The organism is Cellulomonas persica, from assembly GCF_007989825.1.
Lineage (GTDB): Bacteria > Actinomycetota > Actinomycetes > Actinomycetales > Cellulomonadaceae > Cellulomonas > Cellulomonas persica.
In genome coordinates this window covers 1-57399 of the sequence record NZ_BJUA01000011.1, presented here as the reverse complement: position 1 = coordinate 57399, position 57399 = coordinate 1, and the positions used below count along the sequence as shown (strand labels likewise).

55 protein-coding genes (1 of these 55 only partly in view) are annotated in these 57399 nt (G+C 73.7%); 18 read left to right on the top strand and 37 right to left on the bottom strand.

Features of this window, described 5'->3' with window-relative positions; translation table 11 throughout:
- Together CPE01_RS11915 and CPE01_RS16910 are read left to right on the top strand one after the other, a co-directional pair.
- Positions 1-252, top strand: the 3' end of a protein-coding gene (locus CPE01_RS11915) for a YbaK/EbsC family protein (RefSeq protein WP_146806992.1). The gene continues 312 nt to the left of window position 1, outside the view; only the last 252 of its 564 coding nucleotides appear in the window; the start codon falls outside the window, past its left edge; it ends in the stop codon at positions 250-252.
- A 162-nt stretch (positions 253-414) separates the two neighbouring features.
- On the top strand, positions 415-546 hold the full coding sequence (locus CPE01_RS16910) for a hypothetical protein (protein WP_281285117.1): 132 nt from the start codon (positions 415-417) through the stop codon (positions 544-546).
- A gap of 58 nt (positions 547-604) precedes the next feature.
- Here the strand turns inward: CPE01_RS16910 and CPE01_RS11910 are convergent, their stop codons facing one another.
- The 11 genes from CPE01_RS11910 to CPE01_RS11860 all read right to left on the bottom strand — a co-directional run bounded on the left by CPE01_RS11910 (position 605) and on the right by CPE01_RS11860 (position 15946).
- Entirely contained in the window at positions 605-1450 is an 846-nt protein-coding gene (locus CPE01_RS11910; protein WP_146806990.1) for a TrmH family RNA methyltransferase, read from the bottom strand.
- A gap of 98 nt (positions 1451-1548) precedes the next feature.
- The gene (locus tag CPE01_RS11905; RefSeq protein ID WP_246783902.1) at positions 1549-2766 is read right to left on the bottom strand and encodes an endo-1,4-beta-xylanase; all 1218 of its coding nucleotides are present in this window, start codon (positions 2764-2766) and stop codon (positions 1549-1551) included.
- Positions 2767-2774: 8 nt separating this feature from the next.
- On the bottom strand, positions 2775-4157 hold the full coding sequence (locus CPE01_RS11900) for an MFS transporter (RefSeq protein WP_146806989.1): 1383 nt from the start codon (positions 4155-4157) through the stop codon (positions 2775-2777).
- 130 nt (positions 4158-4287) lie between these two features.
- Complete coding sequence (locus CPE01_RS11895) at positions 4288-7248, bottom strand: hypothetical protein (protein WP_146806987.1); 2961 nt, start codon at positions 7246-7248, stop codon at positions 4288-4290.
- Positions 7249-7455: 207 nt separating this feature from the next.
- Complete coding sequence (locus CPE01_RS11890) at positions 7456-8541, bottom strand: lytic polysaccharide monooxygenase (protein ID WP_146806985.1); 1086 nt, start codon at positions 8539-8541, stop codon at positions 7456-7458.
- A 183-nt stretch (positions 8542-8724) separates the two neighbouring features.
- Positions 8725-10767 (bottom strand): ABC transporter ATP-binding protein, encoded by a 2043-nt coding sequence (locus CPE01_RS11885; protein ID WP_371862002.1) that lies wholly within the window; start codon positions 10765-10767, stop codon positions 8725-8727.
- Positions 10764-12506: an ABC transporter ATP-binding protein gene (locus CPE01_RS11880; RefSeq protein WP_146806983.1), complete on the bottom strand. Its 1743-nt coding sequence runs from the start codon at positions 12504-12506 to the stop codon at positions 10764-10766. The genes CPE01_RS11885 and CPE01_RS11880 overlap by 4 nt, the downstream gene beginning before the upstream one ends.
- Positions 12506-13201 (bottom strand): TetR/AcrR family transcriptional regulator, encoded by a 696-nt coding sequence (locus CPE01_RS11875; RefSeq protein WP_146806982.1) that lies wholly within the window; start codon positions 13199-13201, stop codon positions 12506-12508. The genes CPE01_RS11880 and CPE01_RS11875 overlap by 1 nt, the downstream gene beginning before the upstream one ends.
- 111 nt (positions 13202-13312) lie before the next feature.
- Positions 13313-14542, bottom strand: coding sequence for an SPFH domain-containing protein (locus tag CPE01_RS11870; RefSeq protein ID WP_146806980.1), 1230 nt, complete (start codon positions 14540-14542; stop codon positions 13313-13315).
- Between the two features lie 36 nt (positions 14543-14578).
- Positions 14579-15013, bottom strand: a complete 435-nt coding sequence (locus CPE01_RS11865; protein WP_146806978.1) for an NfeD family protein — start codon at positions 15011-15013, stop codon at positions 14579-14581.
- 141 nt (positions 15014-15154) lie between these two features.
- A complete protein-coding gene (locus tag CPE01_RS11860; RefSeq protein ID WP_146806976.1) occupies positions 15155-15946 on the bottom strand; it encodes an ABC transporter ATP-binding protein in 792 nt (263 codons plus the stop codon).
- 129 nt (positions 15947-16075) lie between these two features.
- Here CPE01_RS11860 and CPE01_RS11855 point away from each other — a divergent pair, with 129 nt between their 5' ends.
- Entirely contained in the window at positions 16076-16864 is a 789-nt protein-coding gene (locus CPE01_RS11855; RefSeq protein ID WP_146806974.1) for an Rv1486c family protein, read from the top strand.
- On the opposite strand, the gene glgA is transcribed toward CPE01_RS11855, so the two are convergent.
- Positions 16843-18066, bottom strand: a complete 1224-nt coding sequence (gene glgA / locus CPE01_RS11850; RefSeq protein WP_146806972.1) for a glycogen synthase — start codon at positions 18064-18066, stop codon at positions 16843-16845. The two genes, CPE01_RS11855 and glgA, sit on opposite strands and share 22 nt — an antisense overlap.
- A 118-nt stretch (positions 18067-18184) precedes the next feature.
- Here glgA and glgC point away from each other — a divergent pair, with 118 nt between their 5' ends.
- Positions 18185-19426: a glucose-1-phosphate adenylyltransferase gene (gene glgC / locus CPE01_RS11845; RefSeq protein WP_146806970.1), complete on the top strand. Its 1242-nt coding sequence runs from the start codon at positions 18185-18187 to the stop codon at positions 19424-19426.
- A gap of 76 nt (positions 19427-19502) precedes the next feature.
- The gene (gene serB, locus CPE01_RS11840) at positions 19503-20138 is read left to right on the top strand and encodes a phosphoserine phosphatase SerB (RefSeq protein WP_146806968.1); all 636 of its coding nucleotides are present in this window, start codon (positions 19503-19505) and stop codon (positions 20136-20138) included.
- A gap of 42 nt (positions 20139-20180) precedes the next feature.
- On the opposite strand, the gene CPE01_RS11835 is transcribed toward serB, so the two are convergent.
- The 4 genes from CPE01_RS11835 to CPE01_RS11820 all read right to left on the bottom strand — a co-directional run bounded on the left by CPE01_RS11835 (position 20181) and on the right by CPE01_RS11820 (position 22897).
- Positions 20181-20693, bottom strand: a complete 513-nt coding sequence (locus tag CPE01_RS11835; RefSeq protein WP_246783901.1) for a SixA phosphatase family protein — start codon at positions 20691-20693, stop codon at positions 20181-20183.
- A gap of 119 nt (positions 20694-20812) precedes the next feature.
- Positions 20813-21280 carry a hypothetical protein gene (locus CPE01_RS11830; RefSeq protein WP_146806964.1) on the bottom strand — a complete coding sequence of 156 codons (468 nt, stop codon included), beginning with the start codon at positions 21278-21280 and terminating at the stop codon, positions 20813-20815.
- Between the two features lie 79 nt (positions 21281-21359).
- Positions 21360-22130: an enoyl-ACP reductase FabI gene (gene fabI, locus CPE01_RS11825; RefSeq protein ID WP_146806962.1), complete on the bottom strand. Its 771-nt coding sequence runs from the start codon at positions 22128-22130 to the stop codon at positions 21360-21362.
- A 32-nt stretch (positions 22131-22162) separates the two neighbouring features.
- Positions 22163-22897, bottom strand: a complete 735-nt coding sequence (locus CPE01_RS11820; RefSeq protein WP_146806960.1) for a beta-ketoacyl-ACP reductase — start codon at positions 22895-22897, stop codon at positions 22163-22165.
- Between the two features lie 132 nt (positions 22898-23029).
- On the opposite strand from CPE01_RS11820, the gene CPE01_RS11815 reads away from it, so the two are divergent.
- The 3 genes from CPE01_RS11815 to CPE01_RS11805 are packed head-to-tail and all read left to right on the top strand — an operon-like array spanning position 23030 to position 24506.
- The gene (locus CPE01_RS11815) at positions 23030-23389 is read left to right on the top strand and encodes a DUF3099 domain-containing protein (protein ID WP_146806958.1); all 360 of its coding nucleotides are present in this window, start codon (positions 23030-23032) and stop codon (positions 23387-23389) included.
- Complete coding sequence (locus CPE01_RS11810) at positions 23386-23622, top strand: hypothetical protein (RefSeq protein ID WP_146806956.1); 237 nt, start codon at positions 23386-23388, stop codon at positions 23620-23622. Before CPE01_RS11815 ends, CPE01_RS11810 begins: the two co-directional genes overlap by 4 nt.
- Entirely contained in the window at positions 23619-24506 is an 888-nt protein-coding gene (locus CPE01_RS11805; protein ID WP_146806954.1) for an SURF1 family cytochrome oxidase biogenesis protein, read from the top strand. Before CPE01_RS11810 ends, CPE01_RS11805 begins: the two co-directional genes overlap by 4 nt.
- 45 nt (positions 24507-24551) lie before the next feature.
- Here CPE01_RS11805 and CPE01_RS11800 read toward each other — a convergent pair whose 3' ends face one another.
- Positions 24552-26147 (bottom strand): ABC-F family ATP-binding cassette domain-containing protein, encoded by a 1596-nt coding sequence (locus tag CPE01_RS11800; RefSeq protein ID WP_146806952.1) that lies wholly within the window; start codon positions 26145-26147, stop codon positions 24552-24554.
- A gap of 204 nt (positions 26148-26351) precedes the next feature.
- Between CPE01_RS11800 and CPE01_RS11795 the strand changes: the two genes are divergently transcribed.
- From CPE01_RS11795 to CPE01_RS11775, 5 genes are read left to right on the top strand one after another with little or no spacing between them, the layout of a single operon-like run.
- A complete protein-coding gene (locus tag CPE01_RS11795; protein ID WP_246783900.1) occupies positions 26352-27053 on the top strand; it encodes a biotin transporter BioY in 702 nt (233 codons plus the stop codon).
- A complete protein-coding gene (locus tag CPE01_RS11790; RefSeq protein ID WP_146806950.1) occupies positions 27053-27772 on the top strand; it encodes an energy-coupling factor ABC transporter ATP-binding protein in 720 nt (239 codons plus the stop codon). Before CPE01_RS11795 ends, CPE01_RS11790 begins: the two co-directional genes overlap by 1 nt.
- Before the next feature lie 7 nt (positions 27773-27779).
- Positions 27780-28529, top strand: coding sequence for an energy-coupling factor transporter transmembrane component T family protein (locus CPE01_RS11785; protein ID WP_146806948.1), 750 nt, complete (start codon positions 27780-27782; stop codon positions 28527-28529).
- A 10-nt stretch (positions 28530-28539) separates the two neighbouring features.
- Positions 28540-29421 carry a KPN_02809 family neutral zinc metallopeptidase gene (ypfJ, locus tag CPE01_RS11780; protein WP_146806946.1) on the top strand — a complete coding sequence of 294 codons (882 nt, stop codon included), beginning with the start codon at positions 28540-28542 and terminating at the stop codon, positions 29419-29421.
- 34 nt (positions 29422-29455) lie between these two features.
- Complete coding sequence (locus tag CPE01_RS11775; RefSeq protein ID WP_146806945.1) at positions 29456-30397, top strand: NYN domain-containing protein; 942 nt, start codon at positions 29456-29458, stop codon at positions 30395-30397.
- A gap of 233 nt (positions 30398-30630) precedes the next feature.
- On the opposite strand, the gene CPE01_RS11770 is transcribed toward CPE01_RS11775, so the two are convergent.
- The 8 genes from CPE01_RS11770 to CPE01_RS11735 all read right to left on the bottom strand — a co-directional run bounded on the left by CPE01_RS11770 (position 30631) and on the right by CPE01_RS11735 (position 37430).
- The gene (locus tag CPE01_RS11770) at positions 30631-30960 is read right to left on the bottom strand and encodes a metal-sulfur cluster assembly factor (RefSeq protein WP_146806943.1); all 330 of its coding nucleotides are present in this window, start codon (positions 30958-30960) and stop codon (positions 30631-30633) included.
- The gene (gene sufU / locus CPE01_RS11765) at positions 30957-31445 is read right to left on the bottom strand and encodes a Fe-S cluster assembly sulfur transfer protein SufU (RefSeq protein WP_146806941.1); all 489 of its coding nucleotides are present in this window, start codon (positions 31443-31445) and stop codon (positions 30957-30959) included. The genes CPE01_RS11770 and sufU overlap by 4 nt, the downstream gene beginning before the upstream one ends.
- A complete protein-coding gene (locus CPE01_RS11760) occupies positions 31442-32746 on the bottom strand; it encodes a SufS family cysteine desulfurase (RefSeq protein WP_146806939.1) in 1305 nt (434 codons plus the stop codon). The genes sufU and CPE01_RS11760 overlap by 4 nt, the downstream gene beginning before the upstream one ends.
- A gap of 74 nt (positions 32747-32820) precedes the next feature.
- Positions 32821-33576 (bottom strand): Fe-S cluster assembly ATPase SufC, encoded by a 756-nt coding sequence (gene sufC, locus CPE01_RS11755; protein ID WP_146806937.1) that lies wholly within the window; start codon positions 33574-33576, stop codon positions 32821-32823.
- Positions 33577-33599: 23 nt separating this feature from the next.
- On the bottom strand, positions 33600-33932 hold the full coding sequence (locus CPE01_RS11750) for a non-heme iron oxygenase ferredoxin subunit (RefSeq protein WP_146806935.1): 333 nt from the start codon (positions 33930-33932) through the stop codon (positions 33600-33602).
- On the bottom strand, positions 33929-35224 hold the full coding sequence (sufD, locus tag CPE01_RS11745; protein WP_146806933.1) for a Fe-S cluster assembly protein SufD: 1296 nt from the start codon (positions 35222-35224) through the stop codon (positions 33929-33931). The genes CPE01_RS11750 and sufD overlap by 4 nt, the downstream gene beginning before the upstream one ends.
- The gene (gene sufB, locus CPE01_RS11740; RefSeq protein WP_146806931.1) at positions 35224-36663 is read right to left on the bottom strand and encodes a Fe-S cluster assembly protein SufB; all 1440 of its coding nucleotides are present in this window, start codon (positions 36661-36663) and stop codon (positions 35224-35226) included. Before sufB ends, sufD begins: the two co-directional genes overlap by 1 nt.
- On the bottom strand, positions 36660-37430 hold the full coding sequence (locus CPE01_RS11735) for a helix-turn-helix transcriptional regulator (protein WP_146806929.1): 771 nt from the start codon (positions 37428-37430) through the stop codon (positions 36660-36662). Before CPE01_RS11735 ends, sufB begins: the two co-directional genes overlap by 4 nt.
- A 238-nt stretch (positions 37431-37668) precedes the next feature.
- Here CPE01_RS11735 and CPE01_RS11730 point away from each other — a divergent pair, with 238 nt between their 5' ends.
- From CPE01_RS11730 to CPE01_RS11710, 5 genes are all read left to right on the top strand, one after another.
- A complete protein-coding gene (locus CPE01_RS11730; protein WP_246783899.1) occupies positions 37669-38616 on the top strand; it encodes an ABC transporter ATP-binding protein in 948 nt (315 codons plus the stop codon).
- Positions 38613-39374, top strand: coding sequence for an ABC transporter permease (locus CPE01_RS11725; RefSeq protein WP_146806925.1), 762 nt, complete (start codon positions 38613-38615; stop codon positions 39372-39374). Before CPE01_RS11730 ends, CPE01_RS11725 begins: the two co-directional genes overlap by 4 nt.
- Positions 39375-39493: 119 nt before the next feature.
- A complete protein-coding gene (locus CPE01_RS11720) occupies positions 39494-40501 on the top strand; it encodes a COX15/CtaA family protein (protein WP_146806923.1) in 1008 nt (335 codons plus the stop codon).
- Positions 40502-40603: 102 nt separating this feature from the next.
- Positions 40604-41650 (top strand): ATP-binding cassette domain-containing protein, encoded by a 1047-nt coding sequence (locus CPE01_RS11715; RefSeq protein WP_146806921.1) that lies wholly within the window; start codon positions 40604-40606, stop codon positions 41648-41650.
- Complete coding sequence (locus tag CPE01_RS11710; RefSeq protein ID WP_146806919.1) at positions 41650-42462, top strand: ABC transporter permease; 813 nt, start codon at positions 41650-41652, stop codon at positions 42460-42462. Before CPE01_RS11715 ends, CPE01_RS11710 begins: the two co-directional genes overlap by 1 nt.
- A gap of 70 nt (positions 42463-42532) precedes the next feature.
- Here CPE01_RS11710 and CPE01_RS11705 read toward each other — a convergent pair whose 3' ends face one another.
- The 12 genes from CPE01_RS11705 to CPE01_RS11650 all read right to left on the bottom strand — a co-directional run bounded on the left by CPE01_RS11705 (position 42533) and on the right by CPE01_RS11650 (position 55743).
- Positions 42533-43177 carry an NUDIX domain-containing protein gene (locus CPE01_RS11705; protein WP_146806917.1) on the bottom strand — a complete coding sequence of 215 codons (645 nt, stop codon included), beginning with the start codon at positions 43175-43177 and terminating at the stop codon, positions 42533-42535.
- On the bottom strand, positions 43174-44841 hold the full coding sequence (gene pyrG / locus CPE01_RS11700; protein WP_146806915.1) for a CTP synthase: 1668 nt from the start codon (positions 44839-44841) through the stop codon (positions 43174-43176). Before pyrG ends, CPE01_RS11705 begins: the two co-directional genes overlap by 4 nt.
- Before the next feature lie 185 nt (positions 44842-45026).
- Positions 45027-46679 carry a murein biosynthesis integral membrane protein MurJ gene (gene murJ, locus CPE01_RS11695; protein WP_146806914.1) on the bottom strand — a complete coding sequence of 551 codons (1653 nt, stop codon included), beginning with the start codon at positions 46677-46679 and terminating at the stop codon, positions 45027-45029.
- The gene (locus CPE01_RS11690; RefSeq protein ID WP_146806912.1) at positions 46676-47557 is read right to left on the bottom strand and encodes a hypothetical protein; all 882 of its coding nucleotides are present in this window, start codon (positions 47555-47557) and stop codon (positions 46676-46678) included. The genes murJ and CPE01_RS11690 overlap by 4 nt, the downstream gene beginning before the upstream one ends.
- Complete coding sequence (locus CPE01_RS11685) at positions 47554-48630, bottom strand: copper transporter (protein ID WP_146806911.1); 1077 nt, start codon at positions 48628-48630, stop codon at positions 47554-47556. The genes CPE01_RS11690 and CPE01_RS11685 overlap by 4 nt, the downstream gene beginning before the upstream one ends.
- A gap of 31 nt (positions 48631-48661) precedes the next feature.
- Complete coding sequence (gene steA / locus CPE01_RS11680) at positions 48662-49846, bottom strand: putative cytokinetic ring protein SteA (RefSeq protein ID WP_146806909.1); 1185 nt, start codon at positions 49844-49846, stop codon at positions 48662-48664.
- 6 nt (positions 49847-49852) lie between these two features.
- Positions 49853-51583 (bottom strand): DNA repair protein RecN, encoded by a 1731-nt coding sequence (recN, locus tag CPE01_RS11675; protein WP_146806907.1) that lies wholly within the window; start codon positions 51581-51583, stop codon positions 49853-49855.
- Positions 51580-52455: an NAD kinase gene (locus CPE01_RS11670; RefSeq protein ID WP_146806905.1), complete on the bottom strand. Its 876-nt coding sequence runs from the start codon at positions 52453-52455 to the stop codon at positions 51580-51582. Before CPE01_RS11670 ends, recN begins: the two co-directional genes overlap by 4 nt.
- On the bottom strand, positions 52452-53258 hold the full coding sequence (locus CPE01_RS11665; protein ID WP_146806903.1) for a TlyA family RNA methyltransferase: 807 nt from the start codon (positions 53256-53258) through the stop codon (positions 52452-52454). The genes CPE01_RS11670 and CPE01_RS11665 overlap by 4 nt, the downstream gene beginning before the upstream one ends.
- Positions 53259-53262: 4 nt before the next feature.
- On the bottom strand, positions 53263-53502 hold the full coding sequence (locus CPE01_RS11660) for a hypothetical protein (RefSeq protein WP_246783898.1): 240 nt from the start codon (positions 53500-53502) through the stop codon (positions 53263-53265).
- A 325-nt stretch (positions 53503-53827) separates the two neighbouring features.
- Positions 53828-54862 (bottom strand): HAD-IIA family hydrolase, encoded by a 1035-nt coding sequence (locus CPE01_RS11655; protein WP_146806901.1) that lies wholly within the window; start codon positions 54860-54862, stop codon positions 53828-53830.
- Positions 54859-55743, bottom strand: coding sequence for a tetratricopeptide repeat protein (locus CPE01_RS11650; protein ID WP_246783897.1), 885 nt, complete (start codon positions 55741-55743; stop codon positions 54859-54861). The genes CPE01_RS11655 and CPE01_RS11650 overlap by 4 nt, the downstream gene beginning before the upstream one ends.
- Between the last annotated feature and the right edge of the window lie 1656 nt (positions 55744-57399).

Below are 57399 nucleotides of genomic sequence, written 5' to 3'. Positions count from 1 at the left end.
GTCCGCAAGGCGTCGTTCCTGCCGATGGACCGGGCCACCGCCGAGTCGGCGATGGAGTACGGCGGGATCACGCCGATCGGCCTCCCCGCCGGCTACCGCGTGCTCGTCGACGCACGCGTCACGGTCCCCGACGACAGCGGTCCGCTCGTCGTCGTCGGCAGCGGGCTCCGGCGGTCGAAGCTCACCCTGCCGGGCGCCCTGCTGGCTCACCTGCCGGGCGTCGAGGTGGTCGAGGGGCTCGCTCTCGCCTGAGCCTCCTTGGGCCGCGTTTCACGCGCGTTTGAGGGTCCGATGACCCGCGTGTGAGCCTCGCGTGAAGGTCGGGAGAGGTCTGGTCGACATCGCCGTCGACGCGCCGCTCAAGCGGGACGGACGTCCCTCATCCGGGCGCTCGAGCCATCCGACGATCAAGTCATGGACCTGCTCCTGGCCGACCCCACAGACGTTCAGACCACCTCCGCCACCACCGACGACGAGGCCGTCGAGACGACGTTCCTCGCGGCCGCCCGCGCGCTCGACGACGACCTCCCGCCCTTCTGGGACTGACCGCCCCGGCGCACGCACCGACCGGCCGCGCGCCGGTCCGACGCGCGGCGACGCACACCTAGCCGACGCGCGTCGCCCAGAACGCGACCGCGGCCGCTGCCGCGACGTTGAGCGAGTCCACTCCCCCGGACATCGGGATGCGCACGACGAGGTCGCACGCCGCCACCGTCGTCGGCTTGAGCCCGTGCCCCTCGGCCCCGAGCACCATCGCCAGACACTCCGGCGGGTCCGCCACGAGCTCGTCGAGCGTGATCGCGTCGTCGGACAGCGCGAGCGCCGCCGAGACGAAGCCGGCCTCGCGCAGCGTCGCGACCCCGTCCGGCCAGGGGTCGATGCGCGTCCACGGCACCTGGAACACGGTTCCCATCGAGACCCGCACCGAGCGCCGGTACAGCGGGTCGGCGCAGCGGGGCGTCACGAGCACCGCGTCGACGCCGAGCGCCGCGGCCGAGCGGAACGCCGCGCCGACGTTGGTGTGGTCGACGATGTCCTCGAGCACCGCGACGCGGCGCGCACCCGCGAGCAGGTCCGCGACCGCGGGAAGCGGCGGGCGGTGCATCGCCGCGAGCGCGCCGCGGTGCACGTGGAAACCGGTGATCGCCTCGAGCACGGGCTCGTCCGCGACGAACACGGTGATCGCCTCGGGCTCGCCGTCACCCGACGGCAGGCTCGCGACCATGCGCTCGAGGTCCGGGACCCAGCGCGGCGCGAGCAGGACCGAGCGCGGCCGGTGCCCCGCGCGCAGCGCGCGCTCCAGCACCGTGGAGCTCTCCGCGATGTACAGCCCCTTGGCCGGCTCGTGCTTGGAGCGCAGCGCGACGTCGGTCAGCGAGACGTAGTCGGCGAGCCGGTCGTCGGCGGGGTCGGTGACGGTCTGCAGGTCGAGGCGAGGCACGAGTGGCATCCTCCCAGGCGCGGCTCGGACGCCCGTGCACCGGCGTCCGGCGCACGGGCGGTCAGTGCACGGGCGGTCAGTGCACGGGCGGTCGGCCCGTCGCCCGATCAGGCGGCCGGGACCGCGGCAGGCAGCCGGACCGACGTCGCCTCGTCGCCCACGACGAACGCCGACGTCGCCTCCCCGAGCCGCACCTCGTAGTCGCCGCGCCAGCCCTCGACCGCGACCCGGCCCGAGGCGTCCGTGCGCAGCACCTGCGGCGCGTGCCACCACTGGCCGCGCACCAGGTCGCGCAGCGCCGTGTAGGAGGGCTTCGGCGTGCCGTCGGCGCGGACCAGGCCCGCGGGCGCACCCAGCCAGGCGCCCGCGTCGCCCAGACCCCAGTAGGTGATCGTCTGGACCGCGGGGTGCTCGACGAGCAGCTGGTAGTGCCGCACGAGCTCGTCGGCCTGGCGCGCCTCCCCCTCGGGCGTCGAGGGCCACGAGTCCACCTGGTAGTCGTTGAGGTCGTCGATCTCCGGCGGCATGAGGTGGCCGGAGACGAGCGTCGTCTCGGTGAAGTGCAGCGGAAGGCCGAACCGGCTGAACCGCTCGAGCACGCGCGCGGTCTTCTCCTCGCCCCACCAGCCCTGGTGCATGTGGCTCTGCAGCCCGAGCGCGTCGATCCGGACGCCCGCCTCGAGCACGCCCTCGATGAGGCACTCGTACGCGGTCGACATGTCGAAGTCGTTGAGCAGGAGCGTCGCGTGCGGGTTCGCGGCGCGCGCGGTGTCGAACGCGAGCTTGATCGTCGCGATCCGCCCCTTCTCCCACGCGAGGCGCGTGATCGCGTTCTCCTCGGCACGGAACACCGGCATGATCACGACCTCGTTGATCGCGTCCCACGTGTCGACGAGCCCGGCGAAGTCGCTCACCTCGCGCGTGATCCGGTCACGCTGCAGGCGCTCGACCTCGTCGTTCGAGTGCTCCAGGAGCCACCGCGGGGCGAGCGTGTGCCACATGAGCGGGTGCCCCTTGACGCGCACGCCCAGCTCGGTGAGGCGCCGCGCCGCGTCGCGCAGCGGCTCGGTGCGGATCCGGCCGGGCTCGGGCTCGAAGTGGCGCCAGTAGAACGGCAGCGTCGCCGTGTCGAACAGGCCGAGCCACAGGTCCTCGAGCGGCGCGCTCTCGCCCGGGGTGCGGCGGATGAACTCGAACCCGGTGCAGCCGAAGCCGAACGCGTGCCGCGTCTGCGCGACCGTGACGTCGGTGTCGGCCAGCGGTGCGCCGTGGGGGTCCAGGACGGTCACGACGGTCCGCGAGGTGCGGTGAACGAGGCGGGACACAGTTCTCCTCAGTGAGACGGGTGGACGGGTGCTGGTGGCGGCGCGGCGGGCGCGGGCGCGCCCGGCGCATGCGGTGCCGGTGAGTGCGGATCGGGAGCCTGCGGAGCGGGCGTCGGTGCTGCTGCCGCGTGCGCGACCCGCGCCAGGCGAGCCGCGAGCAGAGCACGTCCACCGAGCACGGCTGCGACGCCGCCCGCGGCCGCGATCACGGGGACGACGAGGAACGCGGTGTGCACACCGACGGCGTCCGCGAGCGCGCCGAGCACGAACGGCGCGATGCCGATCGCGAGCCCGCCCGCAAGGGTCGCGTGCGCCTGTGCGCGGTCCTGCGCACCCGGCGCGGTCGACAGCAGCAGCGCGACCGACAGCGGGTACTGCGCGCCGCACCCCAGACCCGCGACGACGAGCCCGGCGACGGCGACGGACGGCGACGACGCGGTCCACAGCACGGCCCACCCGAGGACGGTCACGGCGAACGACACCGCGAGCAGCATCGCGGGCCGCACGCGCAGCGACATCGGCCCGACGACGAAGCGCACCGCGGACAGGCCCGCGACGAACCCCGCGGTCGTGGCGGTGGCGATCCCCGCGCCGGCCGCGGTCTGCTCGCGCACGAGGTCGGTCGACCAGTAGGTCGTGACGTTCTCGAGCGCGATCGCGGCCACGAGCGAGCCGAGGAAGCACCACGCCGCGAGCCGACGCCCGGGGACGTGCTCGTCGCCCGCCAGGCGGTCCACGACCGCACGCTCGCCGGGCGGCACGGCCTCGTCGGACGTGCTCACCTCGTCGGTCCCCTGCTCGCCCGACGGTGACGGGCGGCTGCCGGCGGGAGGCGTCATCGCCCCACCGACCGGGATCCGCAGCACGAACCACGCGACGAGCCCTGCGAGCGCGACCGTGACGGCGACCGCGGGCCGCCAGCCCCAGCCGATCGCCACGCACGCACCCGCGGCGAGCGGTCCGACGAGCCCGACGGTGGACCCGACACCGTTCGCCTCCGTCACGGCGGCGGACGCGGCGGGGCCGTGGTGGCGCGCGAGGCCGGCTTGCGACGACGCGATCGCGACGTTGCCGCCCACGGCCAGCACGGCCATCGACGGCAGGCTGACCCACAACGAGGGGGCGAGCAGGAGACCGACCACGCCGAGGGCGACCAGACCCAGCGCGGACGCGATCGCGGTGCGGCGACCGCGTCCGCGCACCACGGTCGGCGCGACCCAGCTCGCGAGCACCGCACCGACCGCCATCGCGGTGCCGTGCAGGCCTGCCTGAGCTGCGGAGATGCCGAACTCGTCCGCCAGCAAGGGGACGCTCGGGTTGAAGCTGTAGAGGAACCAGCCCCACGCGACGAAGGCGCCGTAGAGCGTCCATGTCAGACGGTCACGGCGCATCCGGTGAGGATACGTCCTCGCAGCGCAACCCTCGCGGGACCCCTGGCCGTCGCCGTCCGCATCGTCACGGTTCGGCCCGGCATGCGGCCCGGGACGGACCGCTCCGGCGCGGTCCTCGGTGCCCGTGTCGTCATCGGCCGGTCGTCACCGGCCGCCCGGGAGTGCTCGCCCGCAGCCGCGCGACGAGCAGGTCGAGCTCACGTCGGTACTCGGGTGCGCGCGGGTAGCCGCTGTGCGCCGCGACTGCGAGCAGGTACGCGTCGGCGTCGATCTCGCTCGCGGGCGCGTCGACCGCGCTGCCGGCGTACGCGTCGACCGGGAACCCGATGAAGTCCGTACGCCGCCACAGGCTGCGCCACCGCAGGGCAGACCCGTGGGTGGGCTCGTCGGCCGTCGCGGTGTCGGGCGGCGAGAGCGAGGCGCGCAGCGTCGGGCCCTCGCTCGGCACGAGCCCCGGCTCGGTCTGGGCCCACGGGTCCGGTGCCCACAGGCGCGCTCCCGTGCTGGGACGCGTGCCGAGCACCGCCGGTCCGAACAGCTCGGGGAAGAACCTGCCGAAGTAGGCGCGCAGCTGCGTGCCGTACGTGAGCAGGCCGACGCGGTGGTCGTAGGGGCCGGCCGGGCCGTCCCAGCGCGCCATGAGCGTCGCGACGCACACCACTCCGCCGAGGCTGTGCGCCGAGAGCAGCACGCGCCGCGCGTCGCGCTGCGACGCCGGGATCGGCGTGCCGTCGTCGCCGAGCCACGCGTCGATGCGGGAGCGCAGCTCGGGCACGACGCGCTCGGCGTAGCACGGCGGCGCGAACGGGTGCGCCGCGCGCGGCAGGAAGCACATGAGGTCCCACAGCAGGCCCCAGGGCCGCGCGAGGGGCTGCTTGGACCCGGCGAGCACGACGCTCGCGACGATGAGCCCGCAGCCGGCCACGACCGCGCTGCGCGACAGGTCCACGCCGAGCGTCCACAGCCCGCCGAACGGGCCGTCGTACGCGGCGTGCGGGTCGGGCAGCACCAGGGTCGCCACGAGCGCGAGGAAGAACAGCAGCCCGAGCGCGCCCATCAGCCGCTCGGCGCGCTGCGCGAGCGCCGCGTGCCGCCGTCCGGTCTGCACCGCGACGTCCTCGAGCCGCTCGGGGTCCGGCTCGACGTCGCCCGGGACCACCGGCAGCGCCTTCCTACGCAGCGTGCCCATGCGGACGGCGAGCACGACGACGAATGCGGCGAGCAGCGCGAGGACCGCGACGCTCGCGACGGCGAACTGCTCGTAGCCCGGCGGCACGTGGAGCCGTTCGGGCGCGGGGACGTGCACCACGACCGGGTCGCGCAACGGCTCGGCCGCCGCAGCCTTCTCGAGCGCCGCGGTCGACCCGGTGCTGAGCCGCTGGTTCTCCGCCGCGGCGGGCGCGTCGAGCCAGGCCGCGACACCGAGCACCGTCGCCGCGCTCAGCACCATCGCCACCCCGGCCGCGGTGCTCAGGAGGACCGCGGGCCCTCGGCCCGACCATCCTTCGCGCTCACGTCCCGCATGCCGGCGGTTCACGGTCCACGCCACGACGACGAGCGCGACGAGAGCGAGACCACCGACCGAGCGCGACACCACGCTCCACGTCCCGTCGGGCCACAGCACGCTCGTCGTCGCACCCACGAGCACGACGAGCGTCAGCGGCACCCAGATCCTGGCGCGCAGCCGCGCACGGATCCCGACGGCCGCGATGACGAGCAGGACCATGACGGCGACGAGGAGCCGCGGCAGCGCGTGCAGGCCCAGGAGCGGAGCCACGGCCGGGTCGACGGGTCGCAGCGGGTCGTCGCCCGAGCGCGCGACGGCGATCACGACCGCGAGCAGGACGGCGAGGGCCGCGCACAGCAGGGCGGCGTCGCTCGCGCGCGAGACGCGGGGTGCGCGCGGCTGGTCGCCGCGGGCGCGCGGCGGCGGCTCGAGCCGGAACCTGCCGGTACGGAACGCGGCGACGACGACGACCGCGACCGACGCCACGAGCAGCGCGGCCCACGGGAGGCGCCCGTCGGCGGCCCAGACGCCCGGCGACAGGCAGCCGCGCGCGCCGAACCCCTCTGACCTCGCACAGCCCGGGGCGTCCCGGTAGAGGTAGTGCCACGCGACGAGGCCCGCGAGCGTCGCGAAGGCCGCGGCCAGGTGCTGGAACCACTGGACCGACGAGCGGTCGGCGTGCGTCCAGAAGCCGCGCCGCGCGAGCATGGGCCACACCTCGGACCGTCCGGCGACGTCGTCGCCAGGCGCGACGACCTGCTCCCTGCCGCCGTTCGCCCCGGCCGCGCGTATCGCGACCCGCTGCCGGCCCGCACGGCTCGTGGCCTGTCCGACGAGCTGGCGCGCCTTCGTCGTCGACATCCGCCGCTCGTACCGCAGCCGTCCCGTGGACCCGATCGCCCCGAGCGCGACGACGACGAGCGCGGTCAGGCCGAGGATCACCGCGCTGCGGACCCCGGTCGACCACCGCGCCGCGACGTCCGCGGCCTCGGGCAGCGCCGTGCACACCTGCACGAACTGCACGTCGGCGTCAGGCCCGTCGGGCGCCAGGTCCGTGCGCGGGCCGTAGCACTGCGCTGCCACGATCCCGAGCGAGACCGTCGCCGCGGTGGTCACCCACAGCAGCGTGAGCGCGAGCCCGAACAGGCGCACGAGACCGCCGCCCGCCGACGACCGCGGTCCGTGCGGCTCGTCGGCGTCCCGTGCCCAGTAGGCGACGTTCGCCAGCCCGAACGGCACGATGACGACCCAGGCGACCCGCACGACGCCCGCGACGATGCCGCTCGCGCGACCCAGGCCGGGCACGGTCGAGAAGCGGGCCATCGCACCCCAGGAGTACGCCTCACGCCGCACGCCCGGCGGGACGACACGCGCGTCGCCGGCCTTGCGCGGCGCCGAGCCGACCGCGCTCGTCGGCGTCCAGAAGCTCCCGAGGTCGTCGCCGTCGACCTGCTCGACCTGGTCGGGCCGGACGTCGAGCATCGCGGCGGGCGGCGTGTTCGCGACGCCGTGCACGCGCAGCTCGAGGACGTCGTCCTGCGGCGGTGCCGCCTCGTCCGGCCCACCGCGTCCCCACCACCGCATGGCCTCTCCCCCCAGGCCGCCCGGCTCCATGAGCCGGTCCTGCCGACGAACCTAGTCACGCGGGTACGGCCGCCGCCAGCCCGACTCGTCCCGTTTCGTGCCGTCACCGGCTCGCGTGTCGAGCACGTGAGCGTGTGCGGAGCTCGCGCACGACGACGCCCGGGGTACGCCGGTCGGCGCTCCCCGGGCGTCGCCCGCGCTGCTGGATCAGGCTGCCGCGCAGCTCGCCGTCAGGCCGTCGGCCGCGCCCGAGCCGATGAAGCCGGCCGTCGTGGACGCCCCGGACGAGAGCGTGCCGTTCCAGGCCGCGTTCGTCAGGACGTTGCCGCTGTGGCTGCTCCCCCAGGCCTGGGTGATCGTGGCTCCGCCCACGGTCACCTTCCACCCGCTCACGCCTCGCGACCCTGCGGTCACGACGACGTCGGCCACGTACCCGCCGGGCCAGCTGGAGTTGACCTTGACCGTCGCGGTGCAGGCGCCGGTCGGCGTCTGCGTGGGCTCGTCGGTCGGCGTCTGCGTGGGCTCCTGCGTGGGCTCCTCGGTCGGCTCCTCGGTGGGCTCCTCCGTCGGCTCCTCGGTGGGCTCCTCGGTCGGGTCGGAGCCCGAGCCGATGATGATGTCGCTGCACAGGTAGTACGGCTGGTCGAGGTGGCTCGCCTGCCAGATCGTGTACAGCACGGCCCGGCCGCTGCGGCCCGAGAGGTTGACGTCCGTCTGGTACAGGCCGGTCGTCGGGTAGGAGCCCGTGGTCTTGATCAGGTCGAGCGAGCCCCACGTGAGCGCCTGCTTCGTCGGGTCGAAGCCCGGCTTCGTGACGTAGATCTTCAGGTAGTCCGCGCCGTGCTTCGCACCGTCGGTCAGCGTCAGGGTGAACGTGCTCGGGACGCGCTTGGCGGTCCAGTTGCCGACCTTGTCGAGCGACTTGTACAGGCCGTTCTGGGTCTCGCCGCCGCTGCAGAGCTGGCCGTCGGGGATCACCGCCTCGTGCCGGCCGCCCACGTTCTCGCGGTACAGGCCGTTCCAGTTCCACATCGTGTTCGGGTTCGCCTGGAACGCCTGCCAGCACATCGGGTCGAGCGTCGCCATCTCCGGGTTGAGATGGTCGGCGCCCCAGCGCTCGTAGCAGCCGTAGTTGCGGGTCGGGGGGTCGGTGACCGAACCGTGCGCGCTCGCCGAGGGCGCGAGCACCGCCATCGCGCCGAGTCCCAGCGCGAGGCTCAGCGGGACCGCGATCAGGGCGCGGCGCAGCCGGCGCAGCGGGCCCGACCGGACAGGTCGTGCGGACGTTCGCATGGGTTCCTCCTGGGGGTCAGGTGCCTGCGCGCGGGGGTCCGCCTCGCTGCGGGCACGACCCGCACAGGCGAGGGCCTCCACCGTCCCCAGCCGACGATCGACCGGCAACGGCCGAAACGGTTCACCCTGGCAATCGCGGGACCTCCACACCTTGCGTGTGGCCAGGTCAGGCCTCTGCCGGCGTCACACGTCGTCGGTGACGGCCGCCGCGAACTGGCTCTGGTAGAGCCGCGCGTACGCGCCGCCTGCTGCGAGGAGGTCGTCGTGCGTGCCCTGCTCGACGATCGAGCCGTGCTCCATCACGAGGATGGTGTCCGCGTCGCGGATGGTCGACAGGCGGTGCGCGATCACGAACGACGTCCGCCCCGCCCGCAACGCGTTCATCGCGTGCTGCACGAGCACCTCGGTGCGCGTGTCGACCGACGAGGTCGCCTCGTCCAGGATGAGGATCGCCGGGTCGGACAAGAACGCCCGCGCGATCGTCAGGAGCTGCTTCTCCCCCGCGGAGACACCCGTGCCCTCGTCGTCGATCACCGTGTCGTAGCCGTCGGGCAGCGTCCGCACGAACCGGTCGACGAACGTCGCCTCGGCCGCCGCGACGACCTGCTCGTGCGTCGCACCGTCCACGCCGTAGGCGATGTTCTCCTCGATGGTCCCGCCGAACAGCCACGTGTCCTGCAGCACCATGCCCGTCGCCCGGCGCAGCTCGTCGCGCGTGAGCGCACGCGTGTCGACGCCGTCGAGCGTGATCCGGCCGGCGTCGACCTCGTAGAACCGCATGACGAGGTTCACGAGCGTCGTCTTGCCGGCGCCCGTCGGGCCGACGATCGCGATGGTCTGCCCGGGCTCGGCGACGAGCGACAGGTCCTCGATGAGCGGCTCGTCGTCGCGGTAGGAGAACGCGACGTGCTCGAACTCGACCCGTCCGCGCACCGGGCGGTCCAGCGTGGCCGCCGGCTCGGGGTCGGGGTCCTGCTCGGGGGCGTCGAGCAGGTCGAAGACCCGCTCGATCGACGCCACGCCCGACTGCAGCAGGTTCGCCATGCTCGCGAGCTGCGTGATCGGCTGGGAGAACTGGCGGCTGTACTGGATGAACGCCTGGACGTCGCCCAGCGTCATCGCACCGGCCGCGACCCGCAGCCCGCCGACGACCGCGATGATCACGTACGTGAGGTTCGCGATGAACCCGAGCGCGGGCTGGATGATGCCCGAGATGAACTGCGCGCGGCGGCTCGAGTCGTAGAGCGCCTCGTTGCGCTGCGTGAAGGTCTCGACGGCCTCGTCGGAGTGGTTGAAGACCTGCACGAGCGTGTGGCCGGTGAACATCTCCTCGATGTGCGCGTTGACCTGCCCGGTGTACGTCCACTGCTCGATGAACCGTGGCCGGGAGCGCTTGGCGATCATGGCTGCGACGACCATCGACAGCGGGACGGTCACGAGCGCGACGACGGCCAGCAGGGGCGAGATCCAGAACATCATCGCGAGCACGCCGACGACCGTGAGCACCGACGTGATGACCTGGCTGAGCGTCTGCTGCATCGTCTGCGCGACGTTGTCGATGTCGTTGGTCACGCGCGACAGCAGCTCGCCGCGCGGCTGGGAGTCGACGTAGCGCAGCGGGACGCGCGACAGCTTGGCCTCGACGTCCGCGCGCAGCCGCAGCACCGAGCGCTGCACGACCCCCGCCGTCATGCGTCCCTGCACCCAGCCGAACAGGAAGGACCCGACGTACACGAGCGCGACGACGAGCAGGATCCGGCCGAGCCGGTCGAAGTCGACGCCCTGCCCGGGCACCACGTCCATCGCCGAGAGCATGTCGGCGATGCGGTCCTGACCTTGCGCGCGCAGGCCCTCGATCGCCTCGGCCTTGCTCACCCCCGCGGGCAGCATCGAGCCCACGACACCCGTGAACAGGACGTCGGTCGCGGCGCCCAGGAGCTTCGGCCCGATCACCGCGAGCACGACGCTCGCGGCACCGAGCAGCACGATCGCGCCGATGCGCACCCGCTCGGGGCGCAGCTCGCGCAGGAACCGAGCTCCGGACGCGCGGAAGTTCATGGACTTCTCGCCCGGCACGCCCATCGCCATCGGCCCGTGCCCGGCGGGACCGCGGCGCATGCGCGCGGGCGCGGCCGCCGTGGGCTGACCGGCCCCCGCCGGCGCGCCGGCGTCCGCGGGACGACCGGCTTGCGCCGCGGGCGGCTGCTGACCTCGGGGCGTGCTCATGCCGCCTCCTGCTCGCTGAGCTGGGAGTACACGATCTCCTGGTAGGTCGGGTTGGTCGCGAGCAGCTCGGCGTGCGTGCCCTCACCGACCACGCGCCCGGCGTCCATCACGACGATGTGCTCGGCGTTGCGGATCGTCGCCACGCGCTGCGCGACGACGAGCACGGCCGCGTCACGCGTCTGCGGGACGAGCGCCGCGCGCAGCGCCGCGTCGGTCGCGTAGTCGAGCGCGGAGAACGAGTCGTCGAACAGGTACAGGCGTGGTCGTCGGGCCAGGGCGCGCGCGATCGCGAGGCGTTGGCGCTGGCCGCCGGACAGGTTGGCGCCACCCTGCTCGATCGACGCGTCGAGCCCGCCCGCCATCGCCTCGACGAAGTCGCGCGCCTGGGCGACCTCGAGCGCGTGCCACAGCGCGTCGTCGTCCGCGCCGGGCGCGCCGTACTCGAGGTTCGAGCGCACGGTGCCGGAGAACAGGTACGGCTTCTGCGGCACCAGGCCGATCTGCGACCACAGCTCGCGCTGGTCGAGGTCGCGCACGTCGACACCGCCGAGCAGCACCTGGCCGTCGGTCACGTCGTACAGGCGCGGCACCAGGTTGAGGAGCGTCGACTTGCCCGAGCCGGTGGACCCGATGATCGCGGTCGTCCGGCCGGGCTCGACGACGAGGTCGACGTCCTCGAGGACCGCGCGCTCAGCGCCCGGGTAACGGAACTCGACGCCCCGCAGCTCGAGCCTGCCGCGCTGGGCCGGGTCGGCCGGCAGCGGCACGGGCGCGACGGGCGGCAGGACGCTGGTCTGCGTCTCGAGCACCTCGCCGATGCGTCCCGCCGCGACGATCGCGCGCGGGAACATGACGAACATCATCGTGCTCATCATCACGGCCATGAGGATGTACGCGAGGTAGGACAGGAAGGCCGTGAGCTGGCCGATCTGCATCGTGCCGTCCGAGACCCGGTGCCCGCCGAACCACAGCACCGACGTGCTCGTGAGGTTGAGCACCAGCATGACCGCGGGGAACATCAGCGCCATGAGCTGACCGGTGCGCAGCGACGTGTCGTACAGCGCACGGTTCGCGTCGTCGAACCGCTGCGCCTCGCGGTCCTCGCGCACGAACGCGCGCACGACCCGGATGCCCGCGATCTGCTCGCGCATGACCCGGTTGATCGCGTCGATGCGCTTCTGCATGACCCGGAAGTACGGGATCATCCGCGACACGATCGAGGCGATCACGATGCCGAGCACCGGCACCGCGACCAGCAGGATCACCGACAGGCCCGCGTCCTCACGCAGCGCCATCACCACGCCGCCGACGAGCATGATCGGCGCCATGATGACGAACGTGAAGGTCATCAGCGCGACCATCTGGACCTGCTGCACGTCGTTCGTCGTGCGTGTGATGAGCGTCGGCGCACCGAACTGACCCAGCTCGCGCGCCGAGAACGTCTGCACGTGCGCGAAGAGCCGGCGCCGGACGTCGCGGCCGAACCCCATCGCGGCGTAGGAGCCGTACCAGACCGCCGCGACCGCGGCGGCGACCTGCACGAGGCTCACCGCGAGCATGACGGCACCCAGGCGCATGATCTCGTCGGTGTCGCCCACGGCCACGCCGTCGTCGATGATCCGCGCGTTCAGGCTCGGCAGGTAGAGCGTCGCGAGCGTCTGCACGAGCTGCAGCAGGACGACCGCCGTGACCGCACGCGAGTACGGCGCCAGGTGCTCCTTGAGGAGTCGGTTGAGCATCACGGCCTCCAGGCCGACGAGGACGACGGGTGCAGGTGGGGCGGGTGCGGGTGGGGCGGGTGCGCGCCCAGCGCGCCGTGCAGGAAGTGGGCCACGACGACGTCGAGGTCCGGCAGCTGCGGCTCGGCGCCCCGACGCGTCGCCTCGATCTGCAGCATCGACAGGCCGAGGACCGTCACCGCGAGCAGCTCGGCGACCTGGTCGGCGGGCCGCGCGAGACGGTCGCCGTCCGCTCCGAGCACATCGGTGATCGCCGCGCGGACGGCGCGCTGACCGCGTTCCTGCCGCTGCGTGAACTCGGTCATGCGGCGGTGCGCGTCCTCGTCGCGCGTGCCGTCCGAGGCGTGCGCGAGCTCGTGCAGGATCCCCATCCAGCGGATCGTGCGGCTGGTCCGGGCGAGCCCGATCTCGATCACCGCCCGCACCCGGTCGGCCAGCGGCTGCCCCCGGTCGATGGCCTCGATCGCGGGCACGTCGTCGGCGGGGTCGACCGCGGCGAGCACGACCTCGCGCACGAGCGCGGCCTTGTCGGGGAAGACGCGGAACAGCGTGCCCTCCGCGACCGCCGCGGCCTGCGCGAGCTCCTTCGTCGTGACGCGCGTACCGCGCTCGAGCACGACGGGACGCACGGCACGCAGGATGGCGGATCGCCGCTCCTCGGGCGGGAGCGGCGCGGCGCGACCGGTGCGACTCACGTGGGCACCATAAGTGAGTGAGCACTCACTCAGCAAGGCCCCGCCGCGCGCCCGCCGTCGTCGCGGGCGGACGAGGCCGGTCGGGCACGCGGTGTGCCCGACCGGCCCGTGTCAACGGTCGTACGGCGGCTGGTCCGACGTGCCGGGCTCGCCCGACGGCGCGGGCGGCGGCGGGACGTCCGGCCGGGCGGGCTGCGGCGGCACCGGCGGGGTCGCGGGCCGCGACGGCACGGCCGCGGCACCCGGGTGCTGCCCGAGCTCGGCCGCCGGGTCGAACGGCCGGCCGGACAGCGTGCCCGCGCTCGTCGCGTCCGCCGTCGCGGCGGCCGACTCGCGCTTGGCCTCGGCGAGCGCCTCGGCGGGGTCCGTCAGGGTCGTGGGCGGGAGGTCCTCGCCGAGCGGCGAGGTCCCCGCGGGACGACCACCGGCGTCACCGGTGGGCGCCGCCACTCCCCCGAGCCCCTGCGCGAGCTGACCCAGCGCCCCGGTGAGCTCCGAGGGCAGGAACCACATCTTGTTCGACGGGTACGCCGCGATCTTCGGCAGCGTCTGCAGGTACTGGTACGCCAGCAGCTTCGGGTCGGCGTCGCCGCGGTGCACCGCGTCGAACACCTGCAGGATCGCGCGCGCCTCACCCTCGGCCCGCAGGATCGCCGCCTGCGCCTCGCCCTCGGCCCGCAGGATCGCCGACTGCTTCTCGCCCTCGGCGGTCAGGATCTGCGACTGCTTGACACCCTCGGCCGTGAGGATGGCGGCGCGGCGGTCACGCTCGGCGCGCATCTGCTGCTCCATCGAGCCCTGCACCGAGGCGGGCGGGTCGATGGCCTTGAGCTCGACGCGGTTGACGCGGATGCCCCACTTGCCGGTGGCCTCGTCGAGCACGCCACGCAGCTGGCCGTTGATCTGGTCGCGGCTCGTGAGCGTCTGCTCGAGGTCCATCGAGCCGATGACGTTGCGCAGCGTGGTCACCGTGAGCTGCTCGATGCCCGTGATGTAGTTCGCGATCTCGTACACGGCCGACTTCGGGTCCGTGACCTGGAAGTAGATGACCGTGTCGATGTTCACGACGAGGTTGTCGGACGTGATGACGGGCTGCGGCGGGAACGAGACGACCTGCTCGCGCAGGTCGACACCCGCACGCACGCGGTCGACGAACGGGATCAGCAGGTGCAGACCCGCGTCGAGCGTGCGCGAGTACCGGCCCAGGCGCTCGACGATGACCGCCACGGTCTGCGGCACGATCCGCACCGAGCGGAACAGCGCGATGACGACGAACAGCAGGACGAGCGCGAGGACGACGATCAGCGCGATCTGGCCGACGTTCGTGGTGTCCTCCGGCATGGGGCCTCCTTGGTCCGGTACGGGTCCTCGCGCCGCTCAGGCGGCCGGGGTGGGGACGACGACCGCGGTGGCGCCGTCGATGCGGTCCACCAGGACCTCGGTGCCGGGCGGCAGCGCCGCGCCGGCGGTCGTCCGGGCGCTCCAGACCTCGCCCGCGAGCTTCACGCGGCCCGCCTCGGCGGTGACCGTCGCGAGCACCACGGCCGGACGGCCGACGAGCGCCGAGGCGTTGGTCTCGACGAGCGGGGTGCGCTTCTTGAGGTGGCGCAGCAGCCACGGTCGCAGGGTGACGAGCAGCAGGACCGACGTGATCGCGGCGATGAGGATCTGCGCCCACAGCGGGGCGCCCGCGGCCGAGGCGATCGCCCCGGCCAGTGCGCCGCCCGCGGCCATGATGAACACGAGCTCGAGCGAGAGCATCTCGAGGATGCCGAGCGCGAGCGCTCCTCCGACCCACCACAGCCAGTGCACCGCGGACCCCTTCTCGTCGCCGTTGGGTCATCCTAGGCACACGCTTGACGTTCTCGTGAGGTTTCCCCCCGGATCGTCGGCAGCCCTCGACGACCCGCGACCCGGGGGCGCGGCGGCGCGAGCGGCGGTGCGGGCGAGGCGTCAGGCGAGCGCGGCGGACCGGGCCGTCCAGCGGCCCGCGTGGCGGTCCAGCAGCAGGTCGAGGCCGAACGCCCCGGAGAGCTGCTCGGCCGTCAGCACCTCCTCGATCGGGCCGGACGCGTGCACCGTGCCGTCGCGCAGGAGCAGCAGGTGCGTGAAGCCCGGCGGGATCTCCTCGACGTGGTGCGTGACCAGGACGAGCACGGGCGAACGGCGGTCGGCGGCGAGCTCCGCGAGCGCCTCGACGAGCTCCTCGCGCCCGCCGAGGTCGAGCCCGGCCGCGGGCTCGTCGAGCAGCAGCAGCTCGGGGTCGGCCATGAGGGCCCGCGCGATCTGGACGCGCTTGCGCTCGCCCTCGCTGAGCGTGCCGAAGTACCGCTCGCCCAGGTGCTCGACGCCGAACGCCCGCAGCAGGTCGGTCGCGCGCGCCTCGTCGAGCTCCTCGTACTCCTCGCGCCAGCGGCCCGTGACCCCGTAGGCGGCCGTGAGCACCACGTCCCGGACGAGCTCGCCGGTGGGGATCTTGTCTGCGAGCGACGCGCTCGACAGCCCGATCCGCGGCCGCAGCTCGAACACGTCGACGTGACCGAGCTGGCTGCCCAGCAGGGAGGCGGTGCCGCCCGTGGGGTGCATGCGCCCGGACGCGACCTGCAGGAGCGTCGTCTTGCCGGCGCCGTTGCGCCCGAGGACGACCCAGCGCTCACCTTCCCGGATGCGCCACGAGACCCCGTCGAGGATCGTCGTCGTCCCCCGTCGGATCGTCACGTCCTGGAGGTCGAGCACGTCGGTCATGGCACGACCCTAACGTTTGGAGCGCGCGTGCCGGTGCACGTGACCACGGGTGGGCACGCGGCGTCCCGCGCGCAGCCCGACCACGTGGGGGCGTCCGCGGCACCTCGGCCGCCCACGTAACGTGGACGCGTGCCCGACCTCGACCTCCCCCGCTCCGTGGTCCTCGCGCTGTGGCTCGGCGCGGGCGCCTCCCGCACCACGACCACCGCCGCCGCGCTGCGCGGCGTGCAGGTCGACGACGAGCCGCACGAGCTCGTCGACACCGCGACGGGCGAGCGCCGGCCACTCGCCGACGCCCTCGCGCAGTGGGCCGCGGCCGACCTCGACGTCGTCGCCCTGCTCCCGGCTCCCGGTGACGCCGCCGGCGTCCCCGCTCCCGTGTCGCGGGCCGCGCTCACGGCGCACGAGGTCGTGCTGATCCGCACCGACTCCACGGCGCACGCGCTGGTCCCGGAGGTCGCCGCGTTCGGCTCCGCGCTCGAGCCCGGCCACCTGGTGACGTGGCACCTGACCGCCGTGCCCGACTGGCTCCTGCCGGTCCAGGCGCTCGGCTCGCTCGAGGACGCCGACCGGGGGCTGCGCCGCGGCCTCGTCGACGTGACCGACGCGCTCGTGCGGCTCGACGTCGCGCACTGGGACGACGAGCACGCGGCACAGGTCGTCGCGCTGCGCGACGCCGCCCTGCCGACGTGGCGGCTGCCGGACCGCCTCGACGCGCACCGCGGGCGCGTGCTCGCGAGCGCGGCGCGCCTGTGCGCGATCGTGGACCTGGCCGCCCGGGACGACGGCGGCGCCGTGAACCTGTGGCAGGCCGACCAGCGCTCGGCGGCGCTGCGCGACGTGGACCGGCTGGCGCGGCGGGCGCTGGCGGCCGCGACGCTCGCCGGTCCGCGCGCTCAGCCCAGCACGCTGCGGTAGACGCCCAGGGTCTCCTGCGCCACGGCCGTCCAGGAGAAGTGGTCCTCGACCCGACGGCGCGCCGCGAGCCCCCAGCGGGCGGCGCGGTCGGCGTCCGAGACGGCGTCGACGAGCGTCGCCGCGAGGTCCGCGACGAACCGATCGGGGTCGCGCGGCGTCCCGGTGCCGTCCTGCACCTGGTCGATGGGCACGAGCCAGCCGGTCACGCCGTCGTCGACGACCTCGGGGATGCCGCCGGTCGCGGTGCCGACCACCGGGAGCCCGACCGCCATGGCCTCGAGGTTGACGATGCCGAGCGGCTCGTACACCGAGGGGCACACGAACACCGTCGAGCTCGCGAGCACCGCGACCAGGTCCGGACGCGGCAGCATCTGCTCGATCCAGACGACCCCGGAGCGCTTCTCGCGCAGCCGCTCGACGAGTCCCGCCACCTCGGCCGCGATCTCGGGCGTGTCGGGAGCGCCCGCGCACAGCACGAGCTGCACGTCGGCCGGCAGCTGCTCGGCCGCGCGCAGCAGGTACGGCAGGCCCTTCTGGCGCGTGATGCGTCCGACGAACACGACCGCGGGGCGGGTCGGGTCGATGCCCAGGGCGCGCACCGTGCGGTCCGCGGCGGCGAGGGCCTCGTCGTCGACCGGGCGGCGCCAGCCCGCGAGGTCGATCCCGTTGTGCACGACGTGCACGCGCGCGGGGTCGACGGCCGGGTAGCTGCGCAGGATGTCGTCGCGCATGCCCCCGGACACCGCGATCACGGCGGCCGCGGCCTCGTACGCGGTGCGCTCGACCCAGCTCGACAGCGCGTAGCCGCCGCCGAGCTGCTCGGCCTTCCACGGCCGCAGCGGCTCGAGGCTGTGCGCGGTGAGCACGTGCGGCACGCCGTGCAGCAGGCTCGCGAGGTGCCCGGCGAGGTTCGCGTACCAGGTGTGCGAGTGCACGAGGTCCGTGCGCGGGCCGCCGTCGGACGCACCGACGCCTGCGACGATCTCGAGGTCGACCCCGAGCGTCTGGAGCGCGGCGTTGCTCCCGACGAGCTCGCTCGGCACGTCGTAGCCCCGCACGCCAGGCTCGTCGCGCGCGCCCTCGAAGCAGTGCACGCGCACGTCGATGCTCCCGCGCAGCACCGCGGCGAGCTCGGCCACGTGCACGCCCGCACCGCCGTAGACGTGAGGCGGGTACTCCCGGGTGAGCATGTCGACGCGCACTGACGACCTCCGTGGACGCTGGCAGGGACGGACCCGGGTGGGCCGCGATGCGCGACACGCTAGCGCGTCCGCGCGTCCTGACCTCGCTCCCGGCGCCCGTCGGGCCTAGGGTCAGGGCATGGCACAACCGCGCGTCCTGGCCATCGTCCTCGCAGGTGGCGAGGGCAAGCGACTCATGCCCCTGACGACCCACCGCGCCAAGCCCGCGGTGCCGTTCGGCGGCATCTACCGACTCGTCGACTTCGCCCTCTCGAACGTCATCAACTCGCACTACCTGCACGTCATCGTGCTCACGCAGTACAAGTCCCACAGCCTGGACCGTCACGTGTCCAAGACGTGGCGCATGTCCCCGCTGCTCGGCAACTACGTCGCCGCGGTCCCCGCGCAGCAGCGCGTCGGCAAGCACTGGTACCTCGGCAGCGCCGACGCGATCTACCAGTGCCTCAACATCATCGACGACGAGCGCCCCGACATCGTCGTCGTGGTGGGCGCCGACCACGTGTACCGCATGGACTTCTCGCAGATGGTGCAGGCGCACGTCGAGTCGGGCGCCGAGCTCACCGTCGCGGGCATCCGGCAGCCGCTCGCGGAGGCCGACCAGTTCGGCGTCATCGAGACGGACGCGAGCGACCCGACGCGCATCCGGGCGTTCCGCGAGAAGCCCAAGGACGCGATCGGCCTGGCGGACTCGCCGCACGAGGTGCTCGCCTCGATGGGCAACTACGTGATCGACGCCAAGGCGCTGGCGCGCGCGGTCACCGAGGACGCCGAGAACGTCAACAGCCGCCACGACATGGGCGGCGACATCGTCCCGGCCTTCGTCGAGCGCGGCACCGCGGCGGTGTACGACTTCATCCGCAACGACGTGCCGGGCTCGACCCCGCGCGACCGCGACTACTGGCGCGACGTCGGGACGCTCGACGCGTACTACGAGGCCAACATCGACCTCATCGCGATCGAGCCGGTGTTCAACCTCTACAACGACGAGTGGCCGCTCCTGACCGGGTACACCGGCCTGCCGCCGGCCAAGTTCGTGCACGCCGGTGCCGGGCGGCTCGGGCACGCGGCGGACTCGATCGTCTCCCCCGGTGTCGTCGTCTCCGGTGCGACCGTGTCCGGTTCGGTGCTGTCGCCGGGCGTGCGCCTGCACTCGTGGGCCCAGGTCACCGACTCGGTGCTGATGGACGGCGTGCAGGTCAGCCGCTACGCGCAGGTGCACCGCTCGATCCTGGACAAGAACGTGGTGGTCCCGGAACGGGCACGCATCGGTCTCGACCACGAGCACGACCTCGCACGCGGCTTCACCGTGACCGAGTCGGGCCTGACGGTCGTCCCGAAGGGCACGATCATCACGAGCTGACCCGTGCGACGCCCTCAGGCACGTCCGGCGTGGACGCCCGAGGGCGCCGCGCGGCGATCTCGCTACTGTGCTCGCTGTGACCGCTCGTCTGCTCGTCATGGATGTCGACTCCACGCTCATCACGGGCGAGGTGATCGAGATGCTCGCCGCCCACGCCGGCTCCCTCGACCTCGTCACGCAGATCACCGAGCGCGCGATGCGGGGCGAGATCGAGTTCGCGACCTCGCTGCACGAGCGCGTCGCGACCCTCGCAGGGCTGCCGGTCTCCGTCTTCGACGACGTCCGGACGCAGCTCGAGCTGTCGCCCGGCGCGCGCGAGCTGATCGCCGACGTGCAGGCCCGCGGGTGGGCCGTCGGGCTCGTCTCGGGCGGGTTCGTCGAGCTCGTCGGGCCGCTGGCCGCCTCGCTCGGCATCACGCTGTACCGCGCGAACGCCCTCGAGGTCGCCGACGGGCGGCTCACCGGACGCGTCACCGGCCCCGTGATCGACCGAGCGGCCAAGGGCGTGGCACTGCGCGACTACGCCGCGGCCGTGGGTGCCGACCTCGCCGCGACGGTCGCGATCGGCGACGGCGCCAACGACCTCGACATGCTCGCGACCGCGGGCTTCGGGATCGCGTTCAACGCCAAGCCCGTCGTGGCGGCCCAGGCGGACGCGACCCTCACCGGCCGGCTCGACGCCGCGCTCGACCTCCCTGCGTTCGCCGTCTGACGAACGGGGCGCACACCCGGGTACGCGACCGGCTGAGACGCGTCAGCCCGGGGTGACCAGACGGACGAGGCGTGCGGCACGGGGCTCGACCTCGTCCCACGACCCGGCCAGCTCGAGCCACGACCAGGACGCGGTCGGCACGCCGAGCTGCACGCGCGCGACGGTGGCGGGGTCGGACTCAGGCCCGGCGAGGGTCGCCGCGGCGTGGGACATCGTGGGCTCGTGGCCCACGACGACGAGCGTGCGGACGTCCTCGGGCGCGGCCGCGACCAGCGCGAGCAGCGATGCGGTCCCCGCGTCGTAGACCTCGTCGCGGTACTCGACCGGCGGCTGGAGACCGAGCGCGCCGCGCACGAGTTCCCACGTCTGGCGGGTGCGGACGCTCGAGGAGCACCACACGAGGTCAGGCGCGATGCCCGCCTCGGCCATGGCGGCGCCGACGAGCGGGGACTGCCGGCGTCCGGCGAGCGCGAGCGGTCGGGAGTGGTCCGGCAGCCCGGCGGGGTGCTCGGCCTTGGCGTGTCGCAGGAGCACCAGGCGTCGGGGTGTCGTCACGCGACCAGCGTGCCACCCCGCGCCCGGGCGGACCACAGCCGCCGCACCGTGACGGCTGTGGCGCTGGTCGCAGTCGGCGACCGGACCGAGGGCTCAGGAGTGCTGCTGCGGCCTCGGGGTCAGTACGCGGACGACGGCGGGTTCCAGCTCGACACCGGCGGCTTCCAGTCGAGCGAGCTCTCGACACCGCTGAACCCCAGCGCGGCGACGTCGGCCGGCTCGAGCAGCAGCGCCTCGAGCTCCTCGGTGCGCGGCGAGGACATGCGGTCGATGACCCGGTCGTCCACCCCGATCGGCGCGCGCTGCGCGGGCACGCGTCCGGCGCGCCCGACGGGCAGTCGCGACGACGTGCGCAGCGCCGCGTCGGCGAGCCGCTCGTAGCGGTCACCCGTCGCGCGCTGCGGTCCGGGAACCAGCCCGACGGCCTCGAGGACGGCTCGTGCGTCCTCGAGGTAGCTCTCGCGTACCCACAGCGCCCAGACCGGCAGCGCGTCGAACCGCAGGCCGCTGTGCTCGGCGCGCCGCTCGAACAACGCACGTGCCGCAGTCTCGACCAGCTGCGCCGGATCGTGCGTGCGTGGGTCCATGTCACTCCTTCGGTCGGACCTGACATTCACCCCATCGGCAGCATGCCGCCCGACCTGAACCCCTTGACGACGTGCGTCTTCACTGCCCCATCGCGTGTACACCGCCATCCACGTGCACGATCTCGCCGGTGGTCGCGGGGAACCAGTCGGACAGCAGTGCGGCGACCGCGCGAGCGGTCGGCTCGGGGTCCGTGACGTCCCAGCCGAGCGGTGCCCGGGTCCCCCAGTTGGCCTCCATGGCCTCGAACCCAGGGATCGACTTGGCGGCCGTGGTGCGGATCGGACCCGCGGAGACGAGGTTGACCCGGACGCCCGACGGGCCGAGGTCGCGCGCCAGGTAGCGCGAGGTCGACTCGAACGCCGCCTTCGCCACGCCCATCCAGTCGTAGACCGGCCACGCGAACTTGGCGTCGAACGTCAGACCGACGATCGAGCCGCCGTTCGTCAGGAGCGGCTGCGTCGCGACGGCGAGGGACTTCAGCGAGTACGCCGAGACCTCGAGCGCGGTGGCCACGTCGGCCCACTCACCCGCCAGGAAGTTGCCTCCCATCACCGACTGCGGTGCGAACCCGATCGAGTGCACGACGCCGTCGAGCGAGTCGAGGCCGGCCTCGCGCACGCGGTCCGCGAGCGCCGCCAGGTCCTCGGCGTCGGTGACGTCGAGCTGGACGACGGGTGCCTCGACGGGCAGACGACGAGCGATCACCTGCGTGAGGCGGAACTGGCGGTCGAACGAGGTGAGCACCACCTGGGCGCCCTCCTCCTGTGCGAGCCGCGCGACGTGGAACGCGATAGAGCCGTCCGTCAGGACGCCGGTGACGAGGAGCTTCTTGCCGGTGAGCAGGCCCATGGTGGTCTCTCTTCCTGGAGGGTGCTGGAGGGTCAGTGGCCCATGCCGAGGCCACCGTCGACCGGCAGCACGGCCCCGCTGATGTACGCGGCGGGGGGCGAGGCGAGGAACTCGACGGCGGCGGCGACCTCGTCGGGCTGCGCGAACCGCCCCGCGGGGATCGCGGCCTTGTAGGAGGTCTGCGTGGCCTCGGGCAGGGCACGCGTCATGTCGGTGTCGATGAAGCCGGGGGCGACGACGTTCGCGGTGATCCCCCGTGCGCCGAGCTCGCGCGTGATCGAGCGGGCCATGCCGACGAGCGCGGCCTTCGACGACGCGTAGTTGACCTGGCCGGGTCCGCCGTACAGGCCGACCACCGACGAGATGAGCACGATGCGCCCGCGGCGCAGCCGGATCATGCCCTTGCTCGCGCGCCGCACGCACCGGAACGCGCCCTTGAGGTTGACGTCCAGGACCTCGTCGAACTCCTCGTCGGACATCCGCATGAGGAGCTGGTCACGCGTGACCCCCGCGTTGGCGACGAGCACCTCGACCGGCCCGAGCTCGGCCTCGACCGCGGCGAACGCGGCGTCCACCGACGCGGTGTCCCGGACGTCGCCGACGACGCCGAAGACGCCCTCGGGCAGCTCGCCGGAGCGGTAGATCGTGGCGACCTTGTCCCCCGCGGCGACGAACCGCTCGGCGATCGCTCGTCCGATGCCGCGGTTCGCGCCGGTCACGAGGACGACGCGCGGCTGGACGCTGGAGTTGTCGGAAGTCTCAGGCACGAGACACGACGCTATCCGAGCGGACGCGCTCGTCGCGGCACCGGCACCGCACACGTTGCCAGGCCGGCGTTGTGGGAGCCCCACAACCGCCCCGGACGTCGATGGCGTGCTGCGGGACCGTACGATCAGGGGGTGAGGAGCCGACGTCGCGAGTCCGAGGTGCACAGCATCACCGCTGCACCCGAGCCGCTCGCGCAGGACGTCGCCCGTCGTCAGCGCCGGTACCTGGTGCAGATGGGCATCCGCCTCGTGTGCTTCCTGCTGACGATCGTCACGTGGTCGCACGTCCCCCTGTGGATCTCGCTCGTCCTGGTCAGCGCCACCGTCGTGCTGCCCTACGTGGCGGTGATCTTCGCCAACGCGGGTCGCGAGCGCCGCGACGAGCTCGAGCCCTTCGTCGACCCGCGCGAGATCGGCCCGGGCGCATCGTCGCTGCGCCTCGACACCAGCCCCGACACCCGTCCCGACCCCGCCGACGGAGGCCCGCGGTGACCCTTCCTGTTCCCGACCCGGTCGACGAGCCGATCTGCAGCGCACGCGGCTGCCGTCGCGACGCGACCTGGGGGCTGCTGTGGAACAACCCCAAGCTGCACACGCCCGACCGGCGCAAGGTGTGGCTCGCGTGCGACGACCACCTGGACCACCTCACGCAGTTCCTCGAGGTGCGCGCGTTCCTGAAGGACACCGTGCCCGTGGCGCAGCTCGTCGCGGCGGACGGGACGTGACACCCGTCCGGCGGCGTGCCGCCGGTCTCGTGCTCGTCGGCGTCGTCCTCGCGGTGGTGTGCACGTTCCTCGGGCGGTGGCAGTGGCACCGGCACGAGTGGCGCGACGCGCAGATCGCCACCGTGGAGCGCAACTACGACGCGACGCCCGTCCCGCTCGCCGACGTCCTGGCGAGCCCGTCCGCGGTGCTCGCGGGCGACGACGAGTGGCGCCAAGTCCTCCTCGACGGCCACTACCTGAGCGACGCCACCGTGCTCCTGCGCAACCGTCCCGTCGACGGCCGCCCCTCGTACCACGTGCTCGTGCCGTTCGAGGTGGCGGCCACCGGTGACGTGCTCGTCGTCGACCGCGGCTGGGTGCCGACGGGCGCGGACGCGAGCGCAGCCGTGGACGTCCCGGCGGCGCCCGCCGGCGACGTGCGGCTCGTCGCGCGCCTGCGCCACGCGGAGAACACCTCGACGCGCGGCGCACCCGCCGGCTCGGTCCAGGCCATCGCGCCGCACCAGGTGCTGACCGCGGGTGGCATCGAGGGCACGACGCCCTACGCGCACACCTACGGGCAGCTCGTGAGCGAGGACCCGCCCGCTCAGGACGCGCTCGGGGCCCTGCCCCAGCCCGACCTCGACCCGGGCTCGCACCTGTCGTACGCGTTCCAGTGGTGGGCGTTCGCGCTCGGCGGCCTCGTCGGCTTCACATGGCTCGCGCGCCGCGAGGTCGTCGAGGAGCGCGACGGCACCGGTCCCACGCCCGAGCCGTCGGGCGACCCGTCCCGGCCGCAGGCACCGCCACGACCGGCACGCCCGCGCCGCCGCGAGGGCCGTGCCGAGGCCGAGGAGGACGCGCTGATCGACGCGCAGGTCCCGGACCGGCGCCCCGGCGGCTGAGCCCGCAGGGCCCGTCGCGGGCCCCTCGGCTGCCCTCGCGACGCCTCAGGCGAGGGTGATCAGGTCCAGGTAGTCGGCGTTCCAGAGGTCCTCGTCGCCGTCCGGCAGCAGGAGCACGCGCTCGGGGTCGAGCGCCGCGACCGCGCCCTCGTCGTGGCTGACCAGGACGACCGCACCCTTGTAGCCGCGCAGGGCCGCGAGAATCTCCTCACGGCTCGCCGGGTCGAGGTTGTTCGTCGGCTCGTCGAGCAGCAGGACGTTCGCCGACGAGACGACGAGCGCCGCGAGCGCCAGACGCGTCTTCTCACCGCCGGACAGCACGCGCGCGGGCTTGTCGGCGTCGTCGCCCGAGAACAGGAACGAGCCCAGCACCGAGCGCACCTGCGTGTCCGTCAGGTCGGGCGCGGCCGAGCGCAGGTTCTCGACCACGGTCCGCTCCAGGTCGAGGGTCTCGTGCTCCTGCGCGTAGTACCCGAGCTTGAGCCCGTGGCCCGGGTGCACCTCACCGGTGTCCGGCTGCTCCAGCCCCGACAGCAGCCGCAGCAGCGTCGTCTTGCCGGCACCGTTCAGCCCCAGGACGACGACCCGCGAGCCCCGGTCGATCGCGAGGTCGACGCCCGTGAAGACCTCCTGCGAGCCGTAGGACTTCGACAGGTCCGACGCCGTGAGCGGCGTGCGCCCGCACGGCGCGGGGTCCGGGAACCTCAGCTTGGCGACCTTGTCGCTCACGCGGGCCTCCTCGAGACCCGACAGCATCTTCTCGGCGCGCCGCGCCATGTTCTGCGCCGCGACGGCCTTGGTCGCCTTCGCACGCATCTTGTCGGCCTGCGCCATGAGCGCCGCGGCCTTCTTCTCGGCGTTCGCGCGCTCGCGGCGGCGGCGCTTCTCGTCGGTCTCGCGCTGCAGCAGGTAGGCGTCCCAGCCCAGGTTGTACTGGTCGAGCGCGGCGCGGTTCGCGTCCAGGTGGAAGACCTTGTTCACCGTGGCGCGCAGCAGCTCGACATCGTGCGAGATCACGACGAAGCCGCCCGAGTACGACTTGAGGTAGTCGCGCAGCCACGCGATCGAGTCGGCGTCGAGGTGGTTCGTCGGCTCGTCGAGGAGCAACGTCTCGACACCGGAGAACAGGATGCGCGCGAGCTCGACGCGCCGGCGCTGACCACCCGACAACGTGCCGAGCGTCTGCCCCAGCACCCGGTCGTCGAGCCCCAGGTTCGCCGTGATGCGGTGCGCCTCGGACTCCGCCGCGTAGCCCCCCGCCGCGGTGAAGCGCGCCTCGAGGCGCGTGTAGCGCTCCATCGCCTTGGCACGGGCCGCGTCGTCGCCCTCGGCCATCACGACCTCGGTCGCGCGCATGTTCCGCACGATCTCGTCCAGGCCGCGCGCCGAGAGCACGCGGTCGAGCGCGAGCACGTCGAGGTCGCCCGTCGCGGGGTCCTGCGGCAGGTAGCCGACCTCACCGCGCGTGATCGAGCCGCTCGTCGGCTGCGACTGGCCGGCGAGCGTCTTGGTGAGGGTCGTCTTGCCGGCGCCGTTGCGGCCGACGAGACCGATCCGGTCGCCCGCGGCGATCCTGAACGAGGTCTCGGCGAGCAGCTCGCGTGCGCCGATGCGCAGGCCGACGCCATGAGCGGTGATCACGTGGTGGTTTCCTCCGGAAAGCCCGCTCACGTGTTGGGCGGGCGCACAAACGCCATCAATCCTAACGACCGCTAGCGTGACGACCTGCCGCCTTTTTCTCCCGACGACGCGCACCGCGTCACACCCAGGAGACCACGTCGCACCGCGACGGGCCGACGAGCCCGATCGCCGACCGCCGAGCAAGCCGACCCGAGGAGACCACCCGTGGCCGACGCACGCGAGCACGACCTTCTGATAGCGCCCGGGGCGACCGCCGGTGCCGACGCCCCGAGCGGAGCCGACCCCACGGCCCTGGACCCCACAGCGGTGCTCGACCACGCGCTGCCCGAGCCGGCCGAGCGCGCCCACGGTCTGGCGACCGACCTCGCGCTCGTCGCGACGTTCGCCGCGTTCCTGTCCGCGTGCGCGATCATCCCCGGCATCCCGACGGGCACGGGCGTGCCGGTCACGCTGCAGACGTTCGGCGTCGTCCTCGCCGGCCTCGTGCTGGGCTGGCGACGCGGCGCGCTCGCCGTGCTGCTCTACCTCGCTGTCGGCTTCGCGGGGGTGCCGGTGTTCTCGGGCGGGACCGGCGGTCTCGCGGTCCTGGCCGGGCCGAGCGCGGGGTACCTGCTCGCATTCCCGTTCGCGGCCGCGCTCGCGGGCTGGCTCGCTGGTCCCGCGCGCGCCGCGACCGGTCAGGCGCGCTACCTCGTGCTGGTCGCGAGCGGCGTGATCGGCACGGCGCTGACGATCCACCCCGCGGGGATCGTCGGCATGGCCCGCCACTTCCACGTGACCATCGGCGAGGCGTTCGGGTGGGGCGCGGTGTACCTGCCGGGCGACGTGGTCAAGAACCTGCTCGCGGCGGGCGTCGCCATGGCGGTGTTCGCGCACTACCCGGACCTGCTGCGCCGGCGTCGCTGATGATCGAGCTGCGCGACGCGCTCGTCACGGCCTGGACCCCCGACCCCGCAGGCGGTCCGGACACGGTCACGCGCCTGCTCGGCCCGGTCTCGACGACGATCGCCGAGCGCCGCGTCGCGGTCGTCGGCGCGAACGGGTCCGGCAAGTCGACCCTTGCGCGCCTGCTCAACGGTCTCGTCCTGCCATCGGCCGGCTCGGTGGTCGTCGACGGGCTCTCCACCGCGCACGACGGCCCGGCCGTCCGACGACGCGTGGGGTTCGTCTTCACCGACCCGGACGCGCAGCTCGTGATGCCGACGCCCGTCGAGGACGTCGCGCTCTCGTTGCGCCGCACGGTCCCCGACTCGACCGAGCGCGAGGCGCGCGCCCGGGACGCGCTCGCGCGCGTCGGGCTGGCCGACCGCGCCGACCTGCCGGTGCACGCGCTGTCCGGCGGGCAGCGGCAGCTCCTCGCGCTGACGAGCGTGCTCGCGACCGACCCCGACGTGCTCGTGTGCGACGAGCCGACGACGTTGCTCGACCTGCGCTGGCGCGGCGTGGTCGACGACCTCCTGGCGAGCCTGCCGCAGCAGGTCGTCGTCGTCACGCACGACCTCGACGCCGCGCGCCGCGCCGAGCGCGTGCTCGTCGTCGACGAGGGCCTCGTCGTGCACGACGGCCCGCCTGCCGAGGCGGTCGCCGCCTACGAGTCGCTCATGCGGTCGCCGAGCCGACGATGAGCCGACGATGACCGCCGCACGGGTGACGCCCGAGCCAGCCGCCGAGCCGCACGGGACTGGCGTCGGCCCGAGGGCACGGCGACGCGGGGGCGGTCCCCTGCGTCCGGCGTGGTCCGGTCCGCTCGGCCTGTACCAGCCCGGCACCTCGCCGCTGCACCGCGCCCCGGCTGCGGGCAAGCTGCTCGCCCTCGCGGTGAGCGGCCTGGCCGTCGTGCTGGTGCGCGGACCGCTGAGCGCCGCGGTCGCCCTCGGCGTCGCGGTGCTCGCGCACGTCGTCGCCGGCCTGCACTGGCACCGCACCCGACGTGGTCTGACGGGCTTCGCGGTCGTCGCGCTCGTCGTCGGCGTCTACCAGACGTGGGCCCGCGGGTGGGCCGTCGGGTTCGAGACGGCGGCGGACCTGCTCGCCCTCGTCCTGCTCGCGACCGTGGTCACCGCGACCACCCGGGCCGACGACCTGCTCGACGCCGTGCGCCGCGCGGCACGACCCCTGCGGCACGTCGGGCTCGCGCCCGAGACCGTCGCGCTCGCGATCAGCCTCATGCTGCGGTCCGTCCCGGTGCTCGTGCACGCGGCGGCGCAGTCCCGCGACGCCGCGCGGGCGCGTGGGCTCGAACGTTCGCCGCGCGCCGTCGTCGTACCGGCCGCGGTGCGCATGGTCGGCCACGCGCGTGCGACCGGGGAGGCGCTCGCGGCACGTGGCCTGGGCGAGGATGTCTCCCCCGCTGAGCGCGCGCGGGGTCGCGGCGAGGACTAGCGTCCTCGTCGTGACGTTCCAGGAAGGTGGCAGCTTCGGCGGTGGGCGCGTGCAGTCGCGCCGTTCCGGCGCGGGGCGCGGTGCGGCGATCGGCGGCGGCGTGGGCGGCCTCGGGCTGCTCGTGATCCTCGCGATCAGCCTGCTCACGGGCAACGACCCGACCGCACTCCTCGGCGGGGGTGGCGGCGGGGAGCCGGGGACCGACTCGACGATCGGCGAGTGCACCGCCGAGCAGGCCAACACCGACCGCGCGTGCCGCCTGTCCGCGACGCTCGACTCGCTCGACACGTACTGGTCGTCGACGCTGGCCGACGCGGACGCCAACATCCCCGAGGCCGTCGAGTTCACGTCCGCGGTCTCGACGGCGTGCGGGCAGGCGTCCTCGGCGTCCGGGCCCTTCTACTGCCCGGGCGACCAGACGATCTACCTCGACCTCGGCTTTTTCGACCTGCTCACGAGCCGGTTCGGCGCGCAGGGCGGGCCGCTCGCCGAGATGTACGTCTACGCGCACGAGTACGGCCACCACATCCAGCACGTCACGGGCGTCTTCGACTCCGCCGACCGCGGCGGCACGGGCGCCGAGTCGGACTCCGTGCGCGTCGAGCTGCAGGCCGACTGCTACGCGGGCATGTGGGCCGGCAACGCCGCGACGACGAAGGACCCGGACACCGGCGTCACCTACCTCAAGCCGATCACCGCCGAGGAGCTCGCGCAGGCGATCGACGCCGCCGAGGCTGTCGGCGACGACCACATCCAGCAGCAGTCCGGCAGCGGCGTGAACCCCGACTCGTGGACGCACGGCTCGAGCGAGCAGCGCCAGCGGTGGTTCACCACCGGCTACGAGAAGCGCGACCTCGCGGCGTGCGACACGTTCGCCGCCCGCGACCTGTGACCCGCGAGGGCCTCATCCACGGCAGACTCCCCCTATGAGCACGGACGAGAGCGCCGCCCGCGTCGCGGTCTACATCGACTTCGACAACATCGTCATCTCGCGGTACGACCAGGTGCACCGCCGGGGCGCGTTCCAGTCCGACGACGCGCGCCGACACCGCCTCGACGGCGACGGCGAGGTCGCGACGCGGCTGCGCGCCGCGCGGGTCGACGTGGATGCGATCATCGACTACGCGTCGTCCTTCGGCCGCGTCGTCGTCAGCCGCGCGTACGCGGACTGGTCGCAGCCCGTCAACGCCGGCTACCACCAGCAGCTCATCGACCGCGCGGTCGACCTCACGCAGCTGTTCCCCGTGGGCCCGCGCATGAAGAACGGCGCGGACATCCGGCTCGCGGTCGACGTCATCGAGGACCTGTTCCGCCTCGAGGACCTCACGCACGTCGTGATCATCGCGGGCGACTCCGACTACATCGCGCTCGCGCAGCGCGCCAAGCGCCTGGGCCGCACGGTCATCGGCGTCGGTGTCGCGGGCTCGACGAGCCGTTCGCTCATGTCCGCGTGCGACGAGTACGCCGACTACGACGCGATCCTCGACACCTCCGCGCCGCCGGAGGACGACGAGCCCGACGTGCCGGCCGTCCCGGCACCGGCCGCCTCCCCGGACGCCGCGTCCGAGGCACCCGACGAGCGCCCGGCGGAGCAGGCGCCCAACGGCGACCGCGCCGCGCAGCGCCGGGCGACGCAGCTGCTCATGCGCGCGATGCGGCTCATCCACGCGAAGAAGGACGACGAGCCCTGGCTCTCGTACGGCGAGGTGAAGAGCCAGATGGTGCGCCTCGACCCGGCGTTCTCCGAGCGACCGCTCGGCTTCACGTCGTTCAGCGACTTCATCGCCTCGCGCACGAGCATCGTCGAGATCGCCAAGGAGTCGGCCAAGCACCAGCCGCGCGTCCGCCTGCGCCCCAGCTACCGCTGACCACGCGGAGCGCCGGTGCACGACGCCTGACGCCGCGGCCGGTCGCGCTCTGCCCCGCTCGGTGCAGGGATGAATGCAGCAACCGTGCCGGTCGGGTGCACCTTGGCGGCATCGATCGCTGCACTCACGCCGGGTCGGCGGCGCCGCTCCCGACCGGGGCGGCACACGTGACCCGGGGACGACGGAGGCGGTGGACGACGCGTTCGTCGTCCACCGCCTCCCGTCGTGCCGCGTCAGATGTTGAAGCCGAGCGCTCGCATCTGCTCGCGGCCGTCGTCGGTGATCTTCTCGGGGCCCCACGGCGGCATCCAGACCCAGTTGATCCGGAAGCCGTCGACGATGCCGTCGAGAGCCTGGGCCGACTGGTCCTCGATGACGTCGGTGAGCGGGCACGCCGCCGACGTGAGCGTCATGTCGATCACCGCGGTGTTCTGCTCGAGCGCGATGCCGTACACGAGCCCGAGGTCGACGACGTTGATGCCGAGCTCGGGGTCGATGACGTCGCGCATGGCCTCCTCGACGTCGGCGACCGTCGAGGGCGACGGTGTCGTGGGGGTGCTCATGCGTCCTCCCTCTCGGTGCGGGGAGCACCGGTCTTGATGAGCGCGTCGTCCAACGCGACCCAGCCGAGCAGGGCGCACTTGACGCGCGCCGAGAACTTGCCGACGCCCGTGAAGGCCGCGGCGTCGCCGAGCGCCTCCTCGGCGTCCTCGTCGTCCAGGCCCTGGCCCTTGGACTGCATCAGCTCGCGGAACGAGCCCGCGAGCCGGTCGACGGTCGACAGCGGCTGGTCGACGACGAGGTCGTGCAGCACGGAGACCGACGCCTGCGAGATCGAGCAGCCCTGACCGTCCCATCGCACGCCGCGGACCACGCCCGCGTCGTCGACGTCGACCTGGAGGGTCACCTCGTCGCCGCAGGTCGGGTTCACCTGGTGCGACTGCGCGGAGTGCACGCCCACGACCGCCTCGCCGAGCCCCCGCCCGTGCGGGAACTTCGCGTGGTCCAGGATGACCTGCTGGTACAGCTGCTCCATCGAGCTGCTCATGCGACTCCCTCGCGCTCGTCCGTCACCCCGAAGAACGCGCGGACCCCCGCCAGTGCTTCCCGGAAGACCTCGATCTCCTCGTCGGTCGTGTAGACCGCGGCCGACGCGCGTGCGGTCGCGGCAACGCCGAACCGCCGGTGCAGCGGCTGCGCGCAGTGGTGCCCGACGCGGACCGCGACGCCCGCGTCGTCGAGCACCTGCCCGACGTCGTGCGCGTGCACGCCGTCGACGACGAACGACACCGTCGCGAGGCGGTCGCGGGTGTCGGTCGGGCCGATGACCCGCACGCCCGGGACGGACGCGACGGCATCGAGCAGCAGCCCTGCGAGGTGCGCCTCGTGCGCCGCGACGGCGTCCATGCCCAGGTCCGACAGGTACGTCGCCGCCGCGCCCATGGCCACGGCCTGCGACACCATCTGCGTGCCCGCCTCGAACCGCTGCGGCGGCGGCGCGTACGTGGTCTGCGCCATCGTGACGACCTCGACCATCGACCCGCCCGTCGTGACGGGCGGCATCGCCTCGAGCAGCTCGCGCCGCCCGTACAGCGCGCCGACGCCCGTGGGGGCCAGCATCTTGTGGCCCGAGAACGCGGCGAAGTCCACGCCCAGCGCGTGCAGGTCCACGGGCAGGTGCGGCACCGACTGGCACGCGTCGAGCACCGTGAGCGCACCGACCTCGCGCGCCCGGGCGACGAACGCCGCGACGTCCGTGATCGCACCGGTGACGTTCGACGCGTGCGTGAACGCGAGCACGCGCGTGCGGTCGGTGACGACCGTCGCGAGCTCTTCGGTCCGCAGCCGGCCGTCGTCGGCCACGCCGATCCAGCGCAGCGTCGCCCCCGTGCGGGCTGCGAGCTCCTGCCACGGCACGAGGTTCGCGTGGTGCTCGACCTCGGTCACGACGATCTCGTCGCCCGGGCCGAGCGCGAACCGCTCGGCGGCCGCTCCCCCGCGCCCGACGCTTGCGTTCGACATCGCGTACGCGACGAGGTTGATCCCCGCGGTCGCGTTCGACGTCCAGACGATCTCGCCCGGCGACGCGCCGACGAACGACGCGACACGTGCACGCGCGTCCTCGAACGCCTCGGTCGCCTCCTCGGCGAGCTGGTGCGCACCGCGGTGCACGGCGGCGTTGCGCTGCAGGTAGAAGTCCTGCTCGGCGTCGAGGACCACGTCCGGCTTCTGCGACGTGGCGCCCGAGTCGAGGTAGACGAGCCGCTTGCCGCCGCGCAGCGTGCGCTCCAGCAGCGGGAAGTCGGCGCGCACGGCTGCCAGCTCGGCGGCCTCCAGGGTGGTGCTCACGGCGTTCCCCTCGATCGTCCTCGACGGCTGCGCGTGGGCGAGAGCCGGGCCCTCGCCCACGCGGGTGGTGTGGGTCAGGAGTTGACCAGGAACCGGTCGTAGCCCTCGTTCTCGAGGCGCTCGGCGAGCTCCGGGCCGCCCTCCTCCGCGATGCGCCCGTCGACGAAGACGTGCACGAAGTCGGGCTGGATGTAGCGCAGGATGCGCGTGTAGTGCGTGATGAGCAGCACGCCGACGTCGGTGTTCGAGCGCACGCGGTTCACGCCCTCGGACACGATGCGCAGGGCGTCGACGTCGAGGCCGGAGTCGGTCTCGTCGAGGATCGCGATGCGCGGCTTGAGCAGCTCCATCTGCAGGATCTCGTGGCGCTTCTTCTCACCGCCGGAGAAGCCCTCGTTCACGGACCGCTCCGCGAACGTCGAGTCCATGCGCAGGTTCTCCATGGCCGACTTGACGTCCTTGACCCACGTGCGCAGCGCGGGCGCCTCGCCGTCGATCGCGGTCTTGGCGGTGCGCAGGAAGTTCGACACCGACACGCCCGGGACCTCGACCGGGTACTGCATCGCGAGGAACATGCCTGCGCGGGCACGCTCGTCCACGGACATCTCCAGGACGTCCTCGCCGTCGAGCAGCACGGTGCCGCTCGTGATCTGGTACTTCGGGTGGCCGGCGAGCGAGTACGCGAGCGTCGACTTGCCCGAGCCGTTGGGGCCCATGATCGCGTGGGTCTCGCCGCTGTTCACGGTCAGGTCGACGCCGCGCAGGATGGGCTTGGGGCCCTCCTTCGTCTCGACGCTGACGTGCAGGTCGCGGATCTCCAGGGTGGTCATGCGGGGTGCTCCTCAGTGAAAGGTCAGAGTGTCCGGTCGACGTCGACGAGCACGCGCTCGCCGTCCAGCGTGACCGGGTAGACGGGGACGGGGGTGACGGCGGGCGGGCCGAGCGGCTTGCCGGAGCGCAGGTCGAAGCGCGAGCCGTGCAGCCAGCACTCGATCGTGCAGCCCTCCACCTCGCCGTCGGACAGCGAGACGGCGCCGTGCGAGCAGATGTCGCTGATCGCGTGCAGCTCGCCGTCGTCGTCACGCACGATCGCGACCTCGACCGTCCCGGTCTCGGCCTCGAGCTCGACGCGCAGCGTGCCGCCGGTGGGGACGTCCGACGCGTAGCACGCGAGCTGTGCGGTCATGCCTGCTCCACGACGGCGCCGGCCTCTCCGCCCTCGACAGACACCTGGTCGAGCACGGACATGGACTCCTCGAGCTCGGCCTCGATCGCGGCGATGAGGCGCTCCTCGACCTCGGGCACGCCGATCTCGTGCACGAGCTCGGCGAAGAAGCCGCGCACGACGAGACGACGCGCGTCGGGCTCCGGGATGCCGCGGGCCCGCAGGTAGAACAGCTGCTCGTCGTCGAACCGACCCGTCGCGGACGCGTGCCCCGCGCCCTCGATGAGCCCGGTCTCGATCTCGAGGTTCGGCACGGAGTCCGCGCGCGCCCCGTCGGTCAGGACGAGGTTGCGGTTGAGCTCGTACGTGTCGGTGCCCTCGGCCTCGGCACGGATCAGGACGTCGCCGACCCACACCGTGTGGGCGCCCTCGCCCTGCAGCGCGCCCTTGTAGGTCACACGGCTCACGCAGTTCGGGACCGCGTGGTCGACGAACAGGCGGTGCTCCTGGTGCTGCGACGCGTCCGCGAAGTACAGCCCGAGCATCGTGACCGAGCCGCCCTCACCGGTGAACTCGGCGTCGGGCGTCACGCGCACGACGTCGCCGCCGAGCGTCACGACGATGTGCTTGACCGTGGCGTCGCGGCCGACCGTGAGGCGGTGGGACGCGGCGTGCACCGAGCCCTCGGCCCAGTCGTGCACCGAGACGACCGTCAGGTGCGCGCCGTCCTCGGCGACGATCTCGACGGTCTCGGTGAGCGAGGCGTGGCCGACGTGGTCGATGACGACCGTGCCCTGCGACATCGCCTCGGCCCGCACGACGAGGTGCGCGGCGGTCGCCTCGAGCGGGGCGTCGTGCGTGCCCGCACCCTCGACGCCCTCGATCCGGACCGACGTGACCTTCGAGGCGACGGCCTCGCGCGGGATCGTCACGAGCGTCGCGCGCGGCACCGAGGCCCACGCGACCGCCGCGGCCCGGTCCCCGGGCTTGCCGGCCACGCCGAGACGCGCGTCGCCGCGGTCGACGATCTCGACACTCACCTCGGGCGACTCGACGACGGTGGTCAGCACGCCGTGGCCCTCGAGCACGCCGCCCGAGTCCGCGGCGAACAGCGGCGCGAGGCGCGCGACGGGCGCGAACCGCCACTCCTCCTCGCGACCGCTCGGGACCGCGAAGTCCGCGACGTCGAAGGACGTCAGGCGCTCGGCGCGCGAGGCCTCGGGGACGGCACCCACGCCGTGCGTGTGCGCGCCGTCGGCGACCGCGCGGGAGTGGTCGGTCGTCAGGCCCGACTCGTTCGTGGTGGTCGTCATCAGCCGACGGCCCCTTCCATCTGCAGCTCGATGAGGCGGTTCAGCTCGAGGGCGTACTCCATGGGCAGCTCACGTGCGATGGGCTCGACGAACCCGCGCACGATCATCGCCATGGCCTCCGTCTCCGGCATGCCTCGGGACATCAGGTAGAACAGCTGGTCCTCGCTCACGCGGGACACCGTGGCCTCGTGGCCCATCGACACGTCGTCCTCGCGGACGTCCACGTACGGGTAGGTGTCCGAGCGGGAGATCTGGTCGACGAGCAGCGCGTCGCACAGCACGTTGGACGCGGAGTGCGAGGCGCCCTCGAGGATCTGCACGAGACCGCGGTACGACGTGCGGCCACCGCCGCGCGCGACCGACTTCGAGACGATCGAGCTCGACGTGTGCGGCGCGGCGTGCACCATCTTCGAGCCGGCGTCCTGGTGCTGGCCCTCGCCCGCGAACGCGATCGACAGCGTCTCGCCCCGGGCGTGCTCGCCCATGAGGTAGATCGCCGGGTACTTCATGGTGACCTTGGACCCGATGTTGCCGTCGACCCACTCCATCGTCGCGCCCTCGGCCGCAGTCGCCCGCTTCGTCACGAGGTTGTAGACGTTGTTCGACCAGTTCTGGATCGTCGTGTACCGCACGCGGGCGTTCTTCTTGACGACGATCTCGACGACGGCCGAGTGCAGCGAGTCCGAGGAGTACACCGGCGCGGTGCAGCCCTCGACGTAGTGCACGTACGAGCCCTCGTCGGCGATGATCAGCGTCCGCTCGAACTGGCCCATGTTCTCGGTGTTGATCCGGAAGTAGGCCTGCAGCGGGATCTCGACGTGCACGCCCGGCGGGACGTAGACGAACGAGCCGCCCGACCACACGGCGGTGTTGAGCGAGGCGAACTTGTTGTCACCCGGCGGGATGACCGAGCCGAAGTACTGCTCGAAGATCTCCGGGTGCTCGCGCAGGCCGGTGTCGGTGTCGAGGAAGATGACGCCCTGCTCCTCGAGCGACTCCTGGATCTGGTGGTAGACCACCTCGGACTCGTACTGCGCGGCGACGCCGGCGACGAGGCGCTGCTTCTCCGCCTCGGGGATGCCCAGGCGGTCGTACGTGTTCTTGATGTCCTCGGGCAGGTCGTCCCAGCTGGCCGCCTGCTTCTCCGTGGACCGCACGAAGTACTTGATGTTGTCGAAGTCGATGCCCGACAGGTCCGCACCCCACCAGGGCATGGGCTTCTTCTCGAACATCCGCAGCGACTTGAGCCGCGTCTTGAGCATCCACTCCGGCTCGTTCTTGAGCCGGGAGATCTCCCGCACGACGTCCTCCGACAGGCCGCGCCGCGCGGTCGCGCCGGCGGTGTCCGTGTCGTGCCAGCCGTAGGTGTAGTTGCCGATCGAGGCGATGGCCTCGTCCTGCGTCATCGGCTGTGCCGGGTCCTGCGTGGGTGCGCTCATGCGTTCGTTCCTTCCGGGGCGAGCACAGGGGGGGTCGTGACGGTCGTGGGGTGGTCGGTCGAGGCGACCGCCACCGGGATGTTCGTCGTGCAGACGTGCCCGCCGCCGGCGAGGGTCGCCAGCCGCTGGACGTGGACGCCGAGCAGTCGCGAGAAGGCCCGTGCCTCCGCCTCGCACAGCTGCGGGAACTCGTGCGCGACGTCCTGCACCGGGCAGTGCCCCTGGCACAGCTGGACGGCGTGCCGACCAGGGACGGTCCGGGCGGTGGCGGCGTAGCCGTCGGCCGAGAGCTCGTGCGCGAGCACCTCGGTGCGTCCCGCGACGTCGTCCGGCGCGACCCCGTCGAGGGCGGGGGCGAGACGTGCCTCGAGCTCGGCGACGCGCTGCGCCGCGAAGTGCTCGACGGCGTCCGGTCCCGCCGTGTCGGCGAGGAACCGCAGTGCCTGCGCGGCGATCTCCGCGTAGCGGTGCGAGAGCGCGGACTGGCCCTGGGCCGTGACGACGTAGTGCCGGGCCGGTCGGCCGCGTCGGGCGGGACCGACGCCCGCGCCGTCGCGCACCGCGATCTGCGCGCGACTCTCGAGCACGCCGAGGTGACGCCGGATCGCGGCGGGGGTCAGGTCGAGGCGGGAGGCGAGCTCGGCCGCCGTGATGGGGCCCTCGCCTGCGACGAGCTGCAGCACGCGCTGGCGCGTGGTGGCGTCGCTCGAGTCCTCCTGCTGGGGGCGGACGGAGGGCGTTCGCTCGTCGTGCGCGGTCGTGCTCATCCCACCTCCTCGGGCACCTCGCGGGTGGCCCCGACGACACGCCCGCTCGCGGCGGATCTTCGGGGGACCGACCCGACGTCTAGACGTTCGGGCATTCGGAAACATGGTTGTTGCCAAATTCGGATCTGGCAAGGAAGGCAAGCCTTCGCCCGGCCCCATCCGGGGTGTGACGTCGCCCACCCCGCCCCCGTGTCGCGTGCGGGACGCGTGGCACCGAAGCGACCTAGACTGCTCGACCGTGCCGGCATCCGCAGTCCTCGACCACGCCGTCGAGGTGACGGGCCTCGTCAAGCGGTACGGCGGACGTGCCGTCGTCGACGGCCTCGACCTCGTCGCCCGCCCCGGGGCCGTGACAGCGGTGCTGGGGCCGAACGGCGCGGGCAAGACGACGACGATCGAGTGCTGCGAGGGCCTGCGCAAGCCCGACGGCGGCGCGGTGCGCGTCCTGGGCCTCGACCCGCACGAGCACGCGGCGCAGCTGCGACCCCGGGTCGGCGTGATGCTGCAGGACGGCGGGCTGCCCACGGGCGTCCCGGCGGCCCAGATGCTCGAGCACGTCGCCCGGATGTACGCCCGGCCCCGCTCGCTCGACGAGCTCACCGAACGGCTCGGGCTCGCGTCGTTCGCGCGGACCACGGTCCGCCGCCTGTCGGGCGGCCAGCGTCAGCGCCTGGCGCTCGCCGCGGCGGTCGTCGGCCGGCCGCAGGTCGCGTTCCTCGACGAGCCGAGCGCGGGCATGGACCCGCAGTCGCGGCACGCGGTGTGGGAGCTGGTGCGCGAGCTGCGCGACGAGGGTGTGGCCGTCGTGCTGACCACGCACCTCATGGACGAGGCCGAGGACCTCGCCGACCACGTCGCCGTCGTCGACGGCGGCCGGGTCATCGCCCAGGGGTCGGTGCGGGAGCTCGTCTCCTCGAGCGAGGACCGCACGCTGCGGCTCGACGTGGCCGCGGGGTTCGACGTGGCCGCCGCGACGACCGCGCTCGCCCGCCCGGGCACGGCGCCGCTCGTCGTCACCGAGGTCGCACCCGGCTCGTACACGGTCGTCGGCGCGGTCGAACCCACGACGGTCGCGGCGCTGACCGCCTGGCTCGCCGAGCGCGACGTCCTCGTGACGCGCCTGACCGTGGGCCGGCGCACCCTCGAGGACGTCTTCCTCGACCTGACGGGACGGACCCTGCGATGACGACGAACCACGCCGGGGCCGCCTCCCCGCGCGCCCGCGTGCTCGCGCAGACGACGTTCGAGGCGCGCGCGATCCTGCGCAACGGCGAGCAGCTGCTCGTCACCGTCGTCGTGCCGGTGCTCGCGCTCGTCGGGCTCGTGAGCGTCGACGCGCTCGACGTCGACACGCGTGGCATGAGCCGGATCGACTTCTTCACGCCCGGGATCCTCGCGCTCGCCGTGATGACCTCGTCGTTCACGTCGCAGGCCATCGCGTCCGCGTTCGACCGTCGCAACGGCGTGCTGCGGCTGCTGTCCACCACGCCGCTCGGTCGCGGCGGGCTGCTCGCGGGCAAGGTCCTCGGCGTGCTCGTCGTCGAGCTCGTCCAGGTGCTCGTCATCGGCCTGACGGCGTTCGCGCTCGGGTGGCGGCCGTCGGCCGTGGGTGTCGCGCTCTCGTTCGTCGCGGTGCTGCTCGGCACCGCGGCGTTCACGTCCCTCGCGCTGCTCGTGGCCGGCACGCTGCGCGCCGAGGCCGTGCTCGCGGTCGCGAACCTGGCGCTGCTCCTGCTCGCGTTCGCGGGCGGCGTGATCGTCCCCGCGGACCGCCTGCCCGGCGCCCTGCAGCACCTCGCCGTGCTGCTCCCCTCGGGCGCGCTCGGCGAGGCGATGCGCGGCGCGTTCCAGGTGGGCGCGCTGCCCGCATGGTCGGTCGTCGTGCTCGTGGGCTGGACGGCCGCGCTCGGGTGGGGCGCCGCACGCCTCTTCCGCTGGCACTGACCTCTCCGGCCCGCACCTCCTGCACCTGCGGCGACGCCGCGCACCGCAGGGGCCGACGTCACACCCCACGTGGGCCCCGCGGGCCCTGGCCGCGCCGTGTCGCCGCCTAGGCTTGGCCCGTGAGCGCGAGCCCCTCCGACGTCCGAACCGGTCCCGTGCGCCGCGCTCCCCTGCGCCGCACGTGGGACGCCCTGCTGGCCTGGCTGCGCACGCACGTGCGCACCGTGCTCGTGGCGAACCTCCTGCTGCAGATCGCGATCGTGGGCACCGGTGGCGCCGTGCGTCTGACGGCGTCCGGCCTCGGCTGCTCCACCTGGCCGCAGTGCGAGCCGGGCAGCTTCGTACCGGTCCTGCACGACGCCACGACGTACCACGTGTTCGTCGAGTTCGGGAACCGGCTCATGACGTTCGTGCTGAGCGCCGCCGCGGTCGCGGTGGCCTACGTCGTGTGGGCGGACCGCAGCCGCGTGCGCTCCTACCGGTTGCTCGGCTGGCTCCCGATCGCGGGTGTCGTCGCGCAGGCCGTGATCGGCGGCGTGCTGGTCCTGCTCGAGCTCCCGCCCATCCTGGTCTCGCTGCACTTCCTGGTCTCGATGGCGCTCGTCGCCGGGTCGCTCGTGCTGCTGCACCGGCACGACGAGGGAGACGGGGTCCCGGTCGTCGTCGTCGACCCGGCGACCCGTCTCCTCGCGCACGTCCTCGCGGTCCTGCTGGGCGTCGTGCTCGTGCTCGGGACGCTCACGACGGGTGCCGGACCGCACTCGGGCGACGAGGAGGTCGGCTACCGGCTGGCCGTCGACCCGCTGGTCATGGCGAAGATCCACGCCGCCGCGGTCTGGGCGTTCGTCGCCGTCCTGCTCGTCGTGCTGTGGCGCACCCGGCGCGCCGGGCCTGCCGGCTCGTCCGCCGCGCCCACGCACCGGGCGGCGCTCGTGCTCCTCGTGCTCTCCGTGCTCCAGGCCGTGATCGGGTACGTCCAGACCGCGACCGGGCTGCCGATCGCCCTGGTGAACCTGCACCTGATCGGCGCCGCCCTGCTCGCGGCGGGGGGCGCTCGGGTCTGGCTCTGCACACGGGTCCGGCGGGCCGACCACGTCGCCACCGCGCAGCAGGACACCGCCGCGTGACGCCCGCTCGCTGACCGCCCGCCAGCCGTGCACCGGCGCGCCCGGGGGCGAGAACGACAAAACGGGGTGTTCCGTGTCGGAGGTCACACCTACAGTCGCGGCATGACCGATGACAACCCGGACCGGCACGTAGGCCGGCACTCCACGACCGGGCTGGCCTCGCCGCCCGGCGCTCCGGCGAAAGCCGCCGTCGTCGCCCGCGGGCTCGTGAAGACGTACAAGGACGTCATCGCACTCGACGGGGTCGACCTCACCGTCCCCGAGGGCACCGTGCTCGGCCTCCTGGGCCCGAACGGGGCGGGCAAGACCACGACCGTCCGCATCCTGACCACCCTCCTGCACCCGGACTCCGGCAGTGCCGAGGTCGCGGGCGTCGACGTCCTGCGGGACCCGCGCTCCGTCCGGCGCAAGATCGGGCTGTCGGGTCAGTACGCCGCCGTCGACGAGTACCTCACGGGGTACGAGAACCTCGAGATGATCGGCCGCCTCTACCACCTGGGCAAGGCGAGGTCGCGTGAGCGCGCCCGTGAGCTCCTCGCCCAGTTCCACCTCGAGGATGCCGCGGACCGCCCGTCGCGCACGTACTCGGGCGGCATGCGACGTCGGCTCGACCTCGCCGGCGCGCTCGTCGCGCGGCCTCCGGTGATCTTCCTCGACGAGCCGACGACGGGGCTGGACCCGCGCGGCCGCGCGGAGATGTGGGAGGTGATCCAGACGCTCGTCGCGGAGGGCACGACCCTCCTGCTCACCACGCAGTACCTCGAGGAGGCCGACGTGCTCGCCGACGACATCGTCGTCATCGACCACGGCAAGGTCATCGCGCAGGGCACCGCGGACCAGCTCAAGCTCCAGGTCGGCGGAGAACGCCTCGAGCTCACGGTCGCGGACGAGACCGCGCTCGAGCGTGCGGGCACCCTGCTCGAGCCGCTCGGCGTCGGGGCGCCGTCCCTCGACCCGGGCCGTCGCTCGCTGCTGATGCCCGTGACCGGCGGGGCCCGCACCCTGACCGAGGCGCTGCGGCGGCTCGACGACGCCGGCATCACGCTCGACGACGTGGGCCTGCGCCGGCCGACGCTCGACGACGTGTTCCTCACGCTGACCGGACGTCCTGCGGAGGACGACGAGAACGAGACGAAGGGAGACGCATGATGGCCGTCCCGACCGTGCTGAGCGACGCCCACGTGGTCGCGAGACGCAACATCATCAAGATCAAGCGCGTCCCCGACCTGCTGGTCTTCACCACGCTCTCGCCGATCATGTTCGTCCTGCTGTTCGCCTACGTGTTCGGCGGCGCGATCCAGGTGCCCGGCGGCACCGACCCGAGCGCGTACCGCGAGTTCCTCATGGCGGGGATCTTCGCCCAGACCGTGATCTTCGGCGCCACCATCACGGGGGCTGGGCTCGCGGAGGACGTGAAGAAGGGCATCATCGACCGCTTCCGCTCGCTGCCGATGGCGCCCTCGGCGGTGCTCACGGGACGCACGCTGTCGGACGTCGTGAACAACGTGCTGGTGCTCGTCGTCATGTCACTGACCGGCCTGCTCGTCGGGTGGGCGATCCACAGCTCGGTCGCCGAGGCGGTCGCGGGGTTCCTGCTGCTGATCGTCTTCGCGTACGCCGTGTCGTGGATCATGGCGTGGCTGGGCATGCTCGTGCCGAGCGTCGAGGTGTTCAACAACGCGACGTTCATCGTGATCTTCCCGCTGACGTTCGTCGCGAACACGTTCGTGCCGCTCGAGACGCTGCCCAAGGTGCTGCAGACGTTCGCCGAGTGGAACCCCGTCTCGGCCGTCACGCAGGCGTCTCGCGAGCTGTTCGGCAACATCCCCGCGGGCGTGCCCGAGCCGACGTCGTGGCCGTTGCAGAACGCACCCCTCTACACGCTCATCTGGACCGTGATCATCCTCGCGGTGTTCATCCCGGTCGCGAACCTGCAGTACCGCCGCAGCACGAGCCGCTGAGAGACGACGCAGGCCGGTGCCCACCACGGGCACCGGCCTGCGTCACGTCACCTCAGGACGGCCTGAGCGCTCAGCGCTCCTCGGGAGCCGCCACGGGGTCCGCAGGCTCGAGCGTGTCCCAGCCCCGGGCGCGGGCCGCGACCGCGGCGAGCACGCCGACCGTCGTGGTCGGGCTCGCGAACCGGTCGCCCAGGACGCCCTCGACGGCCTCGTCGAGCGGCACCCACCGCGCAACCATCGCCGCCTCCTCGTCCTCACGGACGAAGCGCTCTGCCTCGGGCACCGGGGACAGGTCACGCGCGAGGAACACCGTGATCCGCTCGGACGAGCCGCCCGGGGTCGTGAAGAACTCCACGAGCCGCCACCAACGCCCGGCGACCAGGTCGGCCTCCTCGGCGAGCTCGCGCGCAGCCGCCCGGACCGGGTCCTCCCCGGGCACGTCGAGCAGCCCGGCCGGCGGCTCCCAGAGCACGTGACCCACCGGGTGCCGGTACTGCGAGAGCAGCAGCACGCGGTCCTCGTCGTCGAGCGCGATCACCGCGACCGCCCCGGTGTGCGCCACGTACTCCCGCACCACCTGGGACTCGCCCAGGTCGACGACGTCGCGCGCGACGTCCCAGACGCGGCCTGCGTAGACGACCTCGTGCTCGAGGACCTCGTGACGGGCCGCGACGTCAGCCGCCGGGTCGAGCGACCCGGCGTGCGTGCTGGTCAGCTCTCGTCCTGACGTGCGAGGGCCGCCGCGACCAGGCCGGCGAACAGCGGGTGCGCGCGGTTCGGACGCGACTTGAACTCCGGGTGCGCCTGCGTCGAGACGAAGTACGGGTGCACCTCACGCGGCAGCTCGACGAACTCGACGAGCGACGTGTCGGGCGAGACGCCCGAGATCACCAGACCGGCCTCCTCGAGCTGCGCGCGGTAGGAGTTGTTCACCTCGTACCGGTGGCGGTGGCGCTCCGAGATCCGCGTCGCACCGTACGCCTCGGCGACGACCGAGCCGGGCGTGAGGACCGCGTCGTATGCGCCGAGGCGCATGGTCCCGCCCAGGTCGCCCTCGCCGCCGACGATCGCGAGCTGCTCCGCCATCGTCGCGATGACCGGGTGCGCCGGGTCGTCGTCGAACTCCGACGAGGACGCACCCTCCAGGCCCAGGACGTTGCGTGCGTACTCGATGACCATGCACTGCAGGCCGAGGCAGATGCCGAGCGTCGGGACGCTGTTCTCGCGCGACCAGCGCAGCGCGCCGAGCTTGCCCTCGATGCCCCGCACACCGAAGCCACCCGGCACCAGCACCGCGTCGACGCCTTCGAGCGCCGACTGGGCGCCCGCGGGCGTCTGGCAGTCGTCGGACGAGACCCAGCGGATGACGACCTTCGCGTCGTGGTGGAAGCCACCGGCACGCAGCGCCTCGGTCACCGACAGGTAGGCGTCCGGCAGGTCGATGTACTTGCCGACGAGCGCGATCTCGACCCGGTGCGCGGGCTCGTGGACGCGCTTGAGCAGCTCGTCCCAACCGCTCCAGTCGACGTCACGGAACGGCAGGCCGAGGCGCTGCACCGCGTACGCGTCGAGGCCCTCGGCGTGCAGCACGCGCGGGATGTCGTAGATGCTCGGCGCGTCCTTGGCCGTGACGACACCCTCGGTGTCGACGTCGCAGAACAGGGCGATCTTGCGCTTGATGCTCTCCGGCACGTCACGGTCGGCGCGGAGCACGATGGCGTCGGGCTGGATGCCGATGCTGCGCAGCGCGGCCACCGAGTGCTGGGTCGGCTTGGTCTTGAGCTCGCCCGACGGACCGATGTACGGCAGCAGCGAGACGTGCAGGAAGAAGACGTTGTCGCGGCCGAGGTCGTGGCGCACCTGGCGCGCGGCCTCGAGGAACGGCAGCGACTCGATGTCGCCGACCGTGCCGCCGATCTCGGTGATGATCACGTCGACGTCCTCGTGCGCCTGCGCACGCATCCGCGACTTGATCTCGTCGGTGATGTGCGGGATGACCTGCACGGTGTCACCGAGGTACTCGCCGCGGCGCTCCTTGGCGATGACCTGCGAGTACACCTGGCCGGTCGTCACGTTGGCCGTGCCGACGAGGTTGACGTCCAGGAACCGCTCGTAGTGCCCGACGTCGAGGTCCGTCTCGGCACCGTCGTCGGTCACGAAGACCTCGCCGTGCTGGAACGGGTTCATCGTCCCGGGGTCGACGTTCAGGTACGGGTCGAGCTTCTGCATCGTGACGGTCAGGCCACGGGAGCGGAGGAGTCGGCCGAGGCTGCTCGCCGTCAGGCCCTTGCCGAGAGAGGAGGCAACTCCCCCGGTGACGAAGATGTGCCGGGTCAGATGGTCCGACCGCCCGGTGAGTCGGTGCGCGCGCTCTGTCACGGGATTCCAGCCTACCCGACGCGGGGGCCCGCGACCGTGGGCCACGCGGGTGAGTCGGGCCACTGACCTCACCTCCTGGCGCGGTCCCCGCCCTGGTGAGGCGACGCCCTGCGTTCGGCGTCACCGACGTCAGCGGCACGGCTGCTCGGAGCGGTGCTCCGACGCGGGTGCTGCGACCCGGGCGCTCAGACCTCCGGCAGGTCCGGCGTCACCGCCTGCGCGGGGACAGGCGTGCGCTCGACGCGAAGCACCTCGACGGCGGTCCGGCGGTCACCCAGCGCCATCGCGCCCGCCACGACGACGAGCGCCACGACGGCTCCGCCCGCGCCCGCACCGACCGCGGTCCAGACACCGTCGCCGGCGACCTCCTGCACCGTGTCGGCCACCCACCGGCCGGCTGCGGCCGCCACGGCCACCGCGAGCACCAGGACGACGAGCGTGCGCGGCACCCCGCCGAGCGCACCGTGGCCCGCCGCGCGGCGCAGGAGCACGAGCGCGCAGCCACCGCCCACGAGCATCCCGATGCTGGACGCGGCACCGATCGCGACGACGGCGCCACCTGCGGGCGCCTGCACGCGCACCAGGACGACGGCCGCGACCGCGACGACGCCCCAGCCGACCGCGTTGGCCGTGACCGCGAGGCGCCCGCGCTCGAGCGCGTACAGCGCGCGCGAGACGTGGAACAGCAGGGCGAAGCCGACCAGCCCGGGCATCATCCAGGTCAGCGCCGGCCCCATCTCGGCCGCGACCGTCGCGTCGTCGGCGACCACCGCGAACACGGTGGCGACCGCGCCGGCGGCCGCGACCACGGCCGCGACGCCCGCCGCGGCCGCGACGAGCACCCCGCGCGTCGTGACCGCCGCCATCCGTGCGAAGCCGGCGACGTCGCCCGCCGACGCACGCGCGGCGATCCGCGGGAAGGACGACGTGGCCAGCGGCACGACGAGCACCGCGTACGGCAGCAGGTACACCTGCTGCGTGTACAGGAACCGCGTCAGCGTGCCCTCGTCGGCGTACGGCTGCCACCACGCGACCTTCATGATCACGAGCAGCGCGAGCTGCTGCGCCGCCACGGCACCGACCCCCGCGAGGGCGAGCCGCCGCAGCCGCACGCCCACGCCGTCGGGGAAGCGCAGCGTGGGCCTCAGGCGCACGCCCAGGCGGTGGACGGGGACGAACATCGGCAGGCACATCGCCGCGACGCCGAGCGTCGTGCCCCACGCCAGCACGTCGAGCGCGTTGCTCTCGAGCGCGGTCGGGTCGGACTGCTCGCCGTTCGCGAGCGCGCCGTAGACGACGTAGGTCGCCATGACGACGAGCGAGGAGATCACGGGCGCGAACGCGGGCCAGAAGAAGCGCTTGTGGGCCTGGAGCACCGCGTACAGCAGGACCGCGACCCCGTACATCGGGACCTGGATCGCGAAGACCAGGATGAAGAACCGGATGAGGTCGACCTGCTCGGGCTCGTGCGCGAGCGCGTGCGCGATCGGGGTAGCGAGCACCGCCAGCAGGGCGGCGAGCGGCGCGAGGACCAGCAACGTCCAGCCGAGCGCACCCGAGGCGGTCCGCTCGACCTCGCGCCGGTCACCGCGGGCGATGGGGCCGGCCAGCAGCGGCACCAGCGCACCCGCGAGAGCGCCACCCGCGGCGACCTCGAAGAGCACGTTGGGCAGGAGGTTCGCGGAGTTGTACGCGTCACCGATCGCGCCGGGTCCCACCTCGGACGCCTGCAGCAACCAGCGGGCGAACCCCAGCAACCGGGACAGCACGGTCACCGCGGCGATCATCGCCGCCGCGCCGGCCAGCCCGCTCAGCGCCCGGCGAGCCCCGGGGCTCACGCGCTCGGTGCGGGGGCGTGCACCGGCCGGCGACCCCACCGGTCGATGTCCCGCAGCACGGGGGTCGCCTCGATGACGGCCGTGAAGCTCACCTTCTCGCTGGCCGCGGTCAGCCCCACCGCGGCGGCGAGCGCCGCGAGCCGCACCGGACGCGGTGCGCTCAGCACGAGTGCCGACCCGAGCGCCGCCCCGAGGGCGTTGGCGCCGCCGTCGCCCAGCATGTCGGTCTCGGCGAGGTCCTGGTCGGCCGCCGCGGCCGCAGCGCCGATCGTCGCGGCGGCTGCGACACCACCCGGACCGGACGCCACGCTCAGCGGGAGCGCCGCGATCGACGTCGCCTTGAGCGCCCGCCCAGGACGCAGGTCGAGCAGGTTGACGAGGTTGGCCGTCGAGGCGATCAGGGCGCCGGACAGCGCGACGTCCGTGCCCCACCCGAGGAGCCCGCGACGGCTGCCGTCCGCGGCCGTGCGCGGGGTCGCGATCGCCGCGGCCAGCAGCGCTCCCGCGCCGATGCCGAGCACCTTGAGGCCGCCCGTGGTGACGCGTCCGTGGGCCAGCGCGCCGAGGTGACCACGCAGGCCCTTGCGACGGTCGTCGAGGTCCTCGGCGAGGTCGTCGACGATGCCGAACGCCGCACCCGCGGCCGTCGCGATCCCGACGGCTCCCGCGGCGCGCGCGCTGGGCGCGGCGAGCACCGCGCCGGCGACCAGACCCGCCGCGACGGCGGGACCCTCGAGCATGCTCACGGGCTCGCCGCGGTGGTTGGTCCGCAGCCAGCGCTGCTGACCGCCGGGTGCGTGCTCCTCGAGCACCGCCCGCACGACCGCGGTGACGGTGCGTGCGGTCACGGCCGCGCCGAACCGGCGCGCGAGGCTCATCCCCCGCTCCCCGCGTCCGCGGTCTCGTCGTCGGTCGTCCCGCCGTCCGGCGTCTGCGTGTCCGGGTCCACGACCGGCGTGCGGTCGACGGGCGCGAGCTCGACCACCGGGGGCACCGGGGTCTCGTCGTCGCCGAAGCCGTAGTGACCGTTCGTCCCGGCGATCCGCGCCGCGAGGGCGAGCGGGGTCGAGACCTGGCCGGTGACGACGTCCGCGCCCGAGACCGTCGTCAGGGCACCGGCGAGCGTCTCGTCGGCCAGCACGGCGTCGACCAGGCTGCCGTTGCCACGCTGCCCGTCCGCCAGGACCGCGCCCTCGGAGAGCTCCTGGGCCGCCGCGACCACGGCGACCTGGGCGGCGACGACATCCTTGTCGGCGTCGGAGTCCGCGCCCGGCGTGGGCGTCGCGGCGGCGTCCGTCGCGGGCTGCGTCGGGACGCCGAGCACGACGACCGCATCGGCGCCCGTCACGACCGGGTCCGCGAGCGTGATCATGGGGTTGTCGCCCTGCGACAGGATCGCCAGCACGTTGGTCGCGTCGGCCGTCAGGGCGTCCGGCGACGCCGGGTCGGCGCCCGTGAGGCCCTGTACGAGCGCCTGCGCGAGCTGCTCGTCGAGCGTCGCGTCGTCGGCCGGTGCGGGGTCGAGGTTCTCGAGAAGCAGACCGACGAGAGCGTTGCGGAACGACCGCAGGTCCGGGTCGTACCACGCGTCGGTGAGCGCGGCGTGCGCCGTGACGGTCGCCCCCGCCTGCGCGAGCCGGTCGTCGATCGCGGTCCGCTCCCCCTCCGGGACGTCGCCGAGGGCGATCACCGCGACGCGACGGTCCTCGAGCGAGCCCGCGAGCAGCGCGGGACCCGCGGCGTCGACGAACTCCTGGGCGTCCGCGAGGTCGCCGGAGGTCGCGTCGAGCTGCGTGCGCAGCTCGTCCTTCTCGGTGCGCAGCTGGTCGACCTGGCCGGTCAGCGTGTCGCCGATCGTCTCCTTGAGAGGACCGGCGCCCAGGGCGATCCCCACGGCGAGCGCGAGGAACACCGAGATGAGCGAGACGAGGTGATAGCGGAAGTCGATCACGAGGTGGTCTTTCCGTCGGTCCGGTGGGTGCTCATGCGCCGCCTCCGAAGAGGCCGCGGACCCACGAGGTGAAGTCGTCGATGCGCGCACCCACGAGCCCGAAGAACGTCTGGCCGGCCTCGGTGGAGGCGAGCGCGACGCCGAGCGCGAGCAGGCCGGCGAGCACCAGGAGGGTGAGCTGCAGGTTGGAGATCCGCTGCCGGTACAGCCGGGAGACGCCCTTGGCGTCGATGAGCTTGCCGCCGACCCGCAGCCGGGTGAGGAACGTGCTGGCCATGCCCGAGCGGCCCTTGTCGAGGAACTCGACCAGGGTCGCGTGCGTGCCGACCGCGACGATGAGCTCAGCGCCCTTGTCGTCTGCCAGCAGCATCGCGACGTCCTCGCTCGTGCCGGTCGCCGGGAACACGACGTGCGGCACGCCGAGCTGCTCGACCCGGGCGATGCCGGGTGCGCGGCCGTCGCGGTACGCGTGCACGACCACCTCGGCGCCGCAGGTCAGGGCGCGGTCCGAGACCGAGTCCATGTCGCCGACGATCATGTCCGGCCGCCAGCCGGCCTCGAGGATCGCGTCCGCACCACCGTCGACCCCGATGAGCACCGGCCGGTACTCGCGGATGTACGGCCGCAGCGTGACCAGGTCCTCCTTGTAGTGGTACCCGCGCACGACGATGAGCACCTGGCGGCCGTCGATGCGCGTGTCGATGTCCGGCACACCGACACCGTCGAGCAGGAGGTCCCGCTCGCGTCGCAGGTAGTCCATCGTGTTCGCCGCGAACGACTCGAGCTGGACGGACAGGCCCGCGCGGGCCTCCTCCATCGCGAGCGCGATGATCGCGGACGTCTGCTCCACGCCCTCCGCGACGAGCGTGTCGCCGTCGTAGACCGCGCCGTCGAGCACCCGCAGCTGGTGGCCCTCGGGGATCGCCATGACGTCGGGACCCAGGTCGTCGACGAGCGGGATGCCCGCCCCGACCAGGATCTCGGGGCCGAGGTTCGGGTAGCGGCCGGACGTCGAGCGCGCGGCGTTGAGCACCGCGGCCGGCTGGCAGGCGACGAGCGCCTCGGCCGAGACGCGGTCGAGGTCCTCGTGGTCGATGACGGCGATCTCGCCGGCGCGCAGCCGCTTCGTCAGCGACTTGGTGCGACGGTCGACACGGGCGGACCCGGCGATACCGGGTTCAGGCGTGGGCGGGCGACGACGGAGCGTGGATCTCATCGTCCGTCATCGTCCCACGCCAGACAGCTCCAGGAGCTCGGCTGCGTGCGCGCGTGCCGCGTCCGAGTCCTCCTGACCGCTGAGCATGCGGGCCAGCTCGCGTACACGGGCCTCGTCCGTGACGGACGTCACGTCCGAGGCGGTCACGACGTCGACACCGTTGTGTGAGGACTTCGTGACGACGAGGTGATGGTCCGCGAAAGCCGCGACCTGGGCGAGGTGCGTGACGACGAGGACCTGGCTGTCGCGGGCGAGCGACGCGAGCCTGCGCCCGACCTCGACGGCCGCCTTGCCACCGACGCCGGCATCGACCTCGTCGAACACGAAGGTCCCCGGCCGGTCGGTTCCGGCACCCTCCGCGAGCGCGACCTCGAGCGCCAGCATCACGCGGGACAGCTCCCCTCCCGACGCGCCCTTGCCGAGCGGCCGCGCGGGGGATCCCGCGTGCGGGACGAGCAGCATCGCGACGTCGTCGCCGCCGTACGGACCGAGCTCCTCGGAGGCGGTCACCTCCACCTCGACGCGCGCCCCGGCCATCGCCAGCCCGGCGAGCTCGGCCGAGACCACCGTGGCCAGCCGCTCGGCGGCCGCGGTGCGCGTCGCGCTCAGGACTCCCGCGAGCTCGCGCAGCCGTGCGTCGAGCGCGTCCCCGCGCGCGCGCAGATCCTCGATGCGCTGGTCGCCGCCCTCGAGCTCGAGCAGACGCAGGCCGGCGGTCCGGGACCACTCGAGCACCTCGGCGACGTCGCTGCCGTAGGCGCGCGTGAGCGTCGCAAGCTCGGCGCGCCGCTGGTTGACGACCTCGAGCCGACGGGGGTCGGCCGCCAGGTCACCCGCGTACGCGGACAGCTCCGCGGCGGCGTCCGCCAGGAGGTAGCCCGCCTCTCCCACCCGCGTCGCGAGCTCGGCGAGCGCGGGGTCGTGCCCGGCGACGTGCTCGAGCGCTCGACGGGCGTGCTCGACGAGGTCCGTCGCGCTGGCCGGCTCGGCCCCGCTCTCGTCCCCCGCGAGCGCGGTGTGGGCCGTCGCCGCCGCGACGCGCAGCTCCTCGGCGTGCGCGAGGCGCTGCTCCTCGGTCGCGAGCTCGACGTCCTCGCCGGGCTGCGGGTCGACGCGCTCGACCTCCGCGAGACCGAGCCGCAGGAGCTCCGCCTCGCGCGAGCGGTCCTGCGCGCGCTCGACGAGCTCGGCCAGCTCCTGGCGGACCCGGGCCCGCTCGGCCCACGCGTCGCGGTACGCGCGCAGCGTGCTCGCGTGCTCCGGGCCCGCGAACTCGTCGAGCGCCGCACGCTGGTGCGCGGGCGAGCGCAGCCGCGCCTGGTCCGCCTGCCCGTGCACCGTGACCAGCGTCTCGGCGAGCTCGGCGAGCACCGCCTGCGGCACCGACCGGCCACCGACGAAGGCGCGCGAGCGACCCGTGCCCGACTCCCCCGCCGCACCGACCGTGCGCACCAGGAGCAGGCTCCCGTCGTCGTCCGTCTCGCCACCGGCCTCGAGCGCGCGGGCGAGCGCCGGGTGGTCCGCGGCGAGCACGACACGCCCCTCGACCGAGGCGCCCGAGGCGCCCGTCCGCACGGTCGCCGGGTCGGCCTTGCCGCCGAGCAGCAGCGACAGCGCCGTGAGCACCATGGTCTTGCCCGCACCGGTCTCGCCGGTCAGCACGGTGAGACCGGGCCCGAGCACCACCTCGGCGCTGCCGATCACGCCGAGATCGGCGATCCGGATCTCCTCGATCACCTGGCACCCGCCTCGTCGTCGAGCTCGGCGCGGCCCCGCCACCCCTCGACGGGCAACGCGAACTTCTGCACCAGCCGTGTCGTGAACGGTGCGGGCCAGAGCCGCGCGAGCCGCACCGGGACGTCGCTGCGCGTCACCTCGACGCGCGCGCCCTGCGGGACCTCGAGGGTCCTGCGACCGTCGCAGGTCAGCTGGCCGGGCGACGGCGACCGCTCGAGCACCTCGAGCGCGAGCCGGCTGCCCGGACCGACGACCAGCGGGCGGGCGAAGAGCGCGTGGGCGGCAACCGGCACGAGGATCATGCCGTCGACGTCCGGCCACACGACCGGGCCGCCCGCGGAGAACGCGTGTGCCGTCGACCCCGTCGCGGTCGCGGCCACGACGCCGTCGCACCCGAAGCTCGACAGCGGCCGTCCATCGACCTCGACGGCGACCTCCAGGAGCCGCGAGCGGTCACCCTTCTCGAGCGCCGCCTCGTTGAGCGCCCAGTCGGTGCGCTCCTGACCGTCCGGCAGCAGGACGCGCACGTGCAGCGTGACCCGCTCCTCGACCTCGAAGTCGCCCTCCGTGAGCCGGCGCACGGCCTCGCCCACGTCGTCCCGCTCGCTCTCGGCGAGGAAACCGACGTGGCCGAGGTTCACACCGAGCAACGGCACGCGCGTGCCGCGCGTGAGCTCGGCGGCGCGCAGGATCGTTCCATCACCGCCGAGCACGACGGCGAGCTCGAACTCCGGCAGGTCGCTCGCGACCGCGTCCTCGGCGGCCAGCACCGCCTCGATCCCCGCGGACTCGAGCACCCGCACGGCCTCACGCGTCGCGGTCACCGCGGCACGGCGTCCGCGGTGCGTGACGATCAGGGCTCGGCGCGTCACAGCTCACCTCCGGGCGCCTCGCCGCGCACCACGCTCGCGATCCGCTCGGCGGGCACCTCGGGCGACGGCCGCGGCGTCAGCCACAGGAAGTACTCCACGTTGCCGCTCGGTCCGGCCAGCGGGCTCGTCACGACCCCGCGCACCGCGAGACCGAGCTCGGCCGCGGCCCGCGCCACCCCGACGACCGCGTCGGCGCGCAGCCCGACGTCACGCACGACGCCGCCCGAGCCCAGGCGCTCACGCCCGACCTCGAACTGCGGTTTCACCATGACCAGCAGGTCCGCGTCATCGGCCGCGACCGCGGCGAGCGCGGGCAGCACCAACGGGAGCGAGATGAACGACAGGTCGGCGACGACGAGCGACGGAGCCGGCAGCACGTCGCCCGCAGCGAGCGTGCGCACGTTGACGCCCTCGCGCACCTCGACCCGCGGGTCGAGCCGCAACCGCTCGACGAGCTGGTCGTGGCCGACGTCGACCGCGCACACGGAGGCCGCGCCGCGGCGCAGCAGGACATCGGTGAAGCCACCCGTGCTCGCACCGGCGTCCAGGCACGCCCGCCCGCTCACGGCGAGCGCGGGCAGGGCCTCCAGCGCGCCCGCGAGCTTGTGACCCGCGCGGGAGGCGTACTCCGGTTCGTCGGTGGCCGCGACGGTGACGCCGAGCTCGGGCGTCACCGACGTCGCGCTACGCCGGGCGGGCTGACCGTCGACGAGGACGCGCCCCGCGGCGATCAGCTCCCCCGCGTGGCGGCGCGAGCGGGCCAGGCCTCGCCGCACCAGCTCGGTGTCGAGTCGGGTCGTCACGCCGTCAGCCCTGCGCCTCGGCCAGACGGTCCTGAAGGGCGCCGTGCACGGCGTCGAACGCCGCGACGTGCTCGGTCAGCGGACGTTCGGCGAGCCCGTCCAGCACGCGCAGCGCCTCGTCGACCGCGGCGTCACCGGTCTGCCCGGGCTCGACCGGGCCGCGCTCGACGTCGGCTGCCGGTCCGGCCTCGTCACGGATCGCGGCCGCGCGCACCCGGGCCGAGAGCTCGGCCGGGGAAGGCATGCTCGCACGCTGCGTGTCGTCCACGACGACGGCCTCCTTGTCTCGCTGGGCGTACCTGTCCGGGCCGCTGCTGGTCCGCGGATGTGGCGCTGGTCCGCGGATGCCCGGCGCACGTCAGCGGATGCTGGCGCACCAGGCGCGCCCCACGCTACCCGCAGGCCCGGACGCCCCGCGGGCTCAACTCACAGGCGTCGGCCTCCCTGCTGCCTCCGGGGCCGGCCCCGTCACCCGTGTGCAGCACCGCGCCTCGCGCACGGGTGAGACCACGCCGGCACCGCCGGACGCCCCCGCCTCCCCGCGCGCCCACCCTCACGCAAGCGCGTCCTCACGCAAGATCGGTCGCGAGCTCAGGCACGCTCGACTCGTCGAGGGTCGCGCCCGCGTCGACCGCGGACCACGCCGCCGCGCACGCGGCGCGCACCTCGTCGAGCTGGGACGCCGGCGACCCGTCGCCGCCTCGCCCGAGCTCGAGCACGCCGTCCACGACACGCGCCGACGCCCCGCGACACGTCCACCAACCCTCGGGCCCTGGCTCGGGCTCGGGGTGCGGCTCGTGCAGGGCGCGCAGGTCGGCCCCGATCAGGTGCGGGCGCTCCCCGGGGTGGGCGAGCACGTCGTCGCGCGCGGAGCTGACGCCCGTGAGCACGTGCAGACCGACGAATCCGCCCGACCGGGCTCCCGCCAGGTCCGTGTCCAGCCGGTCGCCGACGACGAGCGCGTCCCGCGCCCCAGCCCGCTCGACCGCCATCCGGTACATCGTCGGCGACGGCTTGCCCGCGCTGTCGGGCGTCACCCCCGTGGCGGCGCGCACCGCGCCGACGAGCGAGCCGTTGCCGGGCGCGAAGCCGCGCGCCGTCGGCAGGCTCAGGTCCAGGTTCGACGCCACGTGCCACGCACCGCGCTCGATCGCGTACGCGGCCTCGGCGAGCTGCGCCCACCCGACCTCGGGCGCGAAGCCCTGCGCGACCGCCGCAGGCTCGTCGTCCGCCGAGTCGACGACCTCGTAGCCCGCCTGCCGCACCGCGGTCCGCAGACCCGCGCCGCCCACCACGAGCACGCGCGCGCCCCGCTCGAGGCGCGACCGCAGGAGCTGCGCCGCGGCCTGCGCCGCGGTCATCACCTCGGCCGGCGTCGTCGGGATGCCCAGCCCGGTGAGCTGGTCCGCGACCGACTCGGGCTCGCGCGACGCGTTGTTGGTGACGAACACCAGCCGCATGCCGCGCTCACGCGCACCCGTCAGCCCGTCCGCCGCGTGCTCGATCGGCTCGTGCCCGCGATACGCCACCCCGTCGAGGTCGACGAGCGCCAGGTCGTACGCCTCGGCGGGCGCCACGGGCGCCCCGACCAGTCCTGCCTTCACTGCTGGGTCTCCCCGCTGCTCTCCTGCGCCGAGCTGTCGCGCTCCGGCTCGCCGTCGACGGCCACGTCGTCCGCGGGCGCCTCAGGCTGAGCCGCAGCGACGGCGTCCTCGTCTCCCGCGACGTCGTCGCTGCCGTCCTCGTCGTCCGTCCGTGGGCCGGCGCTCTCGCGAGCGTCCTCGTCCACGGGCATCTCGTCGTCGTCCGCGAGGTCGAACACGACGACCTCGTCGTCCTCGTCCTGCGCACCCTCGCCGGTCGCCTCCGCGAGCTGCTCGGGGGTGAACCGTGCGAGCTCGCCCTCGGCCTCGCTCACGCGTCCCGCCGCCTCCAGCGCGGTCGCCCGCGCGACGGCGACCCGCACCGCGAGGGCACCCGTGGCGGCGCGCACCTCGGCCGTGCCGAGCGCCGCGACGGCAGCCTCGGGCTCGCCGAGGTCGAGGCGGGCGCCGCTCACGACGATGGCGAGCTCGACCCGTGCGTCCGCCGGCAGCGTCTCGGCCTCGGGCGTCTGCGCGAGCGCGATCGCCCGTTCCGGACGATCGAGCCCTCGCTCGCAGTCGGCCATGATCGCCAGGTGCTCCGACGAGCCGTTGAGCCGTCGCACCGTGCGCAGCTCCCGCAACGCCTCGGCGTACCGGCCCGTGCGGTAGGCCGCGAGGCCCGCCGCCTCACGCACGACGTCGACGCGTCCCCCGCTGCGCACCGCGGCCTGCGCGTGCTCGTACGCCAGCTCAGGGTCCACGTCGAGCAGCCGCCCGACCATCACCAGGTGACGCCCGACCTGGTTCGCGTTCTCCTTCGACAGCGTCCGCAGGGGTGCCCGCGCCGCCCGGTCGAGGTCGCCGAACACGACGTCCTCGGGGATCTCCGGGCCGGACACGCGCTGGTCCTGCGGCGGACGCGTCGGCCGCCGCTCGCCCCCACGCGGGTCCGCGCCGGGTCGACCCGACGGAGCGGAACCCGAACCGCGCGACCACGACGGACGCGCGAAGGCGTCGTTGCTCAGCCCGTCACGACCACGGCGCGTGTCGCCACCGGGACGACGAACATCCTGGCGACCCCGATCGCGTCCGCCGTCGGTCCACTCACGACGGGGGCCCTGACCGCGCCCGTCGCCGCCCGCACCGGGGCGGTCGTCGCGAGGACGTGCACCGCGAGCACGGTCGTCCTGCGGACGACCCGCCCAGCGTGCGGAGGCGTCACGCTCCGAGGAGGGGCGCGACCCACGCCCGTCGCGACCACGCGACGCCGCACGCTCGCCCGCGACGTACGGCCGGTCGCGACGAACGTCGTCGCCCGTGCGACCGGACCGGTCGCGACCGGCACCCGAGTGCTGATCCCCGTCGCGCCAGCTCGTCCGACGCTCGTCACCGGCCGCGCCGGACGAGCGCTCGCCACGCTGTCCGCCACCATGGCCGCCGCGGTATCCGCCGCGGCTGTCGTCACCGTGGCCGCGCTGCTGCGGCCCCTGTCGCTCCGTGCTCGCACTCCACGATCCACGCGAGCGATCGCCGGCCACACCGCGAGGACCCGCAGCACCGCGCCGGTCACCCGAGCTCGCCGCGCCGCCGGAGCGCCCGCCAGGACCGGACGGGCGCCCACCGGCCTCGTAGGCACGCGAACCCGATGAACGCAGACCATCCTCGTACGAGCGTGAGCCCGACGAACGCGAGCCACCCTCGTAGCCGCGCGAGCCCGACGAACGCGGGCCCCGCGCGTCGGGGCGCTGCCCGCCGCGGGACGAACTCTGGCCGCCTTCGTACGGCCGTGCATCGCGTGCCGAACGCTCACGGTCGGCGTACGAGCGTGAACCGGACGATCGCTCGCCGTACGGCCGCGCACCGGACGACCCGGCACCGTCGGTCCGCCGGCTGTTGCCGTACGACCGCTCACCCGAGCCGTACGACCCGCCGCGCGCGGTACGTGAGCTGCCGGACGAGCGCTCTTCGCCGCCTGCGTCAGAGCGACGCTCACCGCGCGAGCCGCCCGGGCCCTGACCAGCCGCCGTCCGCCAGTCGCCACCGCGACCAGGCGCGGCGTCACCGCGACGAGCAGCCGACCGGTCGTCGGAGCGCCCGTACGACCCACCGCGCCGCTGACCTGACGACCCCGTGGGACGCCCGGACGAGCGGCCCGCCTGCGCGCGCCCGCTCTCGCTCGATCCCCGCCGGACGTCGTCCCGGCGTCCGGCGTCGCCCGTGCGACGGTGCTGGTCTCTCGAGCGGCCTTCGTCGCGGCCCGTGGTGTCGTCGCTGTTCATGTATGTGCTCTCCTCGCGTGAGCGAACATCGTCTCATCCGTCGCGCGCTCGCACCGCACGGATCGCGGTCGCCAGGACGTGACGCTCGACGCCACGGCAACAACTCCGCTCCCCGATCCCGCACCACCGACGTCGCCACGTTCGCCGCGCCCATGGAGCCGGCCCGGCCGCCCGCAGGGAAACCAGGGCGCGCACAGCCGCTGGACGTGCACGACAACTGGTTCGCGCCACTCGTCCCGGAACAATGTGTCGGGAAACAGAAGAAGCCACCCCGTG

What these genes read in the sequence shown, in the direction of transcription:
- CPE01_RS16910 (WP_281285117.1), top strand. Translation starts at nt 415, where the DNA reads ATGGACCTGCTCCTGGCCGACCCCACAGACGTTCAGACCACCTCCGCC.
- CPE01_RS11910 (WP_146806990.1), bottom strand. Translation starts at nt 1,450, where the DNA reads ATGCCACTCGTGCCTCGCCTCGACCTGCAGACCGTCACCGACCCCGCC.
- CPE01_RS11900 (WP_146806989.1), bottom strand. Translation starts at nt 4,157, where the DNA reads ATGCGCCGTGACCGTCTGACATGGACGCTCTACGGCGCCTTCGTCGCG.
- CPE01_RS11895 (WP_146806987.1), bottom strand. Translation starts at nt 7,248, where the DNA reads ATGCGGTGGTGGGGACGCGGTGGGCCGGACGAGGCGGCACCGCCGCAG.
- CPE01_RS11890 (WP_146806985.1), bottom strand. Translation starts at nt 8,541, where the DNA reads ATGCGAACGTCCGCACGACCTGTCCGGTCGGGCCCGCTGCGCCGGCTG.
- CPE01_RS11885 (WP_371862002.1), bottom strand. Translation starts at nt 10,767, where the DNA reads ATGAGCACGCCCCGAGGTCAGCAGCCGCCCGCGGCGCAAGCCGGTCGT.
- CPE01_RS11880 (WP_146806983.1), bottom strand. Translation starts at nt 12,506, where the DNA reads ATGCTCAACCGACTCCTCAAGGAGCACCTGGCGCCGTACTCGCGTGCG.
- CPE01_RS11870 (WP_146806980.1), bottom strand. Translation starts at nt 14,542, where the DNA reads ATGCCGGAGGACACCACGAACGTCGGCCAGATCGCGCTGATCGTCGTC.
- CPE01_RS11860 (WP_146806976.1), bottom strand. Translation starts at nt 15,946, where the DNA reads ATGACCGACGTGCTCGACCTCCAGGACGTGACGATCCGACGGGGGACG.
- glgC (WP_146806970.1), top strand. Translation starts at nt 18,185, where the DNA reads ATGGCACAACCGCGCGTCCTGGCCATCGTCCTCGCAGGTGGCGAGGGC.
- CPE01_RS11830 (WP_146806964.1), bottom strand. Translation starts at nt 21,280, where the DNA reads ATGGACCCACGCACGCACGATCCGGCGCAGCTGGTCGAGACTGCGGCA.
- fabI (WP_146806962.1), bottom strand. Translation starts at nt 22,130, where the DNA reads ATGGGCCTGCTCACCGGCAAGAAGCTCCTCGTCACCGGCGTCCTGACG.
- CPE01_RS11790 (WP_146806950.1), top strand. Translation starts at nt 27,053, where the DNA reads ATGATCGAGCTGCGCGACGCGCTCGTCACGGCCTGGACCCCCGACCCC.
- CPE01_RS11785 (WP_146806948.1), top strand. Translation starts at nt 27,780, where the DNA reads ATGACCGCCGCACGGGTGACGCCCGAGCCAGCCGCCGAGCCGCACGGG.
- CPE01_RS11775 (WP_146806945.1), top strand. Translation starts at nt 29,456, where the DNA reads ATGAGCACGGACGAGAGCGCCGCCCGCGTCGCGGTCTACATCGACTTC.
- CPE01_RS11770 (WP_146806943.1), bottom strand. Translation starts at nt 30,960, where the DNA reads ATGAGCACCCCCACGACACCGTCGCCCTCGACGGTCGCCGACGTCGAG.
- sufU (WP_146806941.1), bottom strand. Translation starts at nt 31,445, where the DNA reads ATGAGCAGCTCGATGGAGCAGCTGTACCAGCAGGTCATCCTGGACCAC.
- sufC (WP_146806937.1), bottom strand. Translation starts at nt 33,576, where the DNA reads ATGACCACCCTGGAGATCCGCGACCTGCACGTCAGCGTCGAGACGAAG.
- CPE01_RS11750 (WP_146806935.1), bottom strand. Translation starts at nt 33,932, where the DNA reads ATGACCGCACAGCTCGCGTGCTACGCGTCGGACGTCCCCACCGGCGGC.
- sufD (WP_146806933.1), bottom strand. Translation starts at nt 35,224, where the DNA reads ATGACGACCACCACGAACGAGTCGGGCCTGACGACCGACCACTCCCGC.
- sufB (WP_146806931.1), bottom strand. Translation starts at nt 36,663, where the DNA reads ATGAGCGCACCCACGCAGGACCCGGCACAGCCGATGACGCAGGACGAG.
- CPE01_RS11735 (WP_146806929.1), bottom strand. Translation starts at nt 37,430, where the DNA reads ATGAGCACGACCGCGCACGACGAGCGAACGCCCTCCGTCCGCCCCCAG.
- CPE01_RS11725 (WP_146806925.1), top strand. Translation starts at nt 38,613, where the DNA reads ATGACGACGAACCACGCCGGGGCCGCCTCCCCGCGCGCCCGCGTGCTC.
- CPE01_RS11715 (WP_146806921.1), top strand. Translation starts at nt 40,604, where the DNA reads ATGACCGATGACAACCCGGACCGGCACGTAGGCCGGCACTCCACGACC.
- CPE01_RS11710 (WP_146806919.1), top strand. Translation starts at nt 41,650, where the DNA reads ATGGCCGTCCCGACCGTGCTGAGCGACGCCCACGTGGTCGCGAGACGC.
- CPE01_RS11690 (WP_146806912.1), bottom strand. Translation starts at nt 47,557, where the DNA reads ATGAGCCTCGCGCGCCGGTTCGGCGCGGCCGTGACCGCACGCACCGTC.
- steA (WP_146806909.1), bottom strand. Translation starts at nt 49,846, where the DNA reads ATGAGATCCACGCTCCGTCGTCGCCCGCCCACGCCTGAACCCGGTATC.
- CPE01_RS11660 (WP_246783898.1), bottom strand. Translation starts at nt 53,502, where the DNA reads ATGCCTTCCCCGGCCGAGCTCTCGGCCCGGGTGCGCGCGGCCGCGATC.